This is a genomic window from Bradyrhizobium neotropicale, from assembly GCF_001641695.1.
GTDB lineage: Bacteria > Pseudomonadota > Alphaproteobacteria > Rhizobiales > Xanthobacteraceae > Bradyrhizobium > Bradyrhizobium neotropicale.
In genome coordinates this window covers 1-55,198 of record NZ_LSEF01000034.1, presented here as the reverse complement: position 1 = coordinate 55,198, position 55,198 = coordinate 1, and the positions used below count along the sequence as shown (strand labels likewise).

Here is a 55,198-nt window from a genome sequence, read left to right as displayed (position 1 = left end):
GGTACAGCAGATCGCGGCAGGCGCATTCGACGAACAGCGCCTCCTTGGTGCGGAAGTAATAGGTGATCTGGCTCGGGAAGGCGTTTGCGGCGGTCGCAATGTCGGCAATCGAGGTGCCGGACAGTCCCCGCTCCTTGAACAGTGGGCTCGCCGCATCGAGCAGCAGCGAGCGCATCTTGCGCCCGGCCGAGCGCGTGGCGCGGGCGGCGTGCTTGGGGTCGCCGGCCGTCTCGAACGGGGCCTGGACGGATTTTCCCGTCATTGGATCCTCCCTTGATTTATTTGTATGACATACAAACAAATAAATCAAGCCGTTTCGGACCCGTTTTGACACCCTCCCCGGGACCTTCCGGGCCGAAATTGGCCTGCCTAACCTTGCCAAGCCGGCCAAAATCCGTATAAAGCGCGCCATCCGCAGACCCTGGCCGGGAGCTGAACGGACGGTCTCAGCAAATCATTCGTGATTTTGATGTGGCAGGGCCAGTTGGCCCGTCGTCCCGTGTTTCCGCCTTCTGAGCTTAAGTCCGAGTCCTTTCCGAAGGCCTCGAAGGGCTTGACGCCGGGCGATGCGCCAACATGAGGAAAGGACTTCCATGCCTCTTTACGAGCATGTTTTTCTCGCGCGTCAAGACGCGAGCCCGCAGCAGGTCGAAGAGCTGACTGCGCAGATGACCGGTATCGTCGAAGGTCTCGGCGGCAAGATCACCAAGACCGAGAACTGGGGCGTGCGCTCCCTCACCTACCGCATGAACAAGAACCGCAAGGCGCACTTCGTGCTGCTCAACATCGACGCGCCGTCCGCGGCGATCGCCGAGATCGAGCGCCAGGAGCGCATCAGCGAAGACGTGATCCGCTATCTCAGCGTCCGCGTCGAGGAGCTCGAGGAAGGCCCGTCCGCGATGATGCGCAAGGCGGACCGCGATCGCGAGCGTGACGACCGTGGCGGCGGCTTCCGCGGCGAGCGCGAAGGCGGCTTCCGTGGCGACCGTGAGGGTGGCTTCCGCGGTGACCGCGGTCCGCGCCGCCCCCGCGAGGAAGCCGAAACCACGACGGATGAGGAGTAAGATCAATGGCTGAAGCTGGCGCCCGCCGTCCGTTCTTCCGTCGTCGCAAGACCTGCCCGTTCACGGGTCCCAACGCGCCGAAGATCGACTACAAGGATTCCAAGCTCTTGATGCGCTACGTCTCCGAGCGCGGCAAGATCGTGCCGAGCCGCATCACCGCGGTGTCTGCGAAGAAGCAGCGTGAACTCGCCCGCGCCATCAAGCGCGCGCGCTTCCTGGGCCTGCTGCCCTACGTGATCCGCTGATACGACTGACTTCGACCGGCGGCGATGCCGCCGCCGGTCACCACGTTCTGAACTCATAAGGCTTCCGGGTCGTCCGGTTGCCGATGGTTGGGGCAGGAGATGCCTCTAACCGCTCGGAAGGGGCGGGACAGCTGATGATGGCCTTTGGACTGATAGCCCTGATCGCCGGCGCTGCGTCGGCCCTGATGTTCGCCTCGATCGTCTCGGGCGCGCTGATCTCGCTCGTCCTGTTCTATCTTGCACCGCTGCCGCTGATGGTGGCCTCGATCGGCTGGGGACCGCTCTGCGCGAGCCTGGGCGGCATCGCGGCTGCGATCGGCCTCGGCGCCCTGTTCGGCCTGCCCTATTGCGTCGCCTTCGCCGTCACCGTCGCGCTGCCGGCGTGGTGGCTTGGCCACCTTGTCTTGCTCGGCCGGCACGTGGGCGCAGCTCCCGACGCCACCGAGCCGCCGGCCGAACCCGAGATCGAGTGGTATCCGGTCGGCCGCATCCTGCTGTGGATCGCGGGCTTCGCGATGCTGACCGCAATCGCCGCCCTCCTCACGCTCGGCACCGATGCCGACAGCATCACCGGCACGCTGCGCCGCGGCCTGATGCGCATCCTCCATGCCACCGATCCGCAGGCCAGCGGCGAAGCCGACCAGTTCGTCGATGCCCTGGTGCGTATTGCGCCGGCCGCCGCCACCACCGTCTCGATGATGACGCTCACGCTCAATCTCTGGCTCAGCGCCAAGGTGACGGCGACCTCGGGCCGGCTGCGCCGCCCCTGGCCGAACCTGATGACCGCTGAATTGCCGACCATGACGCTCGCGGTGCTGTGCGTCGCGCTCGCTTTCTGCTTCACCGGCGGGCTGCTCGCGATCGTCGCGCAGATCGCGACGGCGGCGCTGATGATGGCGTACGCGCTGACCGGCTTTGCCGTGCTGCATACGCTGACACTCGCCCTGAAGAGCCGCGCCTTCTGGCTCGGCTCGACCTACGCCGTCGTCGTCGTATTCGGATGGCCAGTGATCGCGATGGTGATCCTCGGCCTCGCGGACGCCGTGTTCGGCTTCCGCGAGCGCTTCCTGCGCAACCGGCAACCGCCGCCGCTGCCAACCTCTTAAGTCCAAACCCGAAACCAGAAACTCAGAGCACTTCAAAGGAGAACGTTATGGAAGTCATTTTGCTGGAACGCGTCAACAAGCTCGGCCAGATGGGCGAAGTCGTGAAGGTTCGCGACGGCTATGCCCGCAATTTCCTGCTCAAGCGCGGCAAGGCGCTGCGCGCCACCGCCGACAACCGCGCCAGGTATGACGGCATGAAGGCCGAGCTCGAGGCCCGCAACCTCCAGGCCAAGGGCGAGGCGTCCAAGGTCGCCGAGAAGATCGAGGGCAAGAACATCATCGTGATCCGCCAGGCCTCCGAAGCCGGCCAGCTGTTCGGCTCGGTCACGGTGCGCGACATCGTCACCGCGTTCGAGGCCGACGGCGTCCACCTCGACCGCCCGCAGGTGCAGCTCGACGCGCCGATCAAGACCATCGGCAAGCACACGGTCACGGTCGCTGTTCACCCCGAAGTCGAGGTCGAGATCACCGTGACGGTCGCGCGCAGCCAGGACGAAGCCGAGCGCATCAACCGCGGCGAGGACATCTCGACCCGCAACGAGGACCGCGATGCGGCCGCCGAGGCGATCGCCGCCGCCGGCGAGTTCTTCGATCCGGAAGCCCAGCACGAAGACGTCGCGCCGGCCCCGGCTGCGGAAGAGACCGAGAAGTAAGCCTCGCACTCTTGCGAAGCGAAGCCCGGCCGCTCACGCGGCCGGGCTTTTCGTTTTTACGGCGACGTCCTCGCTCAGCATCGCGATCGAGGCCAGCGCCGTCGCCGTGTGCTTCTCCACGCCGTCGGTCAGGCAGAACACGTCGGCCGCAACGACTGCGACCTGGCGGCCCGGCTTGATTACCCGTGCCCGGCAGATCAGCCTTTCGCCGACCGCAGGCGCCAGCAGATTGAGCTTGTACTCCGCCGTTAGCGCCGCCTGGCCACGCGAGGTCGCCGCCGCGATCGTCGTCGCGTTGTCGACCAGGAAGGCGGTGACGCCGCCATGGAAGAAACCGTGCTGCTGCAACAGCTCGGGCCGGCGCTCCACGGCGATCGTGCAGGTGCCGCGCGTGAGCTCAGACAGCTCCGCGCCGACCAGACCCATGAAACCCTGGCGGCCGACATTGGCGTGGATGCGCTCGGTCACGGCTGCGAAATCGGGATCCGTCTCGGTGCTCATGGCGCCACTCCTCATTTTCTGTTGATGTGGCAGGGCGGCAGCAGCGCGCGGATGGCACATGCGATCAGCGTGTCGGCCTCGCTGCGCGGATCGGTCCGATCGCGCCCGGAGAGAAAAGCACGGCAAAACACCTGCGCCGGGCCGATCAACTGGCTGATGAACATCACCGGCGTCATCGGCAAGAGATCGCCACGTGCCACGAGCGGTGCGCGCCAGCGCTCGAGGCCTTCAGCAAGACGCGCATTCTGCGCACGCTGGGCGTCGCGGACGTCCTCGCTCCATTCGCTGCGCGAGATCTCGAACAGATAGCGCGCCTCGCGCCGGCTCAACACGACCCAGTCGAGATGCGCGCGGATCAGGCGATCGATGCCCTGCCCGGCATCCGGCACCGGGTCGAGCGCTTCGAGCATCGCGCCGTGATAGTGGCGCAGCACTTCCAGGAACAGCGCGCCGGCGAGCTCCTTCTTCGATCCGAAGGCGTGGAAGAAACTCCCGTTCGAGGCGCGCGCGCGGGCGCGGATCGCCGCCACCGTCGCAGCCTCGAAGCCGACGCGGTCGAACACCGCTAGCCCCGCGGCCAACAAGTCCTCACGCATGCCGGTCGCCATCGGCACCTCCTGGAGCATAACTCTAGAGTAATGCTCCAATCACGGTCAAGACAATGTGGAGGCCGCGATGGACGCGACCTCCGGGGGTCTTGAGCTGACGATTTGCTTATCGCGAGATCGGTGGGGTCGGCAGCCCGGACGACTCGGCCGGCGCCGATGAAGGCGCTGCGGCGGTCGGGGTTGGCGGCGGATCCTGCGGCTTGGTCGCCGGCTCGGAGCTGCCATTGGTCGTCGTTTCGGCCGGTTTGGGCGCGGCTGCTTCGGTCGGCTTCGGCGCGGCGGGCTCGGCCGGCTTCGCAGCGGCCGCCGGGGCCGGCGTCACCTGCGGCACCGGATCGGGCCGCAACACCGGGCTGCTCGGCTCGACCTTGGCGCTGTCCGGCTTGGCCTCATCGCGCCCGGCGTCGACCTTGGCGCTCTCGCTCTTGGGCTCGGCTTTCGGTTCAGTCTTGGGTTCAGTCTTGGGCTCTGTCTTGGCCTCGCCCTTCTTGTCGTCGGCCGGCGCGGCGGCGTCGACCTTCGGCGCCTCCTCAGCTTCCGGCTTGCCGCGCTTGCTCAGGCGCTTGCCTTTGCGGCCTTCGGGAGCACGTTCGTCGGCAGCCTCGGGCTTGCCAGTTTCCTTGGCGCCGTCCTTGGCGCCCTCCTCGCTCGGCCGCGCCATGCGCTTCTGGCGCGCGCCCTCGGGCGCCGGAGCTGCGCCCTCGCCCTCCGGCTTGGCAGCTTCCTGCGACCTTTGGCGGCGCCCCTGATGTTCGGGCGTCTGCGCGGGATTGGTATTGGCGTCCTTCTCCTTGACGCCGTCCTTCTTGTCCTTGCCGTCCTTGTTACCGTCCTTGGCCTGGTAGCGGGTGTCGGTGGCGCCGTTGGAGACGAGGTAAGAGGCGAGAATGCCCGCCATATCCGGACTGGTCGTGTAGTGCTGGCGCAGGAAGCTCGGCAGCGATCCCGGCGCGACCGTCTTCAGCAGCCCCCGCGGGCTCTTGTGACAGGCGTTGCAGGTCTGCGCGAAAAGCTGGGAGGGGCTTTTGCCGGCCTCGAGGTTGGTCGCCTGCGCAAGCGCAGCGTCGGTCCCGCCGAAGCCAATCAGAAGCAATACCGTCGCGAGGCTGAGCGCTCGGCTCGACATTCCCATCTTCTCCATTGAAAAAACCGCAGACACAACCGGGATCCGGCGCGGCGGTCACCTTTTAGCCGATTGTGACGCGAATGGAAGGCAGCTCATCACGCGGGGAAGCAACTACGCGATTTTCGAATATCGGCTTTGAACACAACGCAATAGCGGGCCGGAACCAGCCCCGCTAGATTTACATGCAAACGCATAGGAACCGATCCGGTCCCTGGGCGTCAGATCAGAAGGCCGGGTTAGTCGCATCTTTTCGGGTTCGCTCGAAAGGTAGGGTGTCGATGGACCGTTTGTTGCGTCGATTTCTGACTCAGTTCATCCGCCGCGGGTCGATGACGGTGACCACGGCGAGCGGGATGAAGTTCACCGTCGGCGACGGCACCCGCCAACCGGTGGAGGTTCGCTTCGTCACCGTGGACGCGCAGCGACGGGTCCTCATCAATCCCGAACTCGGGCTTGGCGAGGCCTACATGGACGGCGAATTCGTCGTCCAGCGCGGCACGATAGCTGATGCCCTCGCGATCCTGCTCGATCAACCCGACGTATTGCCGCAGTGGGCAAAGCCGTGGTGGCACCTGCGCTATCTCACGCGGCACCTGAAGCAGTTCAATCCGCGCTCCCGCTCGCGCAGCAACGTCGCGCATCACTATGATCTCGACGGCCGGCTCTATTCGCTCTTCCTCGACGCCGACAAGCAATACAGTTGCGCCTATTTCGAGACCCCGCAGACCTCGCTTGACGATGCCCAGCTCGCCAAGAAGCGGCACATCGCCGCAAAGCTCCTGCTCAAGGGCGGCCAGCGCGTGCTCGACATCGGTTCGGGCTGGGGCGGGCTCGGCCTCTACCTCGCCGAGGTTGCGGACGCCGACGTCACCGGCGTCACGCTGTCGATGGAGCAGTTGCAGGTCTCCAACGGGCGCGCGGCCGAGAGGGGCCTGACCGGGTCAGCACGATTCCTGCTCGAGGATTATCGCGACATCGACGGGCCTTTCGACCGCATCGTCTCGGTCGGCATGTTCGAGCATGTCGGCGTGACGTTTTACGACACGTTTTTCCAGCGCTGCGCCGAGCTCCTGAGCGAGGACGGCGTGATGCTGTTGCACTCGATCGGCCGATCGCAGGGCCCCGACTCCACCAATCCCTGGATCGCCAAGTATATCTTCCCCGGCGGCTATATCCCGGCCCTGTCGGAGGTGTTGCCGGCGATCGAGCGCGCAGGGCTGCTGGTCTGCGACGTCGAGATCCTGCGCCTGCACTATGCCGAAACGCTCAAGGCCTGGCGGGAGCGCTTCATGGCGCGGCGCGAGGAAGCCGTGCAGTTCTACGACGAGCGCTTCGCGCTGATGTGGGAATTCTATCTCGCAGCCTGCGAGATGACGTTCCGCAAGCAGGACATGATGAACTTCCAGATTCAGCTCACCCGGCACCAGGGCGTGGTGCCGACCACCCGCGACTATATCGGCCATGAAGAAGCCCGGCTGCGCGGCCTCGAACGCGGCCGCAAGCCGAGGCTGAGGCTGGCAGGCGAATAAGATCTAGTGACGAAGGGTTGAGGTCTGATAGGGCCGGGGCGAAGCCGGTAGCGCAAGTTGCGCGCGCAGGCCTGCGATACTCTCAGCCGGCACGGGCTCCCGCCGCAGTTCAGGTCGTGCGGCATCCTCCATCGCGGCGATCAGCGCCGACAGCCAACGCCGGCTACCTGCCTCGCTTCGCCAAATCTGGGGCTGCCGTTCTGGCCGCATCGCTCGCCTCGTCTCCCTGACGACGGGTTCCGGAGCATAACCCTCCTGCCCGCCTTCCCGTTCCGCCACTACCCCGAAAGAACCCGGGAAGATGTGATCTGCTTCACATTAATCTGGTCCGCCCTGGCCTATTTCGGTCGCTATGAGCAAAGAGACCCGAACCTCCTTCGACGTGCAGGACGACCTCCGCACCGACTACGCCCTGATCGCCACCGGCGTCGGAGCGGCCCTGGTTGCGCTGGTCTACCTCCTGCTGGTCTGAAGCCCGAGCCGGAAGCCCAGCGCGTCGTCTTGCGCGCACTCCCGGATGAGTCGGTGCGCCGACATGTTAGGTTCACACCGTCCGGAGGTTTCTGTGGCAGATGCCATCGGAGTGAGGGCGGCCAAGTTCCGCGCAAGATTTCCCAATCATCTCAATCGTCAACGCTCGAACTGGGCGCTCCCTCCGGCCGCATTCCAGTCAAGGCATTGACAGGCCCCGAGGAGAGGATTCACACACCGCATTGTGTGAATCGGGCATAAGGCACGTGAGTGCTTTCTAAGCGGCGGAGAGAAGCGCTTTATCCCCGGCCCGCGCTCGAACAACAAATACGTAAAAATCTATGGCTCTGACCGATTCGACCGTCCTCAAACTCGCGCCCGATCCCGGAACTCCCGCCTATCGGAGCGCGCCGCATAATATCGAGGCGGAACAGAGCCTTCTCGGCGCCATCCTGGTCAACAACGACGCCTTTTACCGCGTCTCCGACTTCCTGGAGCCGAAGCATTTCTTCGAGCCCCTCCACCAGACGATCTTCGAGACCGCCGGCAGCCTGATCCGGATGGGCAAGATCGCCACACCGGTGACGCTGAAGACGTTCCTGCCCGCCGATACCGACGTCGGCGGCATGACCATCGGGCAATATCTTGCGCGCCTCGCCGCGGAAGCGACCACGATCATCAACGCCCAGGACTATGGCCGCACCGTCTACGACCTGTCGTTGCGGCGCGACCTGATCGGCATCGGCGAGGACATGGTCAACGTTGCCTATGATGCGCCGGTCGACTTCGCGCCGAGGGCGCAGATCGAGGACGCCGAGCGGCGGCTCTATGAGCTCGCCGAGTCCGGCCGTTATGACGGCGGCTTCCAGAAATTCTCGCAAGCTCTGACGATTGCGGTCGATCTTGCGGCCAAGGCGTTCCAGCGCGACGGCAAGCTGTCGGGCATCTCGACGGGCCTGCGCGACCTCGACACCAAGATGGGCGGCCTGCAGCACTCCGACCTCATCATCGTGGCGGGCCGTCCCGGCATGGGCAAGACCTCGCTTGCGACCAACATCGCCTACAACGTCGCGCAAGCCTACGTTCCGGAACTCCAGGCTGACGGCACCATGAAGGCCGCCAATGGCGGCGTGATCGGCTTCTTCTCCTGCGAAATGTCGGCCGACCAGCTCGCCACGCGTATCGTGGCCGAGCGCACCGGCATTCCCTCCTCCCACATCCGCCGTGGCGGCATCTCGGAAGCCGATTTCGAGAAGATCCGCCAGGTTTCGATCGAGCTGCAGTCGCTGCCTTTCTATGTCGACGCGACCGGCGGCCTGTCGATCGCGCAGCTGATGGCGCGCGCGCGCCGGCTGAAGCGACAGAAGGGCCTCGATCTCCTCGTGATCGACTACATCCAGCTATTGTCCGGCTCGGGCAAGCGCGCCAGCGACAGCCGCGTGCAGGAAATCACGGAGATCACGACCAGCCTGAAGGCGCTGGCGAAGGAGCTCAACGTCCCCGTGATCGCACTGTCGCAGCTTTCGCGTCAGGTGGAATCGCGCGACGACAAGCGGCCGCAGCTCTCGGACCTGCGTGAATCCGGCTCGATCGAGCAGGACGCCGACGTCGTGCTGTTCGTGTTCCGTGAGGAATATTACCTCGCCATGAAGGAGCCGCGTCCCGGCACCGAGGAACACGCCAAATGGCAGGCCGACATGGAACGTACGGTCGGCCGGGCCGAAGTCATCATCGGCAAGCAGCGTCACGGCCCGACCGGCACGGTCGAGCTGCACTTCGATGCCTCGGTCACTCGCTTCGGCGATCTCGCGCATGACGGCCAATTGCCGGACCGCAGCGACTATTGAGTTCCTTGAACCACGCGGGTCTCTTGCGTAAAACGGCGCCATGACAGTGGCGTCGGACCCGAAAATGATTCCGCAAAACGGCCTTCTCTCCACGGAGGCCAACCAGGCCGCCGCGCTTGCCGCCTATGGCGGCGTGCTCACCGTCGATCTCGACGCCATCATCGCCAACTGGCGCAAGCTCGAGAAGACGGCGGTACCGGCCGAATGCTCGGCCGTGATCAAGGCCGACGCCTATGGCTGCGGCGCCGAACAGGTTGCGCGCGCACTCGGCAAGGCCGGCTGCAGAACCTTCTTCGTCGCCACCATCGAGGAGGCGCGCACGGTGCGCGCCGCGGTGCCGGACATTGCGATCTACGTGCTGGGCGGCTATTTCCAGAACACCGGCGAGCACTACGCCAAGATCAACTGCCGGCCGGTGATCGGCGACCTCAATGAGCTCGCCGAATGGGACGTGTTCTGCCGCCGCACCGGCTGGTCCGGCGGAGCCGCGATCCACATCGACACGGGCATGAACCGGCTCGGGCTGACGATCGCTGAAGCGCAGGCCATCATCCCCCGCATCAATGCCGGCGACCACGGCATCACGCTGGTGATGAGTCATCTGGTCTCGGCCGAGCAGCTCAACAGCCAGGTGAATGCGAAACAGCTCGCCGCCTTTCGCGGCATCGCCAGCGAGTTCGCGGGCGTGCCGGCCGCGCTCTCCAATTCCTCCGGCATCTTTCTGGGCGCTCCGTTCCAGTTCGACATGGTACGGCCGGGCGCCGCGCTCTACGGCGTCAACCCGACGCCGGAGGCCGACAACCCGATGCAGCAGGTCGTGGATCTCAAGGCGCGCATCGTGCAGACTCGCAATATCGAACGCGGGGAAACCGTTGGTTATGGCGGCACCTGGACCGCGCGGCGACCGACCAAGCTCGCGATCGTCGCGGTCGGCTACGCCGACGGCTATTTCCGCGCCGCCAGCTCCAATGACGGCACCCGCGGCGCTGAGGTGATCGTGGCCGGCAAGCGCTGCCCGGTCGCGGGCCGCGTCTCCATGGACCTGATCGCAATCGACATCACCGATCTGCCACCGAATACGGTGCGGCGCGGCCATATGGTGACGCTGCTCGGCGAAGGCATCACCGTCGACGAGCTCGCGCATCATTTCGGCACCATCGGCTACGAGGTGCTCACCAGCCTCGGCCCCCGCTACGCCCGCGTCTACAAGGGCGGCAACGTGGTTGAGCCGCTGGAGAAGCCGACGCCTGCGCCGGCCGCGGAGCAGCCACCCTCTCCACCGCCGGTCGAGCAGCCGGTCAGCCCGCCGCCGCTGCCGACCTAGCGGATCGCCGCCTACTTCTTCCTGCTGTCGAGTGCCTTCTTGCAGGTGTCGCTGAGCTGGTCGCGCTTGCTCTTGAGGCAAGCGACGATCTGGCCTTTGCCGGGCGCGATGCCGGCGCAGAATTTGTCGTAATCGGCCTTGCACGCGCCGCGCGTGTCGGTCGATTGTGCCAGCGCGGCCCCGGAGAACATGACGGCAAAGGCGATGGCAGCGAAGTTCAACTTGGACATGGTGTCTCCGGTTCGGATCGTAACGAATAGGGCCGCCATCTCTACATGAAGATCGCGACATTCAACATCAACAACATCAACCGCCGCCTGCCCAATCTGCTGGCGTGGATGCGTGCGGCAAGACCCGACATCGTCGCGCTCCAGGAGTTGAAGGCAACCGACGGCGAATTCCCGATCGCCGCGATCGAGAAAGCCGGCTACGGCGCGGTGTGGTGCGGACAGAAGACCTGGAACGGCGTCGCCATCCTCGCCCGCGACGCCGAGCCCGTGCTGACTCGCGACCGCTTACCCGGAGATCGTGACGATCACGAGGCACGCTACATCGAGGCCGCAATACGCGGCATCATCGTCACCAGCATCTACGCGCCCAACGGCAATCCACAACCCGGACCGAAATTCGACTACAAGCTGGCCTGGCTCGCCCGGCTCAAGCGCCACGCCAAGACATTCCTCGAGCAGGATCTTCCGGTCGTGCTCGCCGGCGACTACAATGTCGCGCCGACCGCGATCGACATCTATCCGACGCGCTCGTGGGACAAGGACGCGCTGATCCAGCCGAAGAGCCGCGCGGCCTTTGCCTCACTCGTCGCACAGGGTTGGTGCGACGCGATCCGAGAACTGCATCCGGAGAAACGCGTCTATACCTTCTGGGATTACAAGCGAAACCGCTGGCCGCGCGATGCGGGGCTACGGCTCGATCATTTGCTGCTCAGCCCGGTCCTCGCCCCGCGCCTGCTCAAGGCCGGCGTCGACAAGACCATCCGCGGCGAGGACGGCGCCAGCGATCACGCGCCGGCGTGGATCGTGCTGCGATAGGTCAGCGCCCGTAATACTCCCGCACCGTGTCCCAGGCCGCCTTCTGCAGAAGCTCCACGGTCGGCGCATCCAGCCCCATCGTGTAGGAATTGCCGACGGGCGAGCGGCCGGTCAGCGCGGCAAGGCTCACGCATGCGGCGAGATACGTGCCCGTGGGACTCGGGTGCCGCCTGTCCGGCGCATAGAGATTGAGCTCCGGCTGAAGCTTGCGCACGCGCGCGAATGCGAGCCCGGCGGGAATGACGAGCGCGTCATTGGCGTTGCCGGCGGCTGTGTAGGCCTCGGCGAGTTCGGCGGTCATCTCCGGCCTGTCGGCATAGGCCCAGGACATGAACAGCACCGGTCGCATGCCGTGGGCGCGGACGATGTCGCTGTCCTTCCTGGCGAAGGTGACGAACGCGTCCTTCAATTGCGGATGGATCGGGCACTGGCTGCAATCCATCATTACGACTGCGTCGAACTGCTTGCCGGGCTTGTTGAAGACGACGTGGTTCTGGTCGTCGAAGGAATAGGCGCCGAGGCCGCCCGGCCGCAGCAAATTGTCCATGTCGTGCCAATCGAGGCCGGAGCCGCCGATGGTCGCCATGGTGTTGCGATAGCTCGCCTTGTTTGCTTCATCCGCAGCCCGCTCCAGGAGGGAGAGATGCCCGGGCATGCCGTTGTTGTAGTAGAAGAAGCTGTTGCCGACGAACAGCGCGGCCCTGGGAAAGTCCGGCCCGAGCGATGTGATCTTCGGCTTGGTCTGCGCCTGCGCGGCACCGAAACAGGCTACAACGGCCAAACACACCGCGAACATCGCTCGCAAAAGGCGCAGCATCGTCTTCCTCCCCGTTCGCTCCCTGAGGCCGGCAACAGACCAGCTTTTCCTGAACGGCTCAAGAGGACGGAAGTGCAACGAAGCTGCGCGAATTCACCTCGTCACCACAGGTTCTTCCCGTCGATCATGATCACCGGCACCGCATCGAGATCGAAATCGTCGAACAGGCGGGCGTTGACGGCGACCTTGGGATTGTCGAAGTCCGGTTTGCCGGTCGACCAGTCCGGGGATTCCGAATAGGTCCCGCAGCCGCAGCTTGCGCAGAAATGATGTCTGACGGTGCGACTGCCCCAGAGATAGGTCGCGACATTGTCGGCAGGCGACAGCAGACGGAATTGCACCGGCTTGTAATAGGCCCACAATGCGCCGCGCTTGGCGCAGAGCGAGCAGGTGCAGCGCGTCACGTTCGAAGGCGCCTCGGTCACCTCGAATACCGTCTCACCGCAATGACAGCTTGCCTCGATCGGCATGAGCGCTCCCTTCAGGAATGGCAGGAGACGGTCATAGCCCGCCCCTGCTGCCAACATGCTGTCAGCAGCGCGGCACGCCGCCGGCCCTGGTTTTCGAACCGGCGCCTCGCGCTCGCGGGCACCAGAGATCGGCTCGCTGCGAAAATGCGCAAAACAACCCCATGCAAAGTAGCGGGTCATCCCCCTGCCATTCCAAAGCGCAGGCAAAGCAAGCCTCTTGACGCCACCCTTCTGGTCATCCTACTGGTCTAACCAAGGTCATATCAAAACGGGACGGGGATGGAACTCAAGCGGGCCGCCGAAGGCGAAAAAGGGTTCGAGAAGGTCTTTGCCTTCCTGCGCGAGCGCCTGCTTGCAGGCTCGCTCAAGCCCGGCGACCGCCTGATCTCGGAGCGAGAGCTTGCGAGCCTCCTCGGCGTCAGCCGGCCGATCGTCCGCGAGGCGCTGCGCGCCCTCACCGTGCTCGGCATCGTCGAGATCCGCGACCGCATCGGAACCGTGGTGACGCGGCCGGACGTGTCGGTTCTGAACGACTTCTTCACCTTCGCTCTCGCCCAGCAGGCAGACATGCTCGACGACGTCATGCAGGCGCGCGTCGCGATCGAATGCCAGGCGATCCGGCTCGCCTGCGAACGCGCAGGTATTGCTGATTTCGAGCGCCTGCAGCGCGCGCTTGCGAGGATCGAGGAGACGATCGACGAGGCCGATGCCGGCGGCATGGCCGACTTCGATTTCCACCGCGCGATCGTCGTGGCGTCGCGTTCGGAGACGCTGACTGTCCTGCACAATTCAATGGCGGGCCTGCTCACGCATTCACATCGCAGCCGTCGCGAACTGGTGCAGGCCTTCCCATCAATGAAGACGTACCTGATCGACGACCACCGGCGCATCTTCGAGGCGGTCGTCGCGCGCGATCCAGAACGAGCGGATGCGACGCTGCGCAAGCATTTTGCCATCGGAGACGAATACCGGCGGCGGGCCGTCGTCGGCGACGTGGACCGAAGCAGCGCCTTACGCTGACCGACGGGACGGACCAAGCAAACAAGAAACGGACAAACGACATGGGACGAGACGACAAGGGCAGCGTGGGCTTCATCGGCATCGGCACGATGGGCCGGGAAATGGTGCGCAACCTCCTCAAGGCCGGGCACGCGGTTCACGCCTTCGATCTCAATGAGGCGGCCGTCCCTGACGTCGTCAAGGAAGGCGCGGTGCGCGCGCAAACTCCAGCGGATGCCGCGCTCGGCGCCGACATTGTCATCACGATGTTGCCCGACACGCCCCATGTCGAGGCGACCATCAACGGCGAGGACGGCCTGCTGAAGTCGCCCCCACCCGGCAAGCTTGTCGTGGACATGAGCACGATCTCGCCGGTGGCGGTCCGCCGCATCCATGCCGATTTGAAACGGATTGGCGTCGGCTTCATCGATGCGCCGGTCTCGGGCGGTCCGGTGGGTGCGAAGAACGCGGCGCTATCGATCATGGCGGGCGGCGATTCCGGCGACTTTGCGCGGGCCGAACCATTCTTCCGCGCCATGGGCACGACCATTACGCATGTCGGCGCATCCGGCGCCGGCCAGACCGTAAAACTCTGCAATCAACTCATCTGCGGCATCAACATCCAGGCAATCTGCGAGGCACTCGCGCTGGGACGCGCCTCAGGCGTCGATCTCAACCTGCTCCGCCGGGTACTGCTCGGCGGCTCTGCCGCCTCCTGGATGCTCGACAAGCTCGGCCCCGCCATGATCGAGGGCGACGTGAGCGCCGGCTTCCGCATCGACCTGATGCTGAAGGACCTTCGCCTGGTGCAGGAGCACGCACAGGCGCTGAACGTGCCGTTGCCCGGCACCGCGCTCGTCACCAGCCAGTATGTCGATGCACGGGCGCACGGCGAAGGCACAAACGGCAACCAGGCGCTGTTCCGCGTCTATGACCGCATGACCAACCAGGTCAGGGACTGACCGGGCGCGATGGGCATCCAACTCGACTTTCCTGCGGTGTTGGAGCGCTGGCCGAGCTTCCTCGGCGGCGCCGCCCTTACCCTGGAGCTCGCGGCCCTCGCGACCATGTTCGGCGCCCTCCTCGGCACGCTTGCCGCAGTCGGACGCGGAACGCATAACGCGCTGATCGCCGGTGCCTGCAAGGTCTATGTCGAGACGATCCGCAACACGCCGCTGCTGGTCCAGATCTTCCTGGTCTATTTCGGGCTCGCCAGCCTTGGCCTCAAATTCTCCGCCTTCACCGTGGCCGTCGCGGCGCTGACCATCAATGTCGGCGCTTATACCGCCGAGATCATGCGCGCCGGCTTCGAGGCAATCCCGCGCGGCCAGATCGAGGCGGCCGAGGGACTGGCGCTTTCGCGCGTGCAGATCTACTGGCACATCATCCTGTTGCCCGCCGTCGAGCGGGTCTATCCCGCGCTCACCAGCCAGTTCGTGCTCTTGATGCTGGCCTCCTCGGTCTGCTCGCAGATCTCGGCCGAGGAGCTCACCGCGATCGCCAACTACATCCAGTCGGACACTTATCGCGCCTTCGAGACGTACATCATCGTCGCCGTTCTCTACGTGATCCTGTCGCTGGTAATGCGCGCCGGATTCTGGGGCCTCGGCCTCGTGCTGTTTCCGCGCCGGCGCCGGCTCGGCACACCGCTGTGAGATGACCATGGGCGGACATCTCAACATCAATCACCTGATCTTCCTCGGCCACGGCGCGCTGTGGACCGTCGGGCTGTCCCTCATCGCGCTCATCGGCGGCGGCACCGTCGGCTTCGCGATCGCGCTGGCGCGCATATCGCCGCTCAAATCGGTGCGGCTCGCCAGCGCCGCCTATGTCCAGCTCGTCCAGGGCACGCCGCTGCTCGTCATCCTGTTCCTCGGCTATTTTGGCCTCGCCGCGATCGGCCTGCAGGTCTCGCCGCTCGTGGCGGCCTCTGCCTCGCTCACGCTCTATGTCGCCGCCTATCTCGGCGAGATCTGGCGCGGCTCCATCCAGTCCGTGCCAAAGCCGCAATGGGAGGCGGCGGAAGGCCTCGCGCTGAGCCGGACCCAGCGCATGCTGAAGGTGATCTTGCCGCAGGCGATCCGCATCGCAACGCCACCCACCGTCGGCTTCATGGTGCAGATCATCAAGAACACCTCGCTCGCATCAGTGGTCGGCTTCGTCGAGTTGATGCGTTCGGGCCAGATCGTCAACAACTCTCTGTTCGAACCCTTCGTCATCTACGCGATCATCGCCGTCGTCTACTTTGCCATGTGCTATCCGCTGTCGCTGTTCAGCCAGAGGCTGGAGCGACGCATGGGACGTGGCAGGGTCAACCTCGCTCCGGCCTGACATGCAGCAGAACACCTCCTCCGAACCAATCGTGTCGCTCCGCGACGTGCAGAAGAGCTTTGGCCCGCTCAAGGTCCTCGACGGCGTCAGCTTCGCGGTCGATCGCGGCGAGGTGCTCGCCATCATCGGCCGGTCCGGCTCAGGCAAGAGCACGGCCCTGCGCTGCATCGACCGCTTCGAGAAAGTCGACGGCGGCGAAATCATGGTGTGCGGGCACCGGGTCGACCGGCCGGACGTGGATCTGCGCGCCCTGCGCCAGGACGTCGGCATCGTGTTCCAGAGCTACAATCTATTCCCGCACCTGACGATCGAACAGAACATCACGCTGGCGCCCTGCGCTGTTAAGAAAATGGCCACCGGCCAGGCGAAGGAATTGGCGCGCAAGGTGCTCGCCCAGGTCGGGCTCGAGGAGAAACTGCACGCCTATCCCGAGCAACTGTCCGGCGGCCAGCAGCAGCGCGCCGCGATCGCCCGCTCACTCGCGATGCAGCCGAAGGTCATGTTGTTCGACGAGGTTACTTCCGCACTCGATCCCGAGCTCACCGGCGAAGTGCTGAAGGTCATCGAGCAATTGGCCGCGGACGGAATGACCATGGTGATGGTCACCCACGAGATGGGGTTCGCCAAGAGCATCGCCGACAGGATCGTGTTCATGCATCGCGGCAAGGTCCACGAATCCGGGCCCGCCTCGATTCTGACGTCGCCCACGACCCCCGAGCTGAGGCAGTTCGTCGGCACGGGCAATCTAAAATCATAACAAGAGAGGAAAACCAAGGATGACAAACAGGAAATTGCTGGGCGCGGCCGTATCGCTGTGCTGCTTCATGATGATGGCGGCGACGCCGGCATCGGCCGACCTGCTCGACGACATCATGAAAGCGAAGAAGATCCGCATCTCGACCGATCTTGCCATTCCGCCCTCGGGCATGATGGACGCCAGCATGAAGCCGACCGGTTCGGACGTCGAAGTGGCGCAACTGCTCGCCAAGGATTGGGGACTCGAGCTCGAATTCGTCCAGACCACCGGCGCGACCCGCATCCCCAACGTCCTGACCGGCAAGGCCGACATCATCATCTCGACGCTGTCGGTGACGCCCGAACGCGCCAAGGTGATCGACTTCACCAATCGCTACGCGACACTGCAATCGGACATCGGCTGCATGAAATCGTCGAGCGTCAAGGGCTGGCCCGACGTCAAGGACAAATCGATCGGCGTCTCCCGCGGCACCACGCAGGACACGACCTTGTCCAACATGAAGGACAAGGACCTGAAGATCGCTCGCTTTGACGACGATGCCACCATGGTGACGGCGGCCGTCTCCGGTCAGGTCGACTGCGTCGGCTCGTCGGCGACGATCATCAACCAGATCGGCGTCAAGAATCCGGCGCGCGTCTTCGAGTCACGCATCCCGCTCGCAACCTTCGATCTCGCCATCGGCCTGAAGAAGGGCGAGCCGCGCCTGATGGACAAGCTCAATGCCTGGATCGCCGAAAACATCAAGAACGGCAAGTTGAACGCCATCTACAAGAAATTCCACGGGGTCGAGCTCCCGCTCGACATGCGTGGCTGAACGAGACCGAACCGTGACGGCCGGCATCGGCCGTCACGGTCAAAGGACAATCGAAAAGGAAATCACATGCGCCTCGTCATCGGATCGGACCACGCCGGCTGGCCGCTCAAGCAGACCGTCATCGACCATATCCGCAGCCTCGGCCATGAGGTCGTCGACGTCGGCTCCTATGACGACAAGCCGGTCGACTTCCCCGACATCGCGCGCGCCGTGGCGCAGAAGGTAACTTCGGGCGAAGCCGCGCGCGGAATCATGGTGTGCGGCACCGGCGTCGGCGCCTCGATCGCCGCCAACAAGATGAAGGGCATCCGCGCCGCGGTCTGCCACGACGTTCATTCGGCCCACCAGAGCGTCGAGCATGATGACGTGAACGTCATGTGCATCGGCGCCCAGATCGTCGGCGCCTGGCTCGCAGTGGATCTGGTTTCTTCCTATCTTTCCGCCGAATTCTCCACCGACGAGGACTTCCGCCGCCGTGTCGAGAAGCTTCGTGTCATGGACGAGGAAGGCTGACCTCGCGGGGCTGCGCGCCATGATCCTGGTATTCGGATCGCTCAACATCGATCTGGTCGCGCAGGTCCCGGTCATTCCCGGCCCCGGCCGGACGGTGCTCGCGCCGTCCTACGGGATGGATTTCGGCGGCAAGGGCGCCAATCAGGCAGTGGCCGCCGCGCGGATCGGAGGCGCTGGACGTGTCCGGATGGCGGGCCGCGTCGGTCACGATGGCTTTGGCAACGACGCGATCGAGAACCTCGCGGCAAACGGCGTCGACACCGGTCTCGTCATCCGATCCGACGAGCCCACCGGCTGTGCCTTCATCACGGTCGATCGTGCCGGCGAGAATGCGATCACCGTCGCCAGCGGCGCCAACATGGCCGCCAGCGCGTCAGACCTTCCGGCCGGATTCTTCGCCGCCGATACTCTCCTCGTGTTGCAGATGGAGGTCGCGTTCGCGCAGTCGCTTGCGGCTGCACGTCGGACGAAATCGGCATCGGGCACCGTGCTCTGGAATCTCGCGCCGGTTCCGGAGCAGGTGACTGCGCCAATGATCACAGAGCTGCTCGCTGTGACCGACTACCTCCTCGTCAACGAGCACGAGGCGCGCGATTCCGCCGCAGCCATCGGCCTCGCCTCTTCCGATTACGAAACCGCAGCCGGTCATCTCGCGAAGGCCGGTGATCTCACCTGCATCGTCACCGCGGGCGCGCAAGGTGCGCTTGCCGCGACGGCTGACGGCACCTGCCTTCGGGTGCCCGCCCCGCACATCACGCCGGTCGACACGACCGGCGCGGGCGACACCTTTGCCGGCGCATTGGCCGCCGTGCTGAGTGAAACCATGCCACTGGAAGCAGCGATGCGTGTTGGGTGCGAAGCCGCAGCGCAAAAGTGCCTCAAGCGTGGCGCGCAGGCCGGCATGCCCCAGCGGAGCGCACTCTCGTCTCTTGCCTGATCGGTCCGGCGACACCGAGTTCCGGTGCTTCACCGTCGTCCCGATTTTCAAGACGACGCTCCCGAACATCTGGCACCACCATTCGCCCTCAGAGGCTCCTCCGGCTACACTCCCCCGATTCCCGGAGCGGTTCCCTTGGCTTTCCTCTTCGTCCTCAGCGTCGGCCTGCTGGCCGGCACCATTTCCGGCATCGTCGGCACGGGATCGTCGATCATGCTGATGCCGGTGCTGGTCTATGCCTACGGACCGAAGGAGGCGGTTCCGATCATGGCGGTCGCGTCCGTGATGGCGAATTTTTCGCGGATCCTGGCCTGGTGGCGCGAGGTCGACTGGCGGGCCTGCGCGGCCTATTCGGTCACGGGCGTTCCGGCCGCCGCCCTTGGCGCACGCACGCTGCTGGCGCTGCCCTCGCACGCCGTCGATCTCGCCATCGGCCTGTTCCTGATCGCCATGGTGCCGGCCCGGCACTATCTCGCGCGACACCAGTTGAAGGCCAATCTCTGGCACCTCGCGATCGGCGGCGCCGTGATCGGCTATCTCACCGGCATCGTGGTCTCGACCGGCCCGCTCAGTGTGCCGCTATTCCTGTTCTACGGCCTGACCAAGGGCGCCTTTCTCGCGACCGAGGCGGCCTCATCGCTCGGACTCTATTTCGCTAAATCCGTGACCTTCGAACGGTTCGGCGCTCTGACGCAGGATGTCTTCGTCAAGGGCCTGATCGCAGGCTCCTCGCTGATGTCGGGCGCCTTCATCGCCAAGCGCTTCGTGCTGCACCTGAAGCCGGACGTGTTCCGCCTCGTGATGGACGCGATCATGATCGCGGCCGGGCTCTCCATGCTCTGGAACGCGACACAGTCACCGTAACGCGGCACTCACGCAGCGAATTCGGGGACGACCGAAGGGCTCTCGGCAAGTACCTGCCTCTCGGGTGCCGGCTGCCCCTCGAGCCATTGCAGCACGGCATCGAGCGGTTGCGGCCTCTGATAGAGATAGCCCTGCCCGAACCTCACCCCGATCTCGCGCATCGCCTGCGCCTGCTCGGCCCGCTCGATGCCTTCCGCAATCAAGGTGAGACCCAAGGTGTCCGCGAGCGAGGCAATGACGCCGACGATCGCCTTGTCCTCGGCGCTGGCCGGGATCTCGCTGATGAACGCCTTGTCGATCTTGACCTTGTCGAGCGGAAAGCGGCGCAGGTGCGCGAGCGAGCTGTAGCCCGTGCCGAAATCGTCGAGCGCGATTGTGGCCCCCAGCCGCCGCAAGCGGCGCAGCGTCTCGGACGCGCTAGTGATGTTGTTGATCAGCGAGCCCTCGGTGATTTCGAGCTCGAGAGACGAAGCGGCAACGCCGAAAAGCGTGCAGGTCTCGCGGATATCGCCGGCGAGTGAATGGTCCGCCAGTTCTGATGGCGGCAGATTGATCGCGATCCGGATCTGCGGTTTGCTCGCGGCGGCCAGCCGCTGCAGGGCGCGGCAGGCGTCGGTCAGCACATAGCGCGTCAGCCGCGCATTGTTGCCGCTGCGCTCGATCAGCGGAAGGAACTCGGCCGGTCCGATGACGCCGTGCTCGGGATGGCGCCAGCGGATCAACGCCTCCAGGCAGGCGACGCTCTGGTTTTCGAGGTCGATCTGGCTCTGGTACCAGACCTCGAACTGTCCTTCGGCGAAGCCCGCCGGAATGGCGAGCTCCAGATCCCTGCGGCGGCGATAGTCACGCTGAAGCGCCTCGTCCAGCACGGCGACGGTGCCCGGCGCCTTGCTCTTGGCATGGTAGAGCGCGATGTCGGCGAGCGCCGGCAGATGCGACAGCTCAGGATCGTCGGCGTGGCGCACGGCGAGGCCGATGCTGGCGCGCGGCATCACCAGCTTATCGTGCAGCCGGATCGGCTCGGAAATGGCGTCCAGCAAGCGCCGTGCGAACGCCTGCGCGGCCGCCTCGTTCGTCACCTCGGGGCGAATGACCACGAACTCGTCGCCGCCGAGCCGCGCGACCCAATCCTCCGCTTCGACCGCACCGCGAAGCCGCTCCGAAATGTGGATCAGGAACTTGTCGCCGGCATCGTGACCGAACGTGTCGTTGATGCCCTTGAAGTCGTCGAGATCGATGAAGCAGAACGCGACCAGCGCATCGTGCGAACCGGCCTCGCTGCTCAGGACGACAAGGCGCTCGGTCAGGGAGCGGCGGTTTGGCAAGCCGGTGAGAGGATCGTGCGAGGCCATGTGGCCGAGGCGGTCGAGCGCGCCGGACGTCGTGTGCTGCATGGCGTTGAAGGCCTGCGCAAGCTGGCCGAACTCGTTCGAGGCGCGGACATCGGCCGGATAGGCGCGGCCGTCCTGCTTGCTGCGCTGGATCGCCGACATCATGGCGGCGAGCGGCCCGCCGATGAAGACGTTCGCCGAAATCCGCATCGCGATCACGGTCGCAAGCGTCGCCAGCACGCCGACGACGAGAAGCATCATCAGCCGGCTGCCCGCATCCGCATAGAGCGAGGAATAGGAATAGGCGATCGCGATCCGGCCGGCCTGAACGGCGATGTTGCCGTTGCTGTACTTGATGGGACGCGAGACCTCCGCGACCGCCTGGCCGGTCGGCCGCGCCACCACGCGGGCAATGGCAGCGCCGGTGTCGTCATAGACGGCTGCGGCAGAGATCGACTCGTCGTGCATGATCTCGTCGAGCACGCTCGTGACCTGCTCATAGCGCATCTTCCAGAGCGGCTCGGCGATGAGCTCGGCGCGGCTGTCGGCAACCCGGGCGATGCGGGCGTCGAGCTGCCTGATCTGCGACCAGAAGCTCGAGACCTCGACGCCGGCCGAGGCGAGCAGCTGAACCAGCAGCAGCACGGGCACCGTGGCCCAGATCATCGCACGGACGACCGAGCGCGAAGCCGCGGGCCTCGCTTGCCCGGCTCGATCCGGATCGGTCATCGCGTCGTCTTTCTTCATCATTCACCGGCGCCGTTCGCAGGAGACAGCGACGAGATGAGCGCGTCGATGGAGAAGTCATAACGGCCGCAGGCGCCGGCCTTGGCTCTGAAGCGCGCGAAGTCGATACGCTCGAAGGCGCGCGTCCTGATCAGGGCGCTGACGGAGACGAGGTTGTTGCGCGTCACCGCTGATGTCTTGACCTCGACATGGGGTGAAGCCGCCGCGAAATCGCAGCCGTCGGCGTAGTCGCGCAGCAGGACGATCGACCAGCCGCCGAGCAGGAAGTGGCCGCCGTCGGTCAGGAGCAGACGGCCCACCTTGATCTCGCGCAGGGCGTCCTCCGACCAATTGAGGCCGACCACCTCGATGTCCCGGCCCGGCGCGAGGCCGGCGGCCGCCAGTGCGTTGAGCGCTCCCAGCGCCATCGGATCGTTTCCGGCCCATATGCCGGCGGGACGGATGCCCTTGCGGGAGGCCCAGTTCAGATAATTGGCCGTGACGTGCTCGGCCTCCGATTGCGTCCAGTTGGCGAACAGCATCCGGTCCACCACCACGTCGGGCGCGGCCGCCACGGCGAGGTCCAGACCGGCGTTGCGGGCGATCGAGGCCGGCGTGATCTCGTCGCCGCCGATTCCGAGAATGTGGATCCTGCCGTCCGAGCTCTGCCATTTCCGAGCACGCGCCGCGCCGATCAGCGCATTCGCCATGCGCGCGCCCGCTGTCGTGAGGTCAGTCGTGATGTCGCCGAGCCAGGTCTTGAGCTTTTCGCGCGGCGGCCCCAGGCGCGCCGCATCCTCGCCGATCAGCGTGTTCGACAGCAGCAGCGTCTTGACGCCAGCGATTTCGGCCGCCTCCACGATCGGGACCGCCGCGGATTCTTCGTTGGACAGGATGAGGAAATCGGGCTTCTCGGCACGGGCGAGCACGGCGAGGCCGAGTTCCTGCATGGTGCGGTAGTTTCGCTCGCTGGTCAGCACCTCGACCTTCGCATTGAGCTTGCGCCCGGCCGCCTGCATGGTCTGCGAGACCATGTCCCAGAAGACCTCGCCGGTCTTGCCCGGATTGACGAAGACGATGTTGAGGGGCTTTCCCTCGGCCGCAACGGCACCGCCGGCGGGCGCAAGAACGCCGCAGGCCAGGCTCACGGCCAGCAATATGCGCAGGAATCTCATCGTTCTCTTCGCCACCCCGAATTGGTTCCGAGGTTGGCCCCGCGTCCGCTAACACTTCGCAAAATCCGGTTGGTTACGGCCGCGCAGAGCTAACAAAGGGTGTATCCAATCGCTTGAATTGCGATATTGACCTGCGCGGGCGACGCCGGTGACGGGCCGGCAAACGCGCTCCCGGCTTCCCGTTCCGTGCTATCAGCAAATCTGAAACCCTCCGACTCGCTCTCCCATGGCCAAGAACACGCTTTCCTTCGTCTGCCAGAACTGCGGCGCGGCCTACAATCGCTGGCAGGGCAAGTGCGACGCCTGCGGTGAGTGGAACACGCTTGCCGAGGAAGACGCGACCGGCAGCGTGCCGGTGTCGATCCGCTCCAAGCGCAAGGGACGGACGTTTGCACTGGAGAGCCTCGCGGGAAAAAGTCCGGACGCCCCGCGCCTGTCCTCCGGGATGACCGAACTCGACCGCGTCACCGGCGGCGGCTTTGTCCGCGGCTCGGTGCTCCTGGTCGGCGGCGATCCCGGCATCGGCAAGTCGACCCTGCTCACGCAGGCGACCAGCATGCTGGCACGCGCCGGCCACCGCATCGTCTACATCTCCGGCGAAGAGGCTGTCGCGCAGGTGCGCCTGCGCGCAGAACGGCTCGGACTGTCGGATGCGCCGGTGCAGCTTGCCGCCGAAACCTCTGTCGAGGACATCGTCTCAACGCTGTCGGAAGGCGCAGTCCCTCGGCTGATCGTGATCGACTCGATCCAGACCATGTGGACCGACACGGTGGAATCCGCGCCCGGCACGGTGACGCAGGTGCGCGCCTCCGCACAGGCGCTGATCCGCTTCGCCAAGAAGACCGGAGCTGCCATCATCCTGGTCGGTCACGTCACCAAGGACGGCCAGATCGCGGGCCCCCGCGTGGTCGAGCACATGGTTGACGCCGTGCTGTCCTTCGAGGGCGAGGGCTCGCAGCAATTCCGCATCCTGCGCGCGGTGAAGAACCGCTTCGGCCCGACCGACGAGATCGGCGTGTTCGAGATGACGGGCCTCGGCCTGCGCGAAGTGACGAACCCGTCGGAGCTGTTCCTTTCCGAGCGCGACCTCGGGACGCCGGGCACGGCGGTGTTCGCCGGCATCGAGGGCACGCGGCCCGTGCTGGTCGAGTTGCAGGCGCTGGTCGCCCCGACCTCGCTCGGAACCCCGCGGCGGGCGGTGGTCGGCTGGGACCCGAGCCGGCTCTCGATGGTGCTGGCGGTGCTGGAGGCCCATTGCGGGGTCAAGCTGTCCGGCCATGACGTCTACCTGAACGTCGCCGGTGGCCTGCGCATCCACGAGCCGGCGGCCGATCTCGCCGCCGCGGCTGCGCTGGTGTCCTCGCTGGTTAATGCGCAGTTACCCACGGATGCGGTCTATTTCGGCGAAATCTCACTCTCCGGCGTAGTCCGCCCAGTGGCCCAGACGCCTGCCCGGCTGAAAGAGGCGGCCAAGCTCGGTTTCAGCCGCGCCGTACTGCCCGAATCGGCCCGGGGCGAGGCTGGCGGCGACGCCGGGCTGGCGCTCAACGCGGTCAACAGCCTGACGACCTTGGTGGCCGAGATCGCCGCCCGCGGCTCCCGCCGAGGCGATGCGAACGCGCCGGCAGAGAAAAATGCCACACCGGCAAGATTCCGCCGTGGAGAGGGTTAGCCGGAGGTGACGTCCCCGGCCCCCGCCGCTATACAGCCGTCACAAAAGCAGCACGGGATTGCGTGGTTCCGGTCTTGCCGGGAGCATTGTCTGCCCCTCACTTAGGGCGGCGGCCAGAACACCGATTCGCTGAGCACCTTTGAGAGTACGAGCGGACCAGACCAGCCGATGCCGATTACACTCCTCGACCTGATTCTGCTCGGCGTGATGTTGATCTCGGGCCTGCTTGCCATGGTCCGCGGCTTCATGCGCGAAATCCTGTCGATCGCAGCCTGGGGCGCCGCCGCGATCGTGACGCTCTACTCGTTCTCCAAGCTGCTGCCGACCGCAAAGACCTATTTCAACAACGACACGGTCGCGAGCGTGGTCGTCGTCGCCGGCGTCTTCGTCGGCACCCTGATCGTGGTCTCCGTGATCACGGTGCGCATCTCCGACATGATCCTGGATTCGCGGATCGGCGCCCTCGACCGCACCCTCGGCTTCCTGTTTGGCCTCGCTCGCGGCCTTTTGATCGTCGTGGTCGCCTTCCTGTTCTTCACCTGGCTGGTGCCGGACAAGCAGCGTCCGGACTGGGTCACCGGGGCCAAGTCCCGGGTCGTGCTCCAGGGAACCGGAGATTGGCTGATGTCGCTCTTGCCGGATGACCCCGAGAACACCATCTTGAAGAGATTCAAGAAAAACAAACCAGATGATGATCAAGCTGATTCCGAGCAGCAGCCTTCGGGCGGCAGCGACGGATACAGTAAACCAGCTCGTGACAGCCTGAAAAAGCTGATCGAGAAGCCTGCGGCGCGTTGATTGAACCCAGAGAGAGGCGCGGACGAGATGCGAAACCCTGACCAGGACGCCCAACTTGATCTCGATCTCGGCCCAGCCGCGCTAGAGCTTCAGGACGACCTGGAGGGGGATACGCTGCGCGAGGAATGCGGCGTGTTCGGCATCTACGGCCACCCCGAAGCCTCCGCGATTACCGCACTCGGCCTGCACGCCCTTCAACACCGCGGCCAGGAAGCCGCCGGTATCGTGTCCTATGACGGCAACCGCTTCCATTCCGAGCGCCGCCTCGGCCTCGTCGGCGACACGTTCTCCCGCCGCGAGGTGATCGACCGCCTGCCCGGCAACGTCGCGGTCGGCCATGTCCGCTATTCCACGACCGGCGCCACCATCCTGCGCAACGTGCAGCCGCTGTTCGCCGAGCTCAATGCCGGCGGCCTTGCGGTCGCCCACAACGGTAATCTCACCAACGGACTGACGCTGCGCCGCGAGCTCGTGAAGAACGGTGCGATGATGCAGTCCACCACCGACACCGAGGTGATCCTGCACCTGGTCGCGCAGTCCAAGCGCAACCGCTTCATCGAGCGCTATATCGACGCGCTGCGCGCCATCGAGGGCGCCTATGCGCTGGTGTCGCTGACCAACAAGAAGCTGGTCGGAGCACGCGACCCGCGCGGCATCCGCCCGCTCGTGCTCGGCGAGCTCGACGGCTGCCCGATCCTGACCTCGGAGACCTGTGCGCTCGACATCATCGGCGCGCGCTTCATCCGCGACATTGAGCCCGGCGAAGTCATTGTGTTCGACGAGAACGGCCAGGACGTCCACAAGCCGTTCCCGCCGATGGCGCCGCGCCCCTGCATCTTCGAATACATCTATTTCTCGCGTCCGGATTCCATCGTCCACGGCCGCTCCGTCTACGAGGTGCGCAAGGCCTTCGGCGCGCAGCTCGCGCGTGAGAGCCATGTACCGGTCGACGTGGTCGTGCCGGTGCCGGATTCGGGCGTGCCCGCCGCGGTCGGCTACAGCCAGCATTCCGGCGTGCCGTTCGAGCTCGGCATCATCCGCAACCACTATGTCGGCCGCACCTTCATCCAGCCGACGCAGGCGATCCGCGAATCCGGCGTGCGCATGAAGCATTCGGCGAACCGCGCCGCGATCGAAGGCAAGCGCATCATCCTGATCGACGACTCGCTGGTGCGCGGCACCACCTCGAAGAAGATCGTGCGCATGATGCGCGATGCGGGCGCGACCGAAGTGCACTTCCGCCTCGCCTCGCCCCCGATCCTCTATCCCGACTATTACGGCATCGACCTGCCCGATCGCGGCGGCCTGCTCGCCGCGACGCATTCGCTTGAGGAAATGCGCGAGATCATCGGAGCGGACTCGCTGGCCTTCCTGTCGATCGACGGCATGTACCGCGCCATGGGCGAACCCGGCCGCGATCCGGCCAATCCGAAATTCTCGGACCACTGCTTCACCGGCGCCTATCCGACCCACCTTACCGACCAGACCCAGACCGAAGCGCAGCCCCGGCAATTGTCGCTGCTGGCGGAGGCGAGCTGACGCCGAACGCATCATTCCGGGGGCGGTCCGCAGGACCCGGGATCTCGAGATTCCGGGTTCGATGCTTCGCATCGCCTCGGAATGACGGCTTTGCAAGGGCTTGTCCCGGGCGCTGACGCCTGTAAAACCCCGCCATGACAAAACCCCTCGCCAACCGCATCGCTCTCGTCACCGGCGCCTCGCGCGGCATCGGCTTCGCCACGGCCCAAGCGTTGGCAAGAGCCGGCGCACATATCGTGGCGGTGGCACGCACGCAGGGCGGGCTCGAGGAGCTCGACGACGAGATCCGCAAGGACGGTGGCACCGCGACGCTGGTGCCGCTCAACCTCACCGATTCCGACGGCATCGCGCGGCTCGGCGCCGGCTTGCACGAACGCTACGGCAAGCTCGACATCCTCGTCGGCAATGCCGGCGTGCTCGGCCCCGCCTCGCCGCTCGGCCATATCGAGCTGAAGCCCTTCAACGACGTAATGGCCGTCAACGTCTCCGCGAACTTCCAGCTCATTCGCTGCATGGAGCCGCTGCTCAAGCAGTCCGACGCCGGCCGCGCGGTGTTCATCACCTCGGGCGCCGCCAACAAGGCCACCGCCTATGTCGGCCCCTATGCCGCCTCCAAGGCCGCGCTGGAGACGCTGGCGCGCGCCTGGGCGCAGGAGACCGCGAACACGCCCTTGCGCATCAACCTGTTCAATCCGGGTCCCATCCGCACCCGGATGCGCGCGACACTGATGCCGGGCGAAGATCCGACGACGCTGGATACGCCTGAGCAGGTCGCCGAATTCATCGTACCGATGTGCGCCCCGGACTGGACCGAGACCGGCAAATTCTACGATTACAAGACCCGCACCCTGATGAGCTTCCGCCCCCCGGCGTAATTGACTTCCCGACCTCCCCGCGATTGACTGCCGCGCTCAAGCGGCAGCAAGCCGCAGGAAAAATGGGAGGTCGCCATGGCGCCGTGGCACGATCGCGCAGGCCGTACGCGTGCGCTGGCACGTCTCTCTTTCACCATTTCAATCCTCATCGCGGCGGTGATGCTCGCGCGACCCGGCGTAGCAATCGGAGGCGGCGTCCCGACCTTCGCGGTCGATGCATCCTGGCCAAAGCCGCTGCCGAACAACTGGATCCTCGGCCAGGTCGGCGGCATCACCGTGGACTGGCAGGGACACATCTGGGTCATCCATCGCCCGCGTTCGCCTACTGATGACGAGAAAGGCGCCACCCTCAATCCGCCGCGCTCGAAATGCTGCGTGCCGGCGCCGCCCGTCCTCGAATTCGACACCGACGGCAATCTGCTGCGCTCCTGGGGCGGTTCCGGCGAAGGCTATGAATGGGTCGGCCGCGAGCATGGCATCGAGGTCGACGAGCGCGGCTTCGTCTGGATCGGCGGCAATGCCGACAACGACAACGCCATTCTGAAATTCACGCTCGACGGCAAGTTTGTCGGGCAGATCGGCAAGATCGCGCCGAGCCTCGGCAGCAACGACACGACCCAGCTCGGCAAGCCCGCCGAGACCGCGATCGACAAGGAAGCAAACGAGATCTACGTCGCCGACGGCTACGGCAATCGCCGCGTCATCGTGTTCGATGCGAGCACGCTCGCCTACAAGCGCCACTGGGGCGCCTACGGCAACAAGCCGAACGACGACAAGCAGGCGCCTTACGATCCCAAGGCGCCGGTTGCCCAACAATTCGGCAACCCGGTCCACTGCGTGAAGCTTGCCAATGACGGGCTCGTTTATGTCTGCGACCGCATCAACAACCGTACCCAGGTGTTCAGGAAGGACGGCAGCTTCGTGAAGGGGTTCTTCTTCGAGAAGAACACGCTCGGCAACGGCGCGGTCTGGGACATCGCGATCTGGCCCGATGCGAAGCAGACTTATCTGCTCAGCGCCGATGGCGAGAACAACGAGATCCGGGTCATCAACCGCGATGACGGCCGCGTGGTCGGCAGCTTCGGTCGCAATGGCCGGAATGCCGGGCAATTCCACTGGGTGCATGCCATGGGGATCGATGCCAAGGGTAACGTCTATACCGCCGAGGTCGACACCGGAAAGCGCATCCAGAAATTCCAGCTGACCTCGGGCGCGCTCAAATAGACCGCGGCAGAGCTTGTCCAAAAGTTGACCCGGATGACGCTTGGACGCAGCGCCATCCGGCTTTAGGCGCATTGCCGCAGACCGCAGGACACGGTAAGCGGGAAACCAGCCGGAACAAGGCTCCGCCCAAGAGAGCCGTCCGGATATTTGACAATGGAGGAAACCTTTTATGACGACGACGCTCGCGCGCCGCTATGCGGCCCTTCTGGCCTGTGCCGCCTTCGGTTTTGCAACATCCGCTTACGCACAGGACAAGACTGTCACGATCGGCGTGCTCAACGACATGTCGAGCCTCTACGCCGATATCGGCGGCCCCAATGCGGTGGTGGCGATCAAGATGGCAGTCGAGGATTCCGGCCTCCTCGCCAAGGGCTGGAAGATCGAGGTCATCAGCGGCGATCACCAGAACAAGCCGGACGTCGGCGTCAACATCGCGCGCCAGTGGATCGACACCCAGAAGGTCGATGTTATCGCCGATACCCCGAACTCGGGCGTGGCGCTGGCCGTGAGCAACGTCGTCAAGGAAAAGAACGCCGTCCTGCTCAACAATGGCGGCGCCAGCGCCGATCTGACCGGCAAGGCCTGCAACGCCAACACGATCTCCTACACCTATGACACCTACATGCTTGCCAACGGCACCGGCAAGGCGCTGACCAAGGCCGGCGGCGACACCTGGTTCTTCCTGACCGCCGACTATGCCTTCGGTGCCGCACTGGAGCGCGATACGAGCGCGGTCGTCACCGCGAACGGCGGCAAGGTGCTTGGCGGCGTCAAGCATCCGCTCAATACCTCCGACTTCTCGTCCTTCCTGCTGCAGGCGCAGAACTCGAAGGCGAAGATCGTCGGTCTCGCCAATGCCGGCGGCGACACCACCAACGCGATCAAGCAGGCGGCCGAGTTCGGCATCGTCGAAGGCGGCCAGAAGCTCGCAGCCCTCCTGCTGTTCATCAACGACGTTCACTCGCTCGGCCTGAAGACCGCGCACGGCCTGACCTTCACCGAGTCCTTCTATTGGGACCTCAACGACAACACGCGCGCCTGGTCCAAGCGCTTCCAGGAAAAGGTGAGCAATCATGCGATGCCGTCGATGACCCAAGCCGGCAACTATGCCGCCGTGCTGCATTACCTGAAGGCGCTGGACGCCCTCGGCGGCAACCCGCATGACGGCGCCAAGGTCGTCGCCAAGATGAAGGAAATCCCGACCGACGATCCGCTGTTCGGCAAGGGCCCCCTGCGCATCGACGGACGCCGCATCATCCCGGCCTATCTGTTCGAGGTGAAGAAGCCGGAAGAGTCGAAGGGGCCGTGGGACTATTACAAACTGGTCGCGACCATTTCAGCGGAAGATGCGGCCAAGCCGCTCAAGGACAGCGAGTGCCCGCTGGTCAAGAAGTAAGTCGACGCTGCCGTAGGGTGGGCATAGGCGCCTAAGCACCGTGCCCACCATCTCTTCGCGGCCTCACGAAATTGGTGGGCACGCTTCGCTTTGCCCCCCTACGAGACCGCCTTCGTCGCAGCCAGCGTCCGCGTCGCAATGACCACACACGCCACCATCAGCACGGCCGCCAGCAGGAACGGCGCCCCGGGAAGATGCAGCGGCGTGGTGCTGCCGATGAAATACGAGAACGTCAGGGTGAACAGGAACGGGCCGACGAGCTGCGCCACGCTCTGCACGCTTGAGCTCGCGCCCTGCAACTGGCCCTGCTGATCGGGCGCGACCAGCCGCGTCATCAGCGATTGCATCGCGGCGCCCGAGACGCCCCACAGCGACATCACGGGGATGCCAAGCCAGAACAACGGTCCGGTCGGCGCGCTGCCGAAAATCGCAAAGCCGATCGCGCCGCAGCACAAGCCCATCAGCAGCGCATTTCGCTCGCCGAGCACGCTCACGATCGGGCCGATGGCGAGCCCCTGCACCACCATGGCGCAGATGCCGACCATTGCCAGCGTCAGTCCCACGGTCTTTGAATCCCAACCGTAGCGGTAGGTCGCATAGAGCACGAAAGTCGACGGCAACACGACATGCGCGACCTGCGCGATGAAGTTGACGACCGACAACCCGGCCAGCACCACGTTGGAGCGCAGCAAATGCAGCGCCCCGATCGGATTGGCCTTCGTCCAGCGGAACGGTGCGCGCCTCTCGGGCGCCAGCGATTCCGGCAGGATCAGGAGCCCATAGAGCGCATTGGCAAAGCTCAAGGCCGCCGAGGCCCAGAACGGCAGGCGCGGATCGATATCGCCGAGCAGGCCACCCAGCGCCGGGCCCAGAATGAAACCGGCGCCGAAGGCCGCGCCGATCTTGCCGAACACCGCCGCGCGCCGCTCCGGCGCCGTGATATCGGCGATATAGGCAAAAGCGGTCGAGATGCTCGCCGAGGTGATGCCGGAGATCACGCGGCCGATGAACAGCCAGACCAGCGACGGCGCAAGCGCCATCAGCACATAATCGGCCGCGAGCCCGAAATTGGACAGCAGCACCACCGGACGTCGCCCAAAGCGATCCGACAGTGCGCCGAGCACCGGCGAGAACACGAATTGCATCAGCGCCCAGGCGGTGCCGAACAGGCCGAATATCCGCGCTGCATGCGCGGTGTCATTGTCGACAAAGCTCTCGATGAGCTTCGGCAGGATCGGCATGATCACACCGAGCGCGAGCATGTCGAGCAGGATGGTGACGAAGATGAAGGCGACGGCGCCGCGCCGGACCGGCGCGGCATGTGGTGCGATGGCCTCGCTCGGCCCGTCGCTCACGACAATCGCTTGCGCTTATGCGCGAACGGATTGGCCTTCTCACGCAGAGTGATGCGCACCGGCGTGCCCGGCAGCTCGAAGGTTTCGCGCAGGGAGTTGGTGAGATAGCGCAGATAGGACTGCGGGATCGCGTCTGCGCGCGAGCAGAACAGCACGAAGCTCGGCGGGCGCGCCTTGGTCTGGGTGATGTAGTTGAGCTTGAGCCTGCGGCCGGACACGGCGGGCGGCGGATTGGCCTGGATCGCCTGCTCGAACCAGCGGTTCAATGCCGAGGTCGGCACGCGCCTGTTCCAGATCGCGTAGGCGTCCTGGATCGCCTGCATCAGGCGATCGATGCCCTCGCCCATCAAGCCGGAGACGGCGACGATCGGCACACCCTTGACCTGCGGCAGCCAATGGTCGGCGTCACGACGGAGGCCGGAAATGGCCCCGCCGCCCTTGGTCTCCATCAGGTCCCATTTGTTGACCGCGAGCACGACCGCGCGGCCCTCGCGCTCGATCAGATCGGCAATGCGCAGATCCTGCTCCTCGAAGCGGTTCTGCGCGTCCATCATCAGCACGACGACTTCGGCAAAGCGCACGGCGCGCAGCGCATCCGCGACCGAGAGCTTTTCCAGCTTCTCCTCGATGCGCGACCTGCGGCGCAGCCCGGCGGTGTCGAACACGCGGAATTCGCGGCCATTCCAGTTGATCTCGACCGCGATGGAATCGCGCGTGGTGCCGGCCTCCGGGCTCGTCAGCAGGCGCTCCTCGCCGAGCAGATGATTGATCAGTGTCGACTTGCCGGCATTGGGCCGGCCGACGATCGCAACCCTGATCGGGCGCGTGGCCGCCTCTTCCTCGGACAGCGGCTCGTCGTCCTCGACCTCATCCTCCTCGATGGGCTCCGGCATCAGCCCGCTCAGGGCGTCATAGAGCTCGCCCATGCCCTCGCCGTGCTCGGCCGATATCTGGATGGGATCGCCGAGGCCCAGCGCAAAGGCCTCCATCGCGCCGGCATCGCCGTGCTTGCCCTCGCTCTTGTTGGCGACCAGCAGCACCGGCTTGTTGGCGCGGCGGGCGAAATCGGCAAAGGCGCGGTCGGTCGGCGTCAGGCCGACGCGGGCATCGATCACGAAGAACAGCGCGTCGGCCTGCGCAATCGCGGTTTCGGTCTGCTCCTGCATCCGCGCGGTGAGCGAGCCCCTGGCACCCTCGTCGAGCCCGGCAGTATCGATCACCGTGAACTGGAGGTCGCCGAGCTTGGCATCGCCTTCGCGGCGGTCGCGGGTGACGCCGGGCAGATCATCGACGAGCGCAAGCTTCTGTCCAACCAGGCGGTTGAACAGCGTCGATTTGCCGACATTGGGCCGGCCGATGATGGCGATCGTGAAGGACATCGGTCATTCGTGCGCTGTGGGGGCTGCGCCTGTCAATGCAATGAAACAATCAGCGCGAGAAGCTGCCGCTTGGCAGCGGAGCCGGGAAGCCCCCTTGGGACTGCTGCTGCGTGGTCTGGGCCGATTGCGCCGGCTGCTGGGTGGACTGATCGGGCGGCGGCGCAGTGGTGCGCTTGCGCACGATCTTCTGCTTCGGCGGCGGGGCGGCGGCGGGCGGCGCCTCGGCAGGCTGGGCCTCGCCATCGACCTCGCCGGCCGGCGCCTCTGCCGGCGCGGCAGCGGCCGCGGCCGGCTGCTTGGTCTTCTTCCCCTTGGCGGACTTTGATGGCGGAGCCGGCTCAGGCGGCGGCGCTGCGGGCGCAGCCGCAACGGCCGCGTTCGGATCCTGCAGCTGTTGTTGCTGCGCGCCCTTGTACATGTCCCGCGGCACGCCCTGCTCGAGGCCCGGCACGCCCTCAGGGAAGACCGGCTTGCGATCGCCCGGCAGCTTCTTCTTGGTATCGAGGAAATCCAGCATATCGGCCGGATCAAACCCGCCGCTGGAGCAGCCGCCCAACAGGCCCGTGAAGGCGATCAGGACGGCGGCTGCGATCAAACGTGGGGTGCGGCGCATATCGATATCTCGTCTAAGCTCTCAGGCCGTCAGCTCTTCGCAACAGGCGGCAGCAAGGCCTGAAGCGCCTCGGCGCGCGAGCGCAGGCCCGGCGGCGTTTCGCCGTCCTCCGCGATCGCGTCGAGCCATTTGCGGGCCGCAGTTGTGTCGCCATTACGCCAGGCCGACAGCGCCAGCATCTCGCGGGCGCTGTGGCGGAAGGTCGACCCGGCCGCAGCCGAGGCCTCCAGCCGCTGCTGCATGTCGGCGTAGCTTGCACTGTCGAGCAGCAGCCCGGCGGCGCGAATCCGCGCGAGATCCCGCCACTCGGCGCTCACGCTGCCATCGGCGGCGATGTCGTCATAAATCTTGGCGGCGGCCTTAGGGTCGCGGCTCACCGCCTCGGCCGCGGCACGCAGCCGCGCCAGCGTGCGATAGCCCGAAGGCGCCTTGGCGGCGAGCTCGGTGAAGGCCTTCTCGGCCTCCGCATGCTTGTCCTGCTCGGACAGCTCGACGGCCTTTTCGAAGAGAGCTCCGGCCTCGGCAGCCTTCTTGGCCTCCAGGTACTGGTAGGCCCGCCAGCCGCCTACGGCTGCCACGATCAGCACCATCAGGGCGATGAAGTAGATCGAATATCTATCCCACAGCTTCTTGAGCTGTTCGCGACGTACTTCCTCGTCGACTTCGTCAAATAATTCAGACACTTATGCTAATCCCATGCCCGGTCGGGAGCGCGCGCCATATCGTTCGCGTCGGAAATCCCGTCCCCGCGTGGCGGCGGCGTACCCTATCGATATGGCGGTGGCAAGGCAAAGCGAGCCCGATCAAGGCGTTAACCCAAGGCCTCGGACCGACTTGGCGGGCGCATGCCCGGCTCAGGTTCCCGTCAACTGCTCCCGCAACTGGCGCTTCAGCACCTTGCCATTGGCGTTGCGCGGCAGCGGCTCGGCCGTGATCGCCATCGTCTCCGGCACCTTGTAGTCGGACAGCCGCTCGGCGCACCACGCCCGCAGATCGTCGCCGGCAACCGGCACCCGCGTCACCACCACGGCGTGGACGCGCTCGCCCAGCACCGGGCAAGGCTTCGCAATGATCGCGCTCTCGACCACGGCGGGGTGGCCGGCCAGCACGGATTCGACCTCGGCGGAATAGATCTTCAGGCCGCCGCGGTTGATCATGTCCTTCTGCCGGTCGAACACACGGACAAAGCCGTCCGCATCGATTGAGCCGAGATCGCCGGAATGCCAGAAGCCGCTGGTGAAGCTCTCCGCCGTTGCCTTCGGATTGCTCCAGTAACCCTTGATCACGGAGGCGCTCTGGATCCAGAGCTCGCCAATCTCGCCGCGCGGCAACTCGCGCCCGTCCGCGCCCATCGCGACGATCCGAGCGCCAGGGCACGGCAGGCCGACGCTGTCGATATAGCTTTCCGTCAGCGCCCCCGGCATGATCGTCGAGGGCGACGTCGTCTCAGTGGAGCCATAGCAGTTCATCAGCTTCAGGCCGGGAATCGTCGCCTTGAGCTTTTCGATCGTCGCGACCGGCATCGGCGCGCCGCCGAAGCCGCCGATCCGCCAGCTCGAAAGATCATAACTGTCGAAATCGGGCTGGAGCAGGCAGAGATTGTACATCGCGGGCACCATCACCGTGTAGGTGACGCGCTCGCGCGCGGCGAGCTTGAGATAATCCGCCGCCTTGAACTCCGGCATGATGATCAGCGTGCCGGCGCAACGGATCATGGTGGTGATGTTGGCGACGACACCGGTGACGTGGCCGAGCGGCACCGCCGCGATCGAACGATCCGCCGCCGTCAATTCCAGGCACGACACGAAGACCATCGAGGAATGGATGATGTTGCAATGGGCGAGCATCGCGCCCTTCGGCTTGCCGGTCGTGCCCGAGGTGTAGAGGATCATCGCGGTATCCTCCTCGGCGACGTCGACTGGCGCAGGTGCCGGCGCATTGTCCGTGAACACAGCGAAGCGCGAGCGCTGCGGGTCATCGTCGATCGCGATGCGATCGACGACATCAGGGACATCCCGCGCCTCAGGCAGGCGATCGGCAAGCGCGGCTTCGTGAATCAGGATCTTGGCGCCGCAATCGGTGAGCACATAGGCGATCTCGGGCTTCTGCTGGCGCGTGCTGAGCAGCACCGTCACCAGTCCCTCATGCGCGGCGGCAAACAGGACCAGCGGAAATTCGATGCGGTTGCCAAGCAGGATCGCGACACGGTCGCCGCGCTTGAGGCCGAGCTTGCGAAAGCCCGCCGCGATCCGCGCGGCCCGGTCCACGACCTGCCGCCAGCTCAGCCGGACATTGCCGCAGATCAGTGCTTCGCCGTCGGGATTGCGCGCGCAGGCCTCCGCAATCATCGCCCAGACACTGCCCGGCCGCTCCGGGAAAGCCGGCACGACGCGGTCGCCGAAGCGCGACTCGAGCCGCATGGGCGGAACTGCGTGCTGCGACCAGTCCATGCGCCCCTCGTCAGCTCTTCTTCATCCCGTAGACGTGCTCCGGGCCCGGGAAGGCACGGCTCTTCACATCGCGCGCATATCCCGCGATGGCTTCCTCGATCGCCGGCCCCAGATTGCCATAGCGGCGCACGAATTTCGGCGACCGCGGCGACAGACCGAGCATATCCTCCAGCACCAAAATCTGGCCGTCGCAGGCTGAGCTCGCGCCAATGCCGATGGTCGGAATGGCGACCGATTGCGTGATCTTGCGCGCCAGCGGCTCGGCGACCGCCTCGATCACGATCGAGAAGGCCCCCGCCTCTGCGATCGCCCTGGCGTCGTTCTCGATCGGAGCCCAGTTCGTCTCCTCGCGGCCCTGTGCGCGGAACGAGCCGAGCGTGTTGATCGACTGTGGCGTCAGCCCGATATGGCCCATCACGGGAATGCCCCGTTCGCAGAGAAACGCCACCGTCTCCGCCATCCGCGCGCCGCCCTCGAGCTTGACCGCGCCGCACTGCGTTTCCTTCATGATCCGGACCGCCGACTGGAAGGCCTGCTCCTTCGAGCCTTCGTAGGAGCCGAACGGCATGTCGACGACGACGAGCGCCTGCCGGGAGCCGCGCATCACCGCGCAGCCCTGCAGGATCATCATGTCGAGCGTCACGGGCACCGTGGTCTCGAAGCCATGCATGACATTGCCGAGGGAATCGCCGACCAGGATCGCGTCGCAGTGCTTGTCGACCAGCGCGGCGGTGTGCGCGTGATAGGAGGTCAGCATCACGATCGGTTCGCCATTCTTGCGAACGCGAAGGTCGGGCGCGGTCTTGCGCTTGATGGCGGATTGGATGGACATTGTCAGGACCCCATGACAGGCACACCGATCACGACCGGGTGGAACGCGAAGGCAAGCGCGACGTAGGCGACGATCCCGACCGCAACCGCGATCAGGTCGTTGGTGGCGCCACCAACCGGGATCGGCGGCGCGCCGCTATCGGTGCGATGCTTCAGCGAAATGCGGTCATACACGCCCCAGCCGAGGAACGAGCCGAACAGAATGATGGAACCGAGATCGCCGTTCGCCAACAGATGCGCCGCGGCCCACAGCTTGACGCCGGCCAGCATCGGATGCTTCAGCGTCGCATAGATGCGACCGCGAATGTAGGACGCGACCACCAGAATGACCGCAGGCAACATCAGCGCGACGGTGATGTGCTTCAGCGCCTTCGGCGGATACCACACGTCGATCCAGCCGGTTGCGCGATAGTGGCCAAAGCCCCACACGATCAGCGCCAGGCCCGCCAGCGACACCACCGAATAGAGGATCTTGTAGGTCCCCTCGCCCAGTGTTGCGATCGCCTGCGCCCGCGCCTTGCGTTTCGTGGTGAACACATGGGCCGCAAAAAACAGCACGAGCCCCAGGATCATGACCAGCAGACCCACGACGTCCTCCCCTTAAGCTAGCGCCCCCGCTCATGGCGTACCATTGATCGGCCGCTGATCGCAACTGATGCCCCTCATGGTGAGGAGGCGCGAAGCGCCGCCTCGAACCATAGAGGCCGGGATGGCACCTTGGCCTTCATCCTTCGAGACGCTTGCTTCGCAAGCCCCTCAGGATGAGGGGATGGAGCAATCTTTGCGGCTACCTTCCAGGCCCCCGATTATCGACATATCGGATCGCGATCGGCCGCCCGGCAAGTGCGCCGCCGAGACCACTCGTGAATTTCAGTGGCAGACATGCGTTCAGCGACGCATTGATCGCGTTGAGATAGCTCGTCCTTGTGTCGGCCGGGACGCCCGCGGTCGCAAAGGTCAGGCGCGGCGGGCCGATCAGGCCGCCCGCCTTGTTGAAGCTGAAGCGCACCGACATCTGCATGCCCGCGCGCACGTCGTTGGTCGGCGGCGACCAGCAGGACCTAAGCTCGGCAAAGAGGTCGCCGATCGTATCGAGGTCGTGATCCGGCCTCGCGTACTTGGCGCGATCGGCCTCGGACGGCACGCTCTCGACCGTGAGCTGGAGATTTTCGCCGTAGGGATAGTAGATCTCGGGAATGCAGGGCCCGTGCTCGAGCACGCTGCAAAAGGACGGCGTGCAGGGACGGTTGTCGAGCACGCTGCACGGCTCGTGCGAGAATGGAATCGGATTGATCTGGCGGCGTCTGGCGTCGGCGGGAAGCGTCGATATCGCCAGCAGGAAAAGAACAATAATACCGCGCCACATGACATGAGCTCGCAATGCCACCCATGCGAAAGTGGCATCGGCCCTGAACACGTCAAGCCCGCGCGTGTTCACATGCTCGCGCTTAAACGGGGATTGGGGCCCTACCCCTACCCCTACCCCTTCTTCTTCACGTCCTTGACGTTGGCGAACTCGATGCCCTCGGCGCGCTCTTTGGTATAGCCGAGATAGAACTCGTTCCTGGCCAGATACACGGGGTCGCCGTCGACATCGTCCGCAATGCTCGAGGTATTGGCGGCGAGGAACGTGTCGAGCTTCTTGCGGTCATCCGAAGAGACCCAGCGTGCGAGCTGGAACTCGCTCACCTCGAACTCGACCGGCAGTGCATATTCGGCCTCCAGCCGCGCCTTGAGCACGTCGAGCTGCAGCGCGCCGACCACGCCGACCAGGGCAGGCGCGCCGTCGCGCGGGCGAAACACCTGCACGACCCCCTCTTCCGACATCTGCTGCAGCGCTTCCTTCAGCTTCTTCGCCTTCATCGCGTCGGTGAGACGGACGCGGCGGACGATTTCCGGCGCGAAGCTCGGCACGCCGACGAAGGTGAAATCCTCGCCTTCGGTCAGGGTGTCGCCGATGCGCAAGGTGCCGTGATTGGGAATGCCGACGACGTCGCCGGCAAAGGCTTCGTCCGCTACCGAGCGGTCCTGCGCGAAGAAGAATTGCGGGCTCGAGAGCGGCATGCTCTTGCCGGTGCGCACCAGCTTGGCCTTCATGCCGCGGCTGAGCTTGCCGGAGCACAGCCGCGCAAAGGCGATGCGGTCGCGATGGTTCGGATCCATGTTCGCCTGGATCTTGAACACGAAGGCGCTCATGCGCGGATCGGTTGCCTCGACCTTGCGCTGGTTGCTCTCCTGCGCGCGCGGCTCGGGCGCGAACTTTCCGAGCCCCTCCAGGAGGTCGCCGACGCCGAAATTGCGCAGCGCGCTGCCGAAATAGACCGGCGTCAGATGGCCCTCGCGAAACGCCCCAAGCTCGAACGGCTTGGAGGCCTCGGTGACGAGCTCCAGCTCGTCCTTCACGGCTGATACGTCGAGATTCGCGTTAAGCTTTGCGAGCTCCGCGATCTCGATCTGCTGCGCCGCGCCAGTCTTGGCGCCGCCGCCTTCGAGCAGGCGCACGCCGCCATTGACGACGTCATAGGTGCCGAGGAAGTCACGGCCGCGGCCGACCGGCCAGGTCATCGGCGTGGTATCGAGCGCGAGCGTCTTCTCGATCTCGTCGAGCAGCTCGAAGACGTCGCGGCTCTCGCGGTCCATCTTGTTGATGAAGGTGATGATCGGGATGTCGCGCAGGCGGCAGACCTCGAACAGCTTTCGCGTCCGCGCCTCGATGCCCTTCGCCGCGTCGATCACCATCACGGCGGAGTCCACCGCGGTCAGTGTCCGATAGGTATCTTCCGAAAAGTCCTCGTGGCCCGGCGTGTCCAGGAGGTTGAACACGAGCCCCTCGAATTCGAAGGTCATCACGGAGGTGACGACCGAGATGCCGCGCTCGCGCTCGATCTTCATCCAGTCCGAGCGCGTGTTCCGTCGTTCGCCCTTGGCCTTGACCTGGCCGGCAAGATTGATGGCGCCGCCGAACAGCAGCAGCTTCTCGGTCAGCGTGGTCTTGCCCGCGTCCGGGTGGGAGATGATCGCAAAGGTGCGCCGCCGCGCCACTTCGGCGGCAAGCGGGGAACGGGCCGGCGATTCGGCTGGAGTGGCGATGTCGGACATGGCGGGAGCGTTTGGCAGGGAAAACGGGCCTGATCAAGCCTCATTTGGTGATTGCAGAGCCGTCTGACCAGCCCCATATCGGCCCTGGGAAGGACGACCTTTCGCCGATCAGCCACATCAGCCGCGGGGACGACCCTGCCTTGAACGGAGGGTCGTCATGGCCTGGACCATATTGTTCATCGCCGGTCTTTTGGAGGTCGCCTGGGCGATCGGGCTGAAATACACCGAGGGTTTCACCAAGCTCGTTCCGTCGGTCCTTACGCTCGCAGCCATGGCCGGAAGCGTCATCCTGCTCGGCCTCGCCCTCAAATCGCTGCCGATCGGAACCGCCTACGCGGTCTGGACCGGGATCGGCGCGGTTGGCACCGCGACATTGGGAATCATCCTGTTCGGCGAGCCGGCCGCCGCATTTCGCCTCGCCAGCATCGGACTGATCGTCGCAGGGATCGTCGGGCTGAAGCTCGTCACTTGAAAATCTGGACCGCCCACCAGCTGAGCGCCGCAACGATCGCGGACGCCGGGATCGTGATCACCCAGGCGTAGACAATCGAGCTTGCGACGTTCCAGCGCACCGCCGAGACACGTCGCGCGGCGCCGACGCCGACGATCGCTCCGGTGATGGTGTGGGTGGTCGAAACGGGGACGCCGAGGAAGGTCGCCATGAACAGGGTCGCGGCACCGCCGGTCTCGGCGCAAAAGCCCTGCATCGGCGTCAGCTTGGTGATGCGCAGGCCCATGGTGCGCACGATGCGCCAGCCCCCCATCAGCGTGCCCAGCGCCATCGCCGCCTGGCAGGACAGCACCACCCAGAACGGCACGTAGAATTCGCCGTCGTGGCGGCCCTGCGAAAAGAGCAGCACGGCGATGATGCCCATGGTCTTCTGCGCGTCATTGCCGCCATGGCCGAGCGAATAGAGCGAGGCGGAGGCGAATTGCAGGATGCGGAAGGCGCGATCGACCGCGAACGGTGTCGAGCGCACCGACGCCCAGGACACGATCGCAACCAGCATCATCGCAAGCAGGAAGCCGATCAGCGGCGACAGCACGATTGCCAGCACGGTCTTGGACAAGCCGCTCCACACCGCCGCCGAGATTCCCGCTTTGGCCATGCCGCCACCGACGAGGCCGCCGATCAGGGCATGCGACGACGAGGACGGGATGCCGAGCGCCCAGGTGACGAGGTTCCAGACGATGGCGCCGACGAGGGCCGCGAAGATCACCTGGGCATCGACGATCGAGGGATCGATGATGCCGGTGCCGACGGTCTGGGCGACGTGCAGGCCGAACACCATGAACGCCACGAAGTTGAAGAAGGCGGCCCACAGCACGGCAAATTGCGGCCGCAACACGCGGGTCGAGACGATGGTCGCGATCGAATTGGCGGCATCGTGCAGGCCGTTCAGGAAGTCGAACAGCAGCGCGACAGCGATCAGTCCGACCAGAACGGGAAGACCCAAAGCGAGATCCACGGCGCCTAGACCTGCTCGATGACGATGCTGTTGATCTCGTTCGCGACGTCGTCGAAGCGGTCCGCGACTTTTTCGAGGTGGTCGTAGATCTCGCCGCCGACGATGAAGTCCATTGCGTTGCCGTCGCGGTGCTTCAGGAACAGTTCCTTCATCCCGATGTCGTGGAGGTCGTCGACACGGCCCTCCAATTTGGTCAGCTCTTCCGTGATAGCCGTCAGCATCGCAACGTTCGGACCGATCGATTGCAGCAGCGGCAGCGCGCGCCCGACCAGATTGGCACATTCGACCACGAGGCCGCCGATCTCGCGCATCGGCGGCTCGAAATCGCGGACCTCAAACAGTATCACCGCTTTCGCCGTCTGCTGCATCTGGTCGATGGCATCGTCCATCGACGTAATGAGGTTCTTGATGTCGCCGCGGTCGAACGGGGTGATGAAGGTGCGGCGAACGGCCGTCAGCACCTCACGCGTGACGTTGTCAGCCTCGTTCTCGAACTGGCTGACGCGCTGGCAATAGAGCGGTGTCTCCTCACCGCCCTTCAACACCCCCTGGAGAGCAATGGCGCCCTGGATCACGGTCTGGGCATGGCGGTCGAACAGTTCGAAAAAGCGCTCTTCCCTGGGGAGGAGAGCACGAAACCAACGCATCATGGGGATAGGCTACCGGTTGGAAATGGCCAGGCCCGAACAGGCCGTCACAAAACTGTCATAGACCATTTTCGATCCGCGCGCGTGTCACTCGCACGCCCGCGGAACCGGATCGTCCACCGCTTTCGCATCCAGGCCTAAATTATAGCCAGATCAATATCTTAGAGCGAACGACGAAGGTAATGCGCGATCTCGCCGATGACGCCGCGGCGGAAGGTGAGCACGCAGATTACGAAGATCCCGCCCTGGATCACCGTCACCCACTGGCCGAAGCTCGCCAGATATTGCTGCATGGCGATGATCACGAAGGCGCCGACCACCGGTCCGAAGATGGTGCCGAGACCGCCGACCAGCGTCATCAGCACGACTTCTCCAGACATCGACCAGTGCACGTCGGTGAGCGAGGCGTTCTGCGCCACGAACACTTTCAGCGATCCGGCAAAGCCGGCCAGCGTGCCGGACAGCACGAAAGCCAGGAACTTGTACTGGTCGGTCCGGTAGCCCAGCGAGATCGCCCGCTGCTCGTTCTCGCGGATCGACTTCAGGACCTCGCCGAAGGGCGAGTTGATGATGCGATAGATCAGCAGGAATCCGGCGAGGAAGCCGACCAGCACGACGTAATAGAGCACGGTCGGCTTCGACAGATCGAAGACGCCGAACAGGTGCCCCTGCGGAATGCCCTGGATGCCGTCCTCACCATGGGTGAACGGCGCCTGGAGGTAGATGAAGTACAGGAGCTGCGACAGCGCCAGCGTGATCATCGAGAAATAGATGCCCTGGCGGCGGATCGAGATAAAACCGGTCACGATCGAGAGCAGGAAAGCCGCGGCGACGCCGACGACGATGCCGAGCTCCGGCGGCAGCCCCCACACCTTCAGCGCATGCGCGCTGCAATAGCCGGCGGTGCCGAGGAACATCGCGTGGCCGAACGACAGCAGGCCGCCATAGCCGATCAGCAGGTTGAAGGCGCAGGCGAGCAGCGCGAAGCACAGCGCCTGCATCACGAAGAACGGATAGATGCCGGTGAACGGAACGGCGGCGAGCAGCAGCGCCATCAGCGCGAACACGATCATCTCGTCGCGCATCGCGCGCGGCGTTACCGGCAACGTATCGTCTGTCAAGGCTGTCATATCAGGCCGCCCTTCCCGTCAGTCCCGTCGGCTTCACCAGCAGCACCAGCACCATCAGCACGAACACGACGGTGTTGGAGGCCTCGGGGTAAAAATACTTGGTCAGGCCCTCGATCACGCCGAGCGCGAAACCCGTGATGATCGATCCCATGATCGATCCCATGCCGCCGATCACGACCACCGCGAACACGACGATGATGAGGTCGGCGCCCATCAGCGGCCGCACCTGGTTGATCGGCGCCGACAAGACGCCCGCGAGTGCCGCAAGGCCGACGCCGAGGCCGTAAGTGAGCGTGATCATGCGCGGCACGTTGATGCCGAAGGCACGCACCAGCGTCGGATTTTCCGTCGCTGCGCGCAGGTAAGCGCCCAGCCGCGTCTTCTCGATCAGGAACCAGGTCGCAAGGCACACGACGAGCGAGAAGATGACGACCCAGCCGCGATAGACGGGCAGGAACATGAAGCCGAGGTTCATGCCGCCTTTGAGCTGGTCCGGAATGGCATAAGGCAGGCCGGATGAGCCGAAATAGTTCTGGAACACGCCCTGCACGATCAGCGCGATGCCGAAGGTCAGAAGCAATCCGTAGAGATGGTCGAGGCCGGTCAGCCATTGCAGCATGGTCCGTTCCAGGATCATGCCGAAGATGCCGACGATGATCGGCGCGATCAGCAGCGCCCACCAATAGTTGATGCCGCCGAGGTTCAGCAGGAAATACGCGACGAACGCGCCCATCATGTAGAGCGCGCCATGGGCGAAATTGATGATGTTGAGCATGCCGAAGATCACGGCAAGCCCGAGACTGAGCAGCGCGTAGAACGAGCCGTTGATCAGTCCCACCAGTAGCTGTGCATAGAGAGCCTGCATCGATCCCGCACCCAGTCCCTTCGGCGTTCCCTCAAACTTGCCCGCAGGCCGATAGGGCCTGCGGGCCGTTAGCTTACTTCTTCAGCAGCGCGCACTTGCTTTCCGACAGCGGCGTGAAGGCCTGATCGCCCGGCACCGTGCCGACCAGCTTGTAGAAGTCCCACGGTCCCTTGGACTCGGCAGGCGTCTTCACCTCGAACAGATAGGCATTGTGGATGGTGCGGCCGTTGGGCTGGATCTCGCCCTTGCCGAACAAATCGTCTTCCGTCGGGATCGACTTCATCTTCTCGACGACCTTGGCGCCATCATGCGGGTTGCCGCCGAGCGCTTCCAGCGCCTTGAAATAGTGACGCAGGCCCGAATAGACGCCGGCCTGAACCATGGTCGGCGGCGCATTGTTCTTCATCCGACCGGCGAAGCGCTTCGAGAATGCCCGGGTCTGGTCGTTCATGTCCCAGTAGAAGGTCTCGGTGAAGTTCAGGCCCTGCGCGGTCTCGAGGCCGATCGCCTTGACGTCGGTGAGGAACAAGAGCAGTGCCGCGAGCTTCTGGCCGCCCTTCACGATGCCGAACTCGGCCGCCTGCTTGATCGAGTTCGTGGTGTCGCCGCCGGCATTGGCCAGGCCGATGATCTTGGCCTTGGAAGCCTGCGCCTGCAGCAGGAAGGACGAGAAGTCCGGCGTGTTGAGCGGGTGCTTGACCCCGCCGACGACCTTGCCGCCGTTGGCGGTAACGACCGCGGTGGTATCACGCTCCAGCGCCGCGCCGAAGGCGTAATCGGCGGTCAGAAAGAACCAGGTGTCGCCGCCGGCCTTCACCAGCGCCTGCCCGGTGGTGTGGGCGAGCATGTAGGTGTCGTAGGTCCAGTGCACGGTGTTGGGCGAGCACTGCGCGTTGGTCAGGTCCGAGGTCGCCGCGCCCGAGTTGATGTAAGCGCCGTTCTTTTCCTTCACGACGTTGTTGACGGCGAGCGCCACGCCGGAGTTCGGCACGTCGACGATGACGTCGACCTTCTCCACGTCGAACCACTGGCGTGCGATCGCGGTGCCGATGTCGGGCTTGTTCTGATGGTCGCCCGAGATGACGTCGATCTTCCAGCCCTTCGCCGTGAGGCCGGAGTCTTCGACGGCCATTTGCGCGGCCAGGGTCGAGCCGGGGCCGCCGAGATCGGCATAAAGACCGGACTGATCGGACAGCGCGCCGATCTTGACGGTCTTGTCCTGCGCGGAAGCGACGCCTGCTGCGGCGAACGTCAGCGCGGTGCTCAGCAGAAATGACGCAATCGACCTGGTCTTCATGCAACTTTCCTTTTTTGAAGTTTCTCGTTTGGCAGTTCTAGACGCCGAGATAGGTGTGGAGCTTGTCCATGTTGGCGGCAAGCTCCGAATTCGAAAATCCATCAATGATCTTGCCGTGTTCGACCACGTAATAACGGTCCGCAACGGTGGATGCGAAGCGGAAGTTCTGCTCGACCAGGAGGATCGTAAAGCCCTCCTTCTTGAGCCGCGCAATGGTGTGCCCGATTTGCTGGATGATGACCGGCGCCAATCCTTCCGTCGGCTCGTCCAGCATCAGGAAGCTTGCGCCCGTGCGCAGGATGCGCGCGATCGCGAGCATCTGCTGCTCGCCGCCGGACAGCTTGGTGCCCTGGCTGGTGAGACGTTCCTTCAGGTTCGGAAACAGATCGAATATCTGATCGAGCGGCAATCCCCCTGGCCGCACCACCGGCGGCAGCAGCAGGTTCTCGCGCACGTCGAGGCTGGAGAAGATGCCGCGTTCTTCCGGACAGAAGGCAATGCCCATGCGCGCGATCTTGTCCGAAGTCGCGCGGATGATCTCCTGATTGTTGAACTTCACCGAGCCGGTGCGCTTGCCGATGATGCCCATGATCGACTTCAGCGTGGTCGTCTTGCCGGCGCCGTTGCGCCCGAGCAAGGTGACGACCTCGCCCGCGTTCACGTCGAAATTGATCCCGTGCAGGATGTGGGACTCGCCGTACCAGGCTTCCAGGTTGCGAACCCCGAGGATGTTGCCGCCGGTTGCGGCCTTTGCCGGAGCTTCCGCGGTTGCAGTCTCAGGCATGACCGGCTCCCAGATAAGCTTCCTTGACGCGCTCGTCCTTGGTGAGATCGGCGTAATTGCCCTGCGCGAGCACCTGCCCGCGCGTCAGCACGGTGATGATATCGGAGAGATTGGCGACGACGCTCAGATTATGCTCCACCATCAGGATGGTATATTTCGCCGAAATCCGCTTGATCAGCGCCGCGATCTTGTCGATGTCCTCGTGGCCCATGCCGGCCATAGGCTCGTCCAGCAACATCATCTCCGGGTCGAGCGCGAGCGTGGTTGCGATCTCCAGTGCGCGCTTGCGCCCATAGGGCATCTCGACCGCCGGCGTATTGGCAAACTCGCTGAGGCCGACATCGTTCAACAGCTCCAGCCCGCGATTGTTGAAGCGGTTGAGCACCGACTTCGAGCGCCAGAAATCAAAGGAGCTGCCGTGCTGGCGCTGGAGCGCGACACGGACATTTTCAAGCGCGGTGAGATGCGGAAATACCGCCGAAATCTGGAACGAACGCACCAGCCCCATGCGGGCGACGTCGGCCGGCGCCATCGCGGTGATGTCCTGTCCCTTGTACAGGATTTTTCCGGCAGACGGTTTCAGGAACTTGGTGAGCAGATTAAAGCACGTCGTCTTCCCGGCCCCGTTTGGACCGATCAATGCGTGAATGCTCCCACGGCGGACTTTGAGCGCAACGTCGCGGACGGCAAAGAAGCCCGCGAACTCCTTGGTCAAGCCTTCCGTTTCGAGAATGAACTCATCGGCCAAACAGATTTCCCCCCGCCCGCACGACGCGCTGGTCGCGCGTGGCTGTCCTTTGTTGCTTCGGCTTTCCGGAGGCCTTGGAGCCCAGCCCGGAACGCCGCCTCCGGGCGCGGAATATGCCGGAGGTGACGGGGGTTAGGCAAGGCGGAAAGCTGAGCAGATCAAGGCTCCGACTGGGATACACATGCTCCCTTAGTCGGAGATGTTGATGTCGCGCCTGCCCGGCTTCCCGGTTCGCAAAGCGCCGGTCATCAAGCTGTCGTTAACGGTCTTTGGTCCGACGCGCCAGCCTTCATAGAAAATTTTCCCGCGACGAAGATCATGCGCGGGGTTTCTGTTTGCCGGGAATATTGTTTTTGGATTTCGCAAGCGCCGGTCCCTCCATCGTCAAATCGATCAGGCAGCGTGATCTTCTGAACACGTGGCTGCGACTTTATGCGCGCCAGCAGATTGCGCCGGCGATATGGGAGTACCAGCCCGCGCGGCTCGAGGAGGAGCTGTCCGACCTCATCTACTACACGGTGGATATGTCGACGCCGACGCCGCATCTGATGATCCAGAGTGAAGGCTCGCGCATCTCGCGCGCCTATGGACATACCGGCAAGGGCGTTTTCCTCGACGATTATGTCGGGCCGCGGCTCGCGCCCTTCGTGATGCCGATCTATCACGAATGCGTCGCGCGCGGACTTCCGGTCTACAGCGTTGCCGATGTCGACGACATCTATGGACGCGTCGTCGCTTATGAACGGCTGCTGCTGCCTTTCCTGACGGATGACAAGGTCAGCCATGTCATCGCGTCGCTGAAGGCGTTTTGCGAGGACGGCGGATTCGAGATCAAGAACCTGATGCGCGGAAATGACGCGCTGCCGCGTCCAAAGCTGCGCGCCGTGATCGATCGCGATCTCTATCATCGCGCGCCGGGCCGTATCGCGGCCGCGGACGTGGTCGAATTCTCCGATCAGCCCGCACCCGGCGTCGCCACCGAGATCATCGAGCTGAACTAGCCTTTGCGCGCTTTCGCGCCGACGTCCTTGGCGTAGATGTCGGGCTTGAAGCCGACCAGGAGCTTGCTGCCGACCTCGAGCACCGGTCGCTTGATCATCGATGGTTGCGCTAGCATCAATGCCAGCGCCTTCTTCTCGTTCAGGCCTTCCTTGTCGGCGTCGGGCAGCTTCTTGAACGTCGTGCCGGCGCGATTGAGCAGCGTCTCCCAACCGACCTCGTCGCTCCACTGCTTGAGCTTGTCCTTCTCCACGCCTGCGGTCTTGTAGTCGTGGAACTCGTAGGCGACGCCATGCATGTCGAGCCAGGCGCGCGCCTTCTTCATAGTGTCGCAGTTCTTGATGCCGTAGATGATGTTGGGCAAGACCCGGTCCTCGCGCATGCGTGGTGTGATGCTGTAGCCGCGGCGTTGTACGAAACTCCGGTTCGCGTCACAATATTCCGAACGAAGCTTCCGAATTCTCCAAACGGACACACCATGCACGTCACTCACGATCCCGCCGCTGCGGCATTGCCGACCATCGACTTCAACACCTTCCTCGCGGTCGACATCCGCGTCGGGACGATCGTCGATGCCAAGCCATTCCCGGAGGCGCGCAAGCCGGCCTGGCGGCTGTGGATCGACTTCGGACCTTCGATCGGCGTGAGGAAAAGCTCGGCGCAGATCACGGAAAATCATCCGCTGGAGACGCTGGTGGGACAACAGGTCGCGGCCGTCGTCAATTTTCCGCCGCGCCAGATCGGACCGGTCGTGTCCGAGGTGCTGACGCTCGGTTTTCCGGATGCGGAGGGCAAGGTCGTGCTGATGCAGCCGAGCAAGCCCGTGCCGAACGGCGGCCGGCTGTTCTAGTACCGGATTTAGGCAACCGAGCACCGGTCGCCCGGTCGCCCGTCCATTCCTCTTTGAGCCGTGCCGGCGATCGGGACGCCTTGACCAAGCGTGCCTTTGATTCTAAAATGACTGATCGATCGTTTTTTATCTTGGTGAGGGACGCCTAGCCTTATTCTGCATCTTTCTGAGGCAAAAACGATCGATCGATCATTTACTTTGCGAGCAGCCCGTGCCGAAAATCAGCGAGAAGAAACGCGAAGGCCGCCGTCAGCAGATTCTCGACGCTGCGCTCGCCTGCTTCTCCGAAAACGGCTTTCACCAGGCCGGCATGGCCGACATCGTTAAGCGGTCGGGGCTGAGCCATGGCGCGGTCTATCTGTACTTCCAGAGCAAGGACGATCTGATCGAGGCGCTCGCCGACGACCGCCATCGCCGCGAGGCGGTGCTGAACTCGGTTGCGCAAGGCTCTGGTGATCCGCTCGAAGCGCTGCATGCGCTGGTCCGCGTCTATGCGCAATGGCTCACCGATCCCGCCGGCGAATCACGGCGGCGCGTCGGAATCCATGGCTGGGCGGAAGCGCTTCGCAACCGCCGCGTCCGCACCAGTGTCGTCGAAGGCATCGATATGCCGCGCGCCCTGATCGTAGCGTTGATCGAACGCGCCCAGCACGACGGGCTCGTCAAGCGCGACCTCAACGCAGACGCGACCGCGCGCGTGCTGATCTCCATCTTCCAGGGATTTGTGCTGCAGAAATGCTGGGGCGAGGAGATCGACGTCGAGGCCTGCATGACGGCCGTCGCCGACGTGATCGAAGGCTTTCGCACGACCAAACCGGACGTCCGGCGCCGGACCAGGGCGTGAGCGATGACCTGGGTCCACGAACTGCTCGCCGGCGCCGGCGTTGGTCTTGTCGGAGGACTGGCATCCGGCTTCATGGGCGCAAGCCCGGGAGGCGGTCTCGTGATCTTCTGCGTGCTGCTGCTCGGCGCCGAGCAACACGTCGCCCAGGGCACGTCGCTGATCGCACAAATCCCTCCGACGGGTCTCGCCGGCGTGCGCCGCTACTGGCAGAGCGGCAATCGCAGCCCGCTGCAATGGATCGTCTGGATCGGCGTCGGATTTCTCGTTGGCGGCGCGAGCGGTGGCTACGCCGCGGCTGCCGTGTCCGACTCGTTCCTGCAATGGGCCTATGTCGTCTACCTCGTTGCGCTGATCGCAGCGCTGGTTCTGCGCCGCGAGCGCAAGGGCGGTAATAACGAGGGCGAGCATCAAGACGAATTGCCCTGGCTTCCCCTGCTCCTTATCGGCACGCTTGCCGGCTTTTCATCCGGCTTCATGGGTATCGGCGGCGGGCTCGCGATCACCGTCGGCCTCGCCGCCGGCCTGCGCGTGCCGCAGCATCAGGCCCAGCTCGTCAGCCTCATCTTCTCGGTGATCCCAACCAACATTCCGCCGGCCTGGATCTACTGGAGCAAGGGCCTCGTAGTCGGATGGCCCGCCATCATCGGCATCCTTGCCGGCCTCTGGGTCGGCACCGACCTCGGCGCGCGGATGGCCAATGGCGTCAGCAAATCGGTGCTGCGCCGGATGATGATCGGCTTCGTCTCGCTGATGGCGCTCTACATGACCTACAAGGCGCTGAGCTGATCTCAGGGCCGCTTGGGAATGTTCAGCCCGCGCTGCACGGCCGGACGCGCCAGCCCGCGTTCGAGCCAGGCGCCGACCGACTTGAACTGGGTGAATTCGACGAGATCGCCGGCACCGTAGAAGCCGACGAGATTGCGCACCCAGCCGAGCATGGAGATGTCGGCGATGGTGTAGTCGTCGTCCATGAACCACTGCCGGCCGCCGAGATGGGATTCCATCACGCCGAGCAGACGCTTGGACTCGCTGATGTAGCGCTCGAGCGGCCGCTTGTCCTCGAAATCCTTGCCGGCGAATTTGTGGAAGAAGCCGACCTGGCCGAACATCGGCCCGATGCCGCCCATCTGGAAATGCACCCACTGGATGGTCTGATAGCGGCGCGCCGCATCCTGCGGCAGCAGCTTGCCGGTCTTCTCCGCGAGGTATTGCAGGATCGCACCGGACTCGAACAGCGGCAGCGGCCGGCCGCCGGGACCGTTCGGGTCGAGGATCGCCGGGATCTTGCCGTTCGGATTCAGCGAGAGGAATTCAGCAGCCTTCTGATCGTCCTTGCCGAAGTCGACGAGATGGACCTCATAGGGCAGCCCGATCTCCTCCAGCATGATGGAGACCTTCACGCCATTGGGCGTCGGCAGCGAATACAGTTGAAGCAACTCGGGGTGCTTGGCCGGCCAGCGCTTGGTGATGGGAAAGGCAGACAGATCGGACATCGGGACCCCGGGTTCATTCTTGCGACGCGCCCCTAATCTAGGCGAGCCGTCGAATGGCGCAAGGTCACACGATTTTCCCGTACTGAATCTCTTTCACAGTGGTCGCAGCAAATGGCTCGTCACGTAAACGATGTCGCGTTGCGCGCGCTGCTCGATGAAGAGCTCCCCGGTGACGAGCAGGGCTGCAATGAAGACGAGCGCGAGCATCGCGGTCGCGAATTGGCTGGCATCATTCATCGCCAAAACTTCTGTCCATTCGGTTCGCAACGTGAACGCGGGGCCACCAGCCACAGTTCCTGTTTACCGCAAAGAAATTGCCATTTTTTCCCGACAAGTATCTGGTCTCCACCTGTGCCGGCAGCCTCAATAGTTGATCTCCATCCGCAAGCCACGCGGATCGATCTCGCCGCCATCGACACACTGCCTGCTGTCGCGCGCCGCAACGGCACAAGCGCAGGCGTCGATGAGATCGTCGCAGCCGATGCCGGTGCCGTGACGCTGCGTCAGCCATTTCGGCAATCGCGCGAAGCCGCGCTCCCTCAGGAGTGCGACGCGCTGCTCCCGGCCGCGCGCTGAGGTCTTCCGATCGAGCCGGACGCGGCCAGCGAGATTCCAGAAGATCAATTCGGGATGCGCCTCGCCGATCGTAGCTTGCCGCGCGGGCGTCATGACATCGTCGACCTCCCTGATCTTGTCCCTGATATTCCATAGCTGAGCCGACACGCCCCTGCCCTTGCCTTCGTGCTCCCAGTAATGCCGGTTGGCCGCGGCCATGTCGGGAAAGGCCCAGAGGTCCCGGCGCGCACCGACAAACACGGCGGCACCGACCAGCTCGCGGGCGCGCAGGTCGCAGATCCGATAGCCCTCGGTCTTCAAGCCGATCGGCATGTCGATCATCGCCCGCGCATGCGGCATCGCGAGCAACCGCGTGAGGCCCGGTGAATAATCGAAGCCGTGATCACCGTTGTCGTCGATCCAGGCTGCGACCCAGCCGAAGCGAAATCCATCGAGGCCGAGATAGCTTGGCACGTCATTCGTCCGTCATTTGCAATTTCCACACGCGCGTCGCTTGACATCCGCAAGTTGCAGGGGTATGTCCCCCGCCCTCGCGAGCACTTCCGTTCGCGAAAGCCAACATGAACCGAGCGATGCTGTACCGCTACGAAATCCTAACCTGCATATCGAATGGCCGTCGGCCAATCGATAGCGCATGCCCGGCTCATGGGAGCGATCTTGCCTGACCGCAAGATCGACAGTCCGCTTCTCACGGACCCTCCCGAGCCTGCCGCTCCGGAGGGTTTTTTGTTGCCCGCCGCGCGGCCCGTTCGAACTTCCCGGCAAATGCCGGAACGGGAGACCCGGATCCCGGGGCTCGCGCAAACGATGCGCGTGCCCAAGCGCGCGGGGCCTGCCGGAGGGAACGAGGCGATGAGCCGGACACCGATGGCAGAGCGAACCCGAATGGTTCGCAAATGGCGGCGCGTCGACAGCGCCGCGATCGAATTTTCTTAAGTACGGTTTGCCGCGATGGGCGCGGCTCAACCGACGCTGGTGGTGAAGATGTCGGATACTTCTTCCATGGTAAAGCGGGTTCGAATCCCGCCTTTGACACGCGCACCGGGATGCGGCCTCGGAAAGGCTTGCACGCGGCCCGGCGCAGCTTCTCTCCGCAAGGAGCGACGCTGTGTTGTTGTCACTGAAAGCCGATATCGCTCGTTCCCCAGCGTGCTCATCAATGGCTGAAGCGAGTGCTTCGGCCTGGCGGTGGTGAAGATGTCTGTTACTTCGGTAGAGCGCCGTGCTGGCTTGCCAGAACGGAGGTCGCGGGCTCGTTTCCCGCCGGCTGAAATGCCGTAGCTCAGTCCGCTCACAGAGCAGAGCAGCATCGCCCGTTCCCCGCCAACCCCATCACGGTCCGTGGTGAAGATCGCTGTTACTTCGATTGATAATCGAGAGGTCGCGGGTTCGAATCCCGCCCGGTGTTCCATGCACCGGTATGTCCAGACCGAAGACATCGGTAACAGATCGTACCTAAGACATAGGTGACAACCTCGTGCCGAGCGGGTTGCCGATTGGTTGCAAGGTCATTTACTCCAGGTCGATCCCGCCGACGCGCAACGCATCCGATTTGGTGTGTTACGGCGAGACGCGTTCATGGCATGACCATTATTGCTCGGTCCGCGCTTTCGCCGTCAACCCCGCGCGGCAAAGGCCGCGCCCCTGCGGGCTTCGGGGGGGTGACGGCTCAGCGCGGCCAAGCAACTGGCCACCATGCCAAGAATGCAGGAAAGCGCGTCTCGGTCAGAGCGCCGAGGCCGTACTTGAGACATGGGTGGCGGGCTTCGGGCCGAACGGGTTGTCGAGGGGTTGCAAGGTCTTTTGCTCGAGGTCGAAGTAACCGAGATCGTAATGCATGAAGCTGACGAGCCAAATGCCGTCGTCGACTTCCTTGATGCCGAGCTTCTGGCCGGCCAGCACGGTGGAGATGTTGATCTTCTTGCGATGGAGGCAGAGGCGGCCGCAGGCGGTGATGACACCGTCGCGGTCGTGGAACGGATATGTGAGTTCCGGCAGACCATCGTAGCGGCGGGTTGAGGCTGTGTAGAGCTCTCCGGGGCACTTCATGTCGAGCGCCTCGTGGGGACGTTCAGAATTGAACTCGCGGAGGAAGGCATCGAAGCGTGCCTGCTGCTGCAAGCTGTTGAACCCCGGCGGCCGGGTGGCCTCCTTCTTCAGCGTGAGATGCATGCGCTCGTGACGGCCGTTCTGCTGCGGATGGCCCGGCTTGATGCGTTCGATCGCAATGCCGAGTCTGAGCCACCACACCGACAGCTTCGAGAGGTTGAACAGCGCGTTTGGACTGGCAAAGGGCACGCCATTGTCGGAGCGGATGGCAAAGGGCAGACCGCGCTCGCGGAACAGCCGTTCAAAGGCAGTAATGGCAGGATCTTCCCGCGTGGAATCCAGCGCTTCACAGAGCAGCAGGAAGCGCGAGGCATGGTCGGTGACGGTCAGCGGATAGCAGTATCGGCCATTGCCGAGCTTGAACTCGCCCTTGAAGTCGGCACACCACAGATCGTTGGCAAGCGTGCCCTGCGACAGCGGCGTGCCGTGCGCGCGGTGGCGCGGCACGCAGCCGCGCTTGACCAGGCCATGGCGGTCGAGGATCGCATGGATGGTGCTTTTGGCCGGCACCCGGACGTCGCCGTCGAGCCGTCGCACCAGGAGCTCGCGGATCTTGCGGGCGCCCCAGTGTGGCTTCTCGCCCTTCAGCCGAACGATCAGGGTCTCGACCTGCTGCGGGAGCTGGTTGGCGTAACGGATCGGCCGCCTGGAGCGGTCGCTTAACGCTTCAAGCCCGTGCTCCTTGTAACGATCGAAAATCTTGTAGCCAGTTTTGCGGGAGATGCCGAACTCCCGGCAGACCTCGGCCATGGCTTCTCCATCCAGAAGCCGGGCGACAAAGCGAAGGCGCTCTTCCATTACCGAACTCGCTTTCCACGGCATCCACACCTCCCGCAGAACAAAAGCGGAAAGTGTAACCCATGTGTCCGGTACGTTCTGTCACCTATGTCTCGGGCCGCTCA

58 protein-coding genes (1 of these 58 cut by a window edge) are annotated in these 55,198 nt (G+C 64.6%); 28 read left to right on the top strand and 30 right to left on the bottom strand.

The window, feature by feature from the left end; translation table 11 throughout:
- On the bottom strand, positions 1–262 hold the 5' end (the start) of the coding sequence (locus AXW67_RS09585) for a TetR/AcrR family transcriptional regulator C-terminal domain-containing protein (RefSeq protein WP_063677688.1). It extends 440 nt beyond the left edge of the window; the window shows 262 of its 702 coding nt (coding positions 1–262); it begins with the start codon at positions 260–262; its stop codon lies off the left edge, out of view.
- Between the two features lie 331 nt (positions 263–593).
- Between AXW67_RS09585 and rpsF the strand changes: the two genes are divergently transcribed.
- From rpsF to rplI, 4 genes are all read left to right on the top strand, one after another.
- Positions 594–1,064 (top strand): 30S ribosomal protein S6, encoded by a 471-nt coding sequence (gene rpsF / locus AXW67_RS09580; RefSeq protein WP_027551446.1) that lies wholly within the window; start codon positions 594–596, stop codon positions 1,062–1,064.
- A 5-nt stretch (positions 1,065–1,069) separates the two neighbouring features.
- Positions 1,070–1,309 (top strand): 30S ribosomal protein S18, encoded by a 240-nt coding sequence (gene rpsR, locus AXW67_RS09575; protein ID WP_011441353.1) that lies wholly within the window; start codon positions 1,070–1,072, stop codon positions 1,307–1,309.
- Positions 1,310–1,443: 134 nt separating this feature from the next.
- A complete protein-coding gene (locus AXW67_RS09570; RefSeq protein WP_063677686.1) occupies positions 1,444–2,415 on the top strand; it encodes a YybS family protein in 972 nt (323 codons plus the stop codon).
- Between the two features lie 47 nt (positions 2,416–2,462).
- Positions 2,463–3,068: a 50S ribosomal protein L9 gene (gene rplI, locus AXW67_RS09565; RefSeq protein WP_063677684.1), complete on the top strand. Its 606-nt coding sequence runs from the start codon at positions 2,463–2,465 to the stop codon at positions 3,066–3,068.
- 33 nt (positions 3,069–3,101) lie between these two features.
- Here rplI and AXW67_RS09560 read toward each other — a convergent pair whose 3' ends face one another.
- The 3 genes from AXW67_RS09560 to AXW67_RS09550 form a co-directional block, all read right to left on the bottom strand.
- Positions 3,102–3,569, bottom strand: a complete 468-nt coding sequence (locus tag AXW67_RS09560) for a PaaI family thioesterase (RefSeq protein WP_063677682.1) — start codon at positions 3,567–3,569, stop codon at positions 3,102–3,104.
- A gap of 11 nt (positions 3,570–3,580) precedes the next feature.
- The gene (locus AXW67_RS09555; protein WP_063677778.1) at positions 3,581–4,177 is read right to left on the bottom strand and encodes a TetR/AcrR family transcriptional regulator; all 597 of its coding nucleotides are present in this window, start codon (positions 4,175–4,177) and stop codon (positions 3,581–3,583) included.
- Positions 4,178–4,283: 106 nt separating this feature from the next.
- Positions 4,284–5,303, bottom strand: a complete 1,020-nt coding sequence (locus tag AXW67_RS09550; protein WP_063677680.1) for a c-type cytochrome — start codon at positions 5,301–5,303, stop codon at positions 4,284–4,286.
- 278 nt (positions 5,304–5,581) lie between these two features.
- Here AXW67_RS09550 and AXW67_RS09545 point away from each other — a divergent pair, with 278 nt between their 5' ends.
- The 3 genes from AXW67_RS09545 to alr all read left to right on the top strand — a co-directional run bounded on the left by AXW67_RS09545 (position 5,582) and on the right by alr (position 10,474).
- Positions 5,582–6,832 (top strand): cyclopropane fatty acid synthase, encoded by a 1,251-nt coding sequence (locus AXW67_RS09545; RefSeq protein WP_063677679.1) that lies wholly within the window; start codon positions 5,582–5,584, stop codon positions 6,830–6,832.
- A gap of 812 nt (positions 6,833–7,644) precedes the next feature.
- Positions 7,645–9,150 carry a replicative DNA helicase gene (locus tag AXW67_RS09540; protein ID WP_063677678.1) on the top strand — a complete coding sequence of 502 codons (1,506 nt, stop codon included), beginning with the start codon at positions 7,645–7,647 and terminating at the stop codon, positions 9,148–9,150.
- A gap of 40 nt (positions 9,151–9,190) precedes the next feature.
- Positions 9,191–10,474 carry an alanine racemase gene (gene alr / locus AXW67_RS09535; RefSeq protein ID WP_145927509.1) on the top strand — a complete coding sequence of 428 codons (1,284 nt, stop codon included), beginning with the start codon at positions 9,191–9,193 and terminating at the stop codon, positions 10,472–10,474.
- An 11-nt stretch (positions 10,475–10,485) separates the two neighbouring features.
- Here the strand turns inward: alr and AXW67_RS09530 are convergent, their stop codons facing one another.
- Positions 10,486–10,704 carry a cysteine rich repeat-containing protein gene (locus AXW67_RS09530; RefSeq protein WP_027551455.1) on the bottom strand — a complete coding sequence of 73 codons (219 nt, stop codon included), beginning with the start codon at positions 10,702–10,704 and terminating at the stop codon, positions 10,486–10,488.
- A 45-nt stretch (positions 10,705–10,749) separates the two neighbouring features.
- Here AXW67_RS09530 and AXW67_RS09525 point away from each other — a divergent pair, with 45 nt between their 5' ends.
- A complete protein-coding gene (locus AXW67_RS09525) occupies positions 10,750–11,520 on the top strand; it encodes an exodeoxyribonuclease III (protein WP_063677677.1) in 771 nt (256 codons plus the stop codon).
- Position 11,521: 1 nt separating this feature from the next.
- Here AXW67_RS09525 and AXW67_RS09520 read toward each other — a convergent pair whose 3' ends face one another.
- Both AXW67_RS09520 and AXW67_RS09515 read right to left on the bottom strand, forming a co-directional pair.
- Positions 11,522–12,337, bottom strand: coding sequence for an SGNH/GDSL hydrolase family protein (locus AXW67_RS09520; protein WP_063677676.1), 816 nt, complete (start codon positions 12,335–12,337; stop codon positions 11,522–11,524).
- 101 nt (positions 12,338–12,438) lie between these two features.
- Positions 12,439–12,807 (bottom strand): GFA family protein, encoded by a 369-nt coding sequence (locus AXW67_RS09515; RefSeq protein WP_063677776.1) that lies wholly within the window; start codon positions 12,805–12,807, stop codon positions 12,439–12,441.
- 279 nt (positions 12,808–13,086) lie between these two features.
- Between AXW67_RS09515 and AXW67_RS09510 the strand changes: the two genes are divergently transcribed.
- From AXW67_RS09510 to AXW67_RS09470, 9 genes are all read left to right on the top strand, one after another.
- Positions 13,087–13,827, top strand: a complete 741-nt coding sequence (locus AXW67_RS09510) for a FadR/GntR family transcriptional regulator (protein WP_027551459.1) — start codon at positions 13,087–13,089, stop codon at positions 13,825–13,827.
- Positions 13,828–13,868: 41 nt separating this feature from the next.
- On the top strand, positions 13,869–14,768 hold the full coding sequence (locus AXW67_RS09505) for an NAD(P)-dependent oxidoreductase (protein WP_063677675.1): 900 nt from the start codon (positions 13,869–13,871) through the stop codon (positions 14,766–14,768).
- A 9-nt stretch (positions 14,769–14,777) separates the two neighbouring features.
- Positions 14,778–15,461 carry an amino acid ABC transporter permease gene (locus AXW67_RS09500; protein WP_063677674.1) on the top strand — a complete coding sequence of 228 codons (684 nt, stop codon included), beginning with the start codon at positions 14,778–14,780 and terminating at the stop codon, positions 15,459–15,461.
- Between the two features lie 7 nt (positions 15,462–15,468).
- Positions 15,469–16,137, top strand: coding sequence for an amino acid ABC transporter permease (locus AXW67_RS09495; protein WP_063677673.1), 669 nt, complete (start codon positions 15,469–15,471; stop codon positions 16,135–16,137).
- A gap of 1 nt (position 16,138) precedes the next feature.
- The gene (locus AXW67_RS09490; RefSeq protein ID WP_063677672.1) at positions 16,139–16,894 is read left to right on the top strand and encodes an amino acid ABC transporter ATP-binding protein; all 756 of its coding nucleotides are present in this window, start codon (positions 16,139–16,141) and stop codon (positions 16,892–16,894) included.
- A 19-nt stretch (positions 16,895–16,913) separates the two neighbouring features.
- Positions 16,914–17,708, top strand: coding sequence for a transporter substrate-binding domain-containing protein (locus tag AXW67_RS09485; RefSeq protein WP_063677671.1), 795 nt, complete (start codon positions 16,914–16,916; stop codon positions 17,706–17,708).
- Positions 17,709–17,774: 66 nt separating this feature from the next.
- Entirely contained in the window at positions 17,775–18,221 is a 447-nt protein-coding gene (gene rpiB / locus AXW67_RS09480; protein WP_063677670.1) for a ribose 5-phosphate isomerase B, read from the top strand.
- Positions 18,199–19,158: a ribokinase gene (locus AXW67_RS09475; protein WP_347336749.1), complete on the top strand. Its 960-nt coding sequence runs from the start codon at positions 18,199–18,201 to the stop codon at positions 19,156–19,158. Before rpiB ends, AXW67_RS09475 begins: the two co-directional genes overlap by 23 nt.
- Before the next feature lie 135 nt (positions 19,159–19,293).
- Positions 19,294–20,022, top strand: coding sequence for a sulfite exporter TauE/SafE family protein (locus tag AXW67_RS09470; protein ID WP_063677668.1), 729 nt, complete (start codon positions 19,294–19,296; stop codon positions 20,020–20,022).
- 8 nt (positions 20,023–20,030) lie between these two features.
- On the opposite strand, the gene AXW67_RS09465 is transcribed toward AXW67_RS09470, so the two are convergent.
- Both AXW67_RS09465 and AXW67_RS09460 read right to left on the bottom strand, forming a co-directional pair.
- On the bottom strand, positions 20,031–22,100 hold the full coding sequence (locus tag AXW67_RS09465; protein WP_063677775.1) for a putative bifunctional diguanylate cyclase/phosphodiesterase: 2,070 nt from the start codon (positions 22,098–22,100) through the stop codon (positions 20,031–20,033).
- A complete protein-coding gene (locus AXW67_RS09460) occupies positions 22,100–23,254 on the bottom strand; it encodes an ABC transporter substrate-binding protein (RefSeq protein WP_063677667.1) in 1,155 nt (384 codons plus the stop codon). Before AXW67_RS09460 ends, AXW67_RS09465 begins: the two co-directional genes overlap by 1 nt.
- A gap of 226 nt (positions 23,255–23,480) precedes the next feature.
- On the opposite strand from AXW67_RS09460, the gene radA reads away from it, so the two are divergent.
- The 6 genes from radA to AXW67_RS09430 all read left to right on the top strand — a co-directional run bounded on the left by radA (position 23,481) and on the right by AXW67_RS09430 (position 30,758).
- On the top strand, positions 23,481–24,926 hold the full coding sequence (gene radA / locus AXW67_RS09455) for a DNA repair protein RadA (protein ID WP_027551470.1): 1,446 nt from the start codon (positions 23,481–23,483) through the stop codon (positions 24,924–24,926).
- A gap of 168 nt (positions 24,927–25,094) precedes the next feature.
- Positions 25,095–25,724 carry a CvpA family protein gene (locus AXW67_RS09450; RefSeq protein ID WP_027551471.1) on the top strand — a complete coding sequence of 210 codons (630 nt, stop codon included), beginning with the start codon at positions 25,095–25,097 and terminating at the stop codon, positions 25,722–25,724.
- Between the two features lie 27 nt (positions 25,725–25,751).
- Complete coding sequence (gene purF, locus AXW67_RS09445; protein ID WP_027551472.1) at positions 25,752–27,263, top strand: amidophosphoribosyltransferase; 1,512 nt, start codon at positions 25,752–25,754, stop codon at positions 27,261–27,263.
- 134 nt (positions 27,264–27,397) lie between these two features.
- The gene (locus AXW67_RS09440; protein WP_063677666.1) at positions 27,398–28,138 is read left to right on the top strand and encodes an SDR family NAD(P)-dependent oxidoreductase; all 741 of its coding nucleotides are present in this window, start codon (positions 27,398–27,400) and stop codon (positions 28,136–28,138) included.
- Positions 28,139–28,213: 75 nt separating this feature from the next.
- The gene (locus AXW67_RS09435; protein WP_063677665.1) at positions 28,214–29,362 is read left to right on the top strand and encodes an NHL repeat-containing protein; all 1,149 of its coding nucleotides are present in this window, start codon (positions 28,214–28,216) and stop codon (positions 29,360–29,362) included.
- Between the two features lie 169 nt (positions 29,363–29,531).
- Positions 29,532–30,758, top strand: a complete 1,227-nt coding sequence (locus tag AXW67_RS09430; RefSeq protein ID WP_027551475.1) for an ABC transporter substrate-binding protein — start codon at positions 29,532–29,534, stop codon at positions 30,756–30,758.
- A gap of 98 nt (positions 30,759–30,856) precedes the next feature.
- On the opposite strand, the gene AXW67_RS09425 is transcribed toward AXW67_RS09430, so the two are convergent.
- From AXW67_RS09425 to AXW67_RS09385, 9 genes are all read right to left on the bottom strand, one after another.
- Entirely contained in the window at positions 30,857–32,113 is a 1,257-nt protein-coding gene (locus tag AXW67_RS09425) for a TCR/Tet family MFS transporter (RefSeq protein WP_063677664.1), read from the bottom strand.
- Positions 32,110–33,492, bottom strand: a complete 1,383-nt coding sequence (der, locus tag AXW67_RS09420; RefSeq protein WP_063677663.1) for a ribosome biogenesis GTPase Der — start codon at positions 33,490–33,492, stop codon at positions 32,110–32,112. Before der ends, AXW67_RS09425 begins: the two co-directional genes overlap by 4 nt.
- Before the next feature lie 49 nt (positions 33,493–33,541).
- Positions 33,542–34,105, bottom strand: coding sequence for a hypothetical protein (locus AXW67_RS09415; protein ID WP_063677662.1), 564 nt, complete (start codon positions 34,103–34,105; stop codon positions 33,542–33,544).
- Between the two features lie 29 nt (positions 34,106–34,134).
- Positions 34,135–34,788, bottom strand: a complete 654-nt coding sequence (locus AXW67_RS09410; protein WP_063677661.1) for a tetratricopeptide repeat protein — start codon at positions 34,786–34,788, stop codon at positions 34,135–34,137.
- Between the two features lie 171 nt (positions 34,789–34,959).
- Positions 34,960–36,555 (bottom strand): class I adenylate-forming enzyme family protein, encoded by a 1,596-nt coding sequence (locus tag AXW67_RS09405; protein ID WP_063677660.1) that lies wholly within the window; start codon positions 36,553–36,555, stop codon positions 34,960–34,962.
- Positions 36,556–36,565: 10 nt separating this feature from the next.
- Positions 36,566–37,387 carry a 3-methyl-2-oxobutanoate hydroxymethyltransferase gene (gene panB, locus AXW67_RS09400; protein ID WP_063677659.1) on the bottom strand — a complete coding sequence of 274 codons (822 nt, stop codon included), beginning with the start codon at positions 37,385–37,387 and terminating at the stop codon, positions 36,566–36,568.
- Positions 37,388–37,389: 2 nt separating this feature from the next.
- Entirely contained in the window at positions 37,390–37,974 is a 585-nt protein-coding gene (locus AXW67_RS09395; protein ID WP_063677658.1) for an NnrU family protein, read from the bottom strand.
- A 199-nt stretch (positions 37,975–38,173) separates the two neighbouring features.
- Positions 38,174–38,752: a hypothetical protein gene (locus AXW67_RS09390; protein WP_063677657.1), complete on the bottom strand. Its 579-nt coding sequence runs from the start codon at positions 38,750–38,752 to the stop codon at positions 38,174–38,176.
- A 113-nt stretch (positions 38,753–38,865) separates the two neighbouring features.
- Positions 38,866–40,485, bottom strand: coding sequence for a peptide chain release factor 3 (locus AXW67_RS09385; RefSeq protein ID WP_063677656.1), 1,620 nt, complete (start codon positions 40,483–40,485; stop codon positions 38,866–38,868).
- A 157-nt stretch (positions 40,486–40,642) separates the two neighbouring features.
- Here AXW67_RS09385 and sugE point away from each other — a divergent pair, with 157 nt between their 5' ends.
- Positions 40,643–40,957 carry a quaternary ammonium compound efflux SMR transporter SugE gene (gene sugE / locus AXW67_RS09380; protein ID WP_063677655.1) on the top strand — a complete coding sequence of 105 codons (315 nt, stop codon included), beginning with the start codon at positions 40,643–40,645 and terminating at the stop codon, positions 40,955–40,957.
- On the opposite strand, the gene AXW67_RS09375 is transcribed toward sugE, so the two are convergent.
- The 7 genes from AXW67_RS09375 to AXW67_RS09345 form a co-directional block, all read right to left on the bottom strand.
- Entirely contained in the window at positions 40,950–41,954 is a 1,005-nt protein-coding gene (locus AXW67_RS09375) for an inorganic phosphate transporter (protein WP_063677654.1), read from the bottom strand. The two genes, sugE and AXW67_RS09375, sit on opposite strands and share 8 nt — an antisense overlap.
- A 5-nt stretch (positions 41,955–41,959) precedes the next feature.
- On the bottom strand, positions 41,960–42,604 hold the full coding sequence (locus AXW67_RS09370; protein WP_027551487.1) for a DUF47 domain-containing protein: 645 nt from the start codon (positions 42,602–42,604) through the stop codon (positions 41,960–41,962).
- 158 nt (positions 42,605–42,762) lie between these two features.
- Positions 42,763–43,731, bottom strand: coding sequence for a branched-chain amino acid ABC transporter permease (locus AXW67_RS09365; RefSeq protein ID WP_063677653.1), 969 nt, complete (start codon positions 43,729–43,731; stop codon positions 42,763–42,765).
- Position 43,732: 1 nt separating this feature from the next.
- Positions 43,733–44,596 (bottom strand): branched-chain amino acid ABC transporter permease, encoded by an 864-nt coding sequence (locus AXW67_RS09360; protein WP_063677652.1) that lies wholly within the window; start codon positions 44,594–44,596, stop codon positions 43,733–43,735.
- Positions 44,597–44,669: 73 nt separating this feature from the next.
- Complete coding sequence (locus AXW67_RS09355) at positions 44,670–45,893, bottom strand: ABC transporter substrate-binding protein (RefSeq protein ID WP_063677651.1); 1,224 nt, start codon at positions 45,891–45,893, stop codon at positions 44,670–44,672.
- Positions 45,894–45,930: 37 nt separating this feature from the next.
- Entirely contained in the window at positions 45,931–46,677 is a 747-nt protein-coding gene (locus tag AXW67_RS09350; protein WP_063677650.1) for an ABC transporter ATP-binding protein, read from the bottom strand.
- Positions 46,670–47,425 (bottom strand): ABC transporter ATP-binding protein, encoded by a 756-nt coding sequence (locus AXW67_RS09345; RefSeq protein ID WP_027551492.1) that lies wholly within the window; start codon positions 47,423–47,425, stop codon positions 46,670–46,672. The genes AXW67_RS09350 and AXW67_RS09345 overlap by 8 nt, the downstream gene beginning before the upstream one ends.
- A 353-nt stretch (positions 47,426–47,778) precedes the next feature.
- Between AXW67_RS09345 and AXW67_RS09340 the strand changes: the two genes are divergently transcribed.
- The gene (locus AXW67_RS09340) at positions 47,779–48,426 is read left to right on the top strand and encodes a hypothetical protein (RefSeq protein ID WP_063677649.1); all 648 of its coding nucleotides are present in this window, start codon (positions 47,779–47,781) and stop codon (positions 48,424–48,426) included.
- Here the strand turns inward: AXW67_RS09340 and AXW67_RS09335 are convergent.
- The gene (locus AXW67_RS09335) at positions 48,423–48,788 is read right to left on the bottom strand and encodes an ArsC family reductase (RefSeq protein WP_063677774.1); all 366 of its coding nucleotides are present in this window, start codon (positions 48,786–48,788) and stop codon (positions 48,423–48,425) included. The two genes, AXW67_RS09340 and AXW67_RS09335, sit on opposite strands and share 4 nt — an antisense overlap.
- A 114-nt stretch (positions 48,789–48,902) precedes the next feature.
- On the opposite strand from AXW67_RS09335, the gene AXW67_RS09330 reads away from it, so the two are divergent.
- The 3 genes from AXW67_RS09330 (at position 48,903) to AXW67_RS09320 (ending at position 50,904) form a co-directional block, all read left to right on the top strand.
- Positions 48,903–49,274, top strand: a complete 372-nt coding sequence (locus tag AXW67_RS09330) for a tRNA-binding protein (RefSeq protein WP_063677648.1) — start codon at positions 48,903–48,905, stop codon at positions 49,272–49,274.
- Positions 49,275–49,485: 211 nt separating this feature from the next.
- On the top strand, positions 49,486–50,118 hold the full coding sequence (locus AXW67_RS09325) for a TetR/AcrR family transcriptional regulator (RefSeq protein WP_063677647.1): 633 nt from the start codon (positions 49,486–49,488) through the stop codon (positions 50,116–50,118).
- A 3-nt stretch (positions 50,119–50,121) separates the two neighbouring features.
- Positions 50,122–50,904, top strand: coding sequence for a sulfite exporter TauE/SafE family protein (locus AXW67_RS09320; RefSeq protein WP_063677646.1), 783 nt, complete (start codon positions 50,122–50,124; stop codon positions 50,902–50,904).
- 2 nt (positions 50,905–50,906) lie between these two features.
- On the opposite strand, the gene AXW67_RS09315 is transcribed toward AXW67_RS09320, so the two are convergent.
- The 4 genes from AXW67_RS09315 to AXW67_RS09300 all read right to left on the bottom strand — a co-directional run bounded on the left by AXW67_RS09315 (position 50,907) and on the right by AXW67_RS09300 (position 55,118).
- On the bottom strand, positions 50,907–51,611 hold the full coding sequence (locus tag AXW67_RS09315) for a glutathione S-transferase family protein (RefSeq protein WP_063677645.1): 705 nt from the start codon (positions 51,609–51,611) through the stop codon (positions 50,907–50,909).
- A gap of 93 nt (positions 51,612–51,704) precedes the next feature.
- Entirely contained in the window at positions 51,705–51,848 is a 144-nt protein-coding gene (locus AXW67_RS43110; protein WP_198024682.1) for a hypothetical protein, read from the bottom strand.
- A gap of 126 nt (positions 51,849–51,974) precedes the next feature.
- Positions 51,975–52,640: a DUF429 domain-containing protein gene (locus AXW67_RS09310; protein ID WP_063677644.1), complete on the bottom strand. Its 666-nt coding sequence runs from the start codon at positions 52,638–52,640 to the stop codon at positions 51,975–51,977.
- A 1,272-nt stretch (positions 52,641–53,912) separates the two neighbouring features.
- Positions 53,913–55,118 carry an integrase core domain-containing protein gene (locus AXW67_RS09300; RefSeq protein ID WP_063677366.1) on the bottom strand — a complete coding sequence of 402 codons (1,206 nt, stop codon included), beginning with the start codon at positions 55,116–55,118 and terminating at the stop codon, positions 53,913–53,915.
- Positions 55,119–55,198 lie beyond the last annotated feature (80 nt).

What these genes read in the sequence shown, in the direction of transcription:
- rpsR (WP_011441353.1), top strand. Translation starts at nt 1,070, where the DNA reads ATGGCTGAAGCTGGCGCCCGCCGTCCGTTCTTCCGTCGTCGCAAGACC.
- sugE (WP_063677655.1), top strand. Translation starts at nt 40,643, where the DNA reads ATGGCCTGGACCATATTGTTCATCGCCGGTCTTTTGGAGGTCGCCTGG.
- AXW67_RS09520 (WP_063677676.1), bottom strand. Translation starts at nt 12,337, where the DNA reads ATGCTGCGCCTTTTGCGAGCGATGTTCGCGGTGTGTTTGGCCGTTGTA.
- AXW67_RS09465 (WP_063677775.1), bottom strand. Translation starts at nt 22,100, where the DNA reads ATGAAGAAAGACGACGCGATGACCGATCCGGATCGAGCCGGGCAAGCG.
- rplI (WP_063677684.1), top strand. Translation starts at nt 2,463, where the DNA reads ATGGAAGTCATTTTGCTGGAACGCGTCAACAAGCTCGGCCAGATGGGC.
- AXW67_RS09355 (WP_063677651.1), bottom strand. Translation starts at nt 45,893, where the DNA reads ATGAAGACCAGGTCGATTGCGTCATTTCTGCTGAGCACCGCGCTGACG.
- AXW67_RS09540 (WP_063677678.1), top strand. Translation starts at nt 7,645, where the DNA reads ATGGCTCTGACCGATTCGACCGTCCTCAAACTCGCGCCCGATCCCGGA.
- AXW67_RS09525 (WP_063677677.1), top strand. Translation starts at nt 10,750, where the DNA reads ATGAAGATCGCGACATTCAACATCAACAACATCAACCGCCGCCTGCCC.
- AXW67_RS09560 (WP_063677682.1), bottom strand. Translation starts at nt 3,569, where the DNA reads ATGAGCACCGAGACGGATCCCGATTTCGCAGCCGTGACCGAGCGCATC.
- AXW67_RS09510 (WP_027551459.1), top strand. Translation starts at nt 13,087, where the DNA reads ATGGAACTCAAGCGGGCCGCCGAAGGCGAAAAAGGGTTCGAGAAGGTC.
- radA (WP_027551470.1), top strand. Translation starts at nt 23,481, where the DNA reads ATGGCCAAGAACACGCTTTCCTTCGTCTGCCAGAACTGCGGCGCGGCC.
- purF (WP_027551472.1), top strand. Translation starts at nt 25,752, where the DNA reads ATGCGAAACCCTGACCAGGACGCCCAACTTGATCTCGATCTCGGCCCA.
- AXW67_RS09365 (WP_063677653.1), bottom strand. Translation starts at nt 43,731, where the DNA reads ATGACAGCCTTGACAGACGATACGTTGCCGGTAACGCCGCGCGCGATG.
- AXW67_RS09360 (WP_063677652.1), bottom strand. Translation starts at nt 44,596, where the DNA reads ATGCAGGCTCTCTATGCACAGCTACTGGTGGGACTGATCAACGGCTCG.
- AXW67_RS09440 (WP_063677666.1), top strand. Translation starts at nt 27,398, where the DNA reads ATGACAAAACCCCTCGCCAACCGCATCGCTCTCGTCACCGGCGCCTCG.
- rpsF (WP_027551446.1), top strand. Translation starts at nt 594, where the DNA reads ATGCCTCTTTACGAGCATGTTTTTCTCGCGCGTCAAGACGCGAGCCCG.
- AXW67_RS09315 (WP_063677645.1), bottom strand. Translation starts at nt 51,611, where the DNA reads ATGTCCGATCTGTCTGCCTTTCCCATCACCAAGCGCTGGCCGGCCAAG.
- AXW67_RS09370 (WP_027551487.1), bottom strand. Translation starts at nt 42,604, where the DNA reads ATGATGCGTTGGTTTCGTGCTCTCCTCCCCAGGGAAGAGCGCTTTTTC.
- AXW67_RS09405 (WP_063677660.1), bottom strand. Translation starts at nt 36,555, where the DNA reads ATGGACTGGTCGCAGCACGCAGTTCCGCCCATGCGGCTCGAGTCGCGC.
- AXW67_RS09550 (WP_063677680.1), bottom strand. Translation starts at nt 5,303, where the DNA reads ATGTCGAGCCGAGCGCTCAGCCTCGCGACGGTATTGCTTCTGATTGGC.
- AXW67_RS09350 (WP_063677650.1), bottom strand. Translation starts at nt 46,677, where the DNA reads ATGCCTGAGACTGCAACCGCGGAAGCTCCGGCAAAGGCCGCAACCGGC.
- AXW67_RS43110 (WP_198024682.1), bottom strand. Translation starts at nt 51,848, where the DNA reads ATGAATGATGCCAGCCAATTCGCGACCGCGATGCTCGCGCTCGTCTTC.
- AXW67_RS09490 (WP_063677672.1), top strand. Translation starts at nt 16,139, where the DNA reads ATGCAGCAGAACACCTCCTCCGAACCAATCGTGTCGCTCCGCGACGTG.
- AXW67_RS09515 (WP_063677776.1), bottom strand. Translation starts at nt 12,807, where the DNA reads ATGCCGATCGAGGCAAGCTGTCATTGCGGTGAGACGGTATTCGAGGTG.
- AXW67_RS09495 (WP_063677673.1), top strand. Translation starts at nt 15,469, where the DNA reads ATGGGCGGACATCTCAACATCAATCACCTGATCTTCCTCGGCCACGGC.
- AXW67_RS09460 (WP_063677667.1), bottom strand. Translation starts at nt 23,254, where the DNA reads ATGAGATTCCTGCGCATATTGCTGGCCGTGAGCCTGGCCTGCGGCGTT.
- AXW67_RS09390 (WP_063677657.1), bottom strand. Translation starts at nt 38,752, where the DNA reads ATGTGGCGCGGTATTATTGTTCTTTTCCTGCTGGCGATATCGACGCTT.
- der (WP_063677663.1), bottom strand. Translation starts at nt 33,492, where the DNA reads ATGTCCTTCACGATCGCCATCATCGGCCGGCCCAATGTCGGCAAATCG.
- panB (WP_063677659.1), bottom strand. Translation starts at nt 37,387, where the DNA reads ATGTCCATCCAATCCGCCATCAAGCGCAAGACCGCGCCCGACCTTCGC.
- AXW67_RS09320 (WP_063677646.1), top strand. Translation starts at nt 50,122, where the DNA reads ATGACCTGGGTCCACGAACTGCTCGCCGGCGCCGGCGTTGGTCTTGTC.
- AXW67_RS09435 (WP_063677665.1), top strand. Translation starts at nt 28,214, where the DNA reads ATGGCGCCGTGGCACGATCGCGCAGGCCGTACGCGTGCGCTGGCACGT.
- AXW67_RS09415 (WP_063677662.1), bottom strand. Translation starts at nt 34,105, where the DNA reads ATGCGCCGCACCCCACGTTTGATCGCAGCCGCCGTCCTGATCGCCTTC.
- AXW67_RS09450 (WP_027551471.1), top strand. Translation starts at nt 25,095, where the DNA reads ATGCCGATTACACTCCTCGACCTGATTCTGCTCGGCGTGATGTTGATC.
- AXW67_RS09485 (WP_063677671.1), top strand. Translation starts at nt 16,914, where the DNA reads ATGACAAACAGGAAATTGCTGGGCGCGGCCGTATCGCTGTGCTGCTTC.
- AXW67_RS09505 (WP_063677675.1), top strand. Translation starts at nt 13,869, where the DNA reads ATGGGACGAGACGACAAGGGCAGCGTGGGCTTCATCGGCATCGGCACG.
- AXW67_RS09545 (WP_063677679.1), top strand. Translation starts at nt 5,582, where the DNA reads ATGGACCGTTTGTTGCGTCGATTTCTGACTCAGTTCATCCGCCGCGGG.
- AXW67_RS09385 (WP_063677656.1), bottom strand. Translation starts at nt 40,485, where the DNA reads ATGTCCGACATCGCCACTCCAGCCGAATCGCCGGCCCGTTCCCCGCTT.
- AXW67_RS09555 (WP_063677778.1), bottom strand. Translation starts at nt 4,177, where the DNA reads ATGGCGACCGGCATGCGTGAGGACTTGTTGGCCGCGGGGCTAGCGGTG.
- AXW67_RS09300 (WP_063677366.1), bottom strand. Translation starts at nt 55,118, where the DNA reads ATGCCGTGGAAAGCGAGTTCGGTAATGGAAGAGCGCCTTCGCTTTGTC.
- alr (WP_145927509.1), top strand. Translation starts at nt 9,191, where the DNA reads ATGACAGTGGCGTCGGACCCGAAAATGATTCCGCAAAACGGCCTTCTC.
- AXW67_RS09330 (WP_063677648.1), top strand. Translation starts at nt 48,903, where the DNA reads ATGCACGTCACTCACGATCCCGCCGCTGCGGCATTGCCGACCATCGAC.
- rpiB (WP_063677670.1), top strand. Translation starts at nt 17,775, where the DNA reads ATGCGCCTCGTCATCGGATCGGACCACGCCGGCTGGCCGCTCAAGCAG.
- AXW67_RS09570 (WP_063677686.1), top strand. Translation starts at nt 1,444, where the DNA reads ATGATGGCCTTTGGACTGATAGCCCTGATCGCCGGCGCTGCGTCGGCC.
- AXW67_RS09430 (WP_027551475.1), top strand. Translation starts at nt 29,532, where the DNA reads ATGACGACGACGCTCGCGCGCCGCTATGCGGCCCTTCTGGCCTGTGCC.
- AXW67_RS09530 (WP_027551455.1), bottom strand. Translation starts at nt 10,704, where the DNA reads ATGTCCAAGTTGAACTTCGCTGCCATCGCCTTTGCCGTCATGTTCTCC.
- AXW67_RS09500 (WP_063677674.1), top strand. Translation starts at nt 14,778, where the DNA reads ATGGGCATCCAACTCGACTTTCCTGCGGTGTTGGAGCGCTGGCCGAGC.